This is a genomic window from Massilia violaceinigra, assembly GCF_002752675.1.
Taxonomy (GTDB): domain Bacteria; phylum Pseudomonadota; class Gammaproteobacteria; order Burkholderiales; family Burkholderiaceae_D; genus Telluria_A; species Telluria_A violaceinigra.
Window position 1 is genome coordinate 2,876,791 of the sequence record NZ_CP024608.1, and the last position, 56,658, is coordinate 2,933,448.

Sequence of the window (56,658 nt, forward strand, 5' to 3'; positions counted from 1 at the left end):
ATCGAAACGATCAACAAGATGAACCGCATCTCGCGCCAGATCTTGCAGGAAACCGGCGCGGAACCCGATCCGGCGACCCTGGCGATCAAGATGGAAATGCCGGAAGATAAGATCCGCAAGATCATGAAGATCGCGAAAGAGCCGATCTCGATGGAAACGCCGATTGGCGACGATGACGATTCCCACCTGGGTGACTTCATCGAAGACAACAATACCCTGGCGCCATCGGACGCGGCGCTGCACGCTTCGATGCGTGGGGTGGTCAAGGATGTCCTGGACTCGCTGACGCCGCGCGAAGCGAAGGTGCTGCGCATGCGTTTCGGCATCGAGATGTCGACCGACCACACCCTGGAAGAAGTGGGCAAGCAGTTCGACGTGACGCGCGAGCGCATACGCCAGATCGAAGCGAAGGCGCTGCGCAAGCTGCGTCACCCATCGCGCTCCGACAAGCTCAAGAGCTTCCTGGAAGGTAATTAAGCCTTGACGGGCTGATGCGAAAAGCCATATCCTCTCGCCACTTTGTGACGGGAGGCTTTTCTTTTGATGGCCGTGTCGGCATCCCCGTCGCACCGATTTCGGGCCTCTAGCTCATGCTTGGTTAGAGCAGCGGACTCATAATCCGTTGGTGCCGTGTTCGACTCACGGGAGGCCCACCAATATTCAGTACAAAGAGAAGGGAGACATGACATTGTCTCCCTTTTTTTATTCTGAAACGCCAAGAATCGATGTGGGGCGCGGTCGTGCCGGCCCCTTCGGCACGAAGGATGTATGCATCGCTTAAAGCACACCGCGATCTTTTCCTGGATTAAACTTTAGTCCGCATGAGCGCAATCTCGCGCTCGTCGCTGGTGTCGCCGCGGTCGGAAACTGACGGGCGCTCCGCATTTCTGAACAGGAGCATCGATTGAACAAGGCATTCATTTCGCTCGTGGCGGCATGCGCATTTGCGCTTCCACTGCAGGCCACGGCTCAAGACCCTGTGCAAGCCTCGGCTGACCACGCCCAACTGCTTTCAAGCCTGGATCCCAAACTGGCCGCCAACAAGCGCCTTGTCTATGATTTCTGGCGCGAGGTATTGGAAGGCGGCCATCTCGAACTGGCGGACAAATACCTTGTCGATTCCTACATCCAGCACAATCCCACCGTGCCCAGCGGCCGCGAGGGATTCGTCAAATTCTTTTCCAAGTTTTCGAAGGTAAAACCAATCGCCGCGGCCATCAAGGCACCACTGGTGACGATCATGGCCGAGGGCGACCTGGTCATGCTTGGTTTTGTCAGGGAATATCCGGACCCTGCTGCCGCTGGCCAAAAATACACTACTACCTGGTTCGACATGTTCCGCATCAGGGACGGGAAAATCGTCGAGCATTGGGATCCGGCGCGCAAATAAGCAATCCCCGAGGCCGGGCACAAAGTCGCCCGAACAGGCCACTCTGCGCAGTGCCCCGGAACCAGGCTAAAAGCGGGCCGTCCAAAGAGGATCTCGAGCAATATCGGCCTGCTGAGGGCGAGACCCGGCGCGAAAGGCGGCGCCCGCGCGCGCCGTCCCGCAGCGACCCGCTAACTGCCCGACAGGATAATCAGCGAACTGTATTTTTCCAGCAGTACCGCAATCGCGTACAGGGACGCGCCCAGCGCGCCGGCGCCGATCAGCATATTGGTTTTGAAGCCCAGATAGACGATCCATTCGAGCACCAGCAGGACAAAAAAGCACAACAGTATGCTGGCGATGACTTTCAGGTCCAGGAACAGGTAGCCCAGGCTCGCCAATATCGCCAGCACGACAAACAAGGCCAGATACCGGTTGCGGTGCGCTCTGCTTGGCCATGGCGATGCGCCGATCAATAGCGCGAGCGCCAGGCCGATGGTGCAGTAATACTCCAGGCCCGCCTCGAAATACTGGATGGATTCCCAATGGATGCCATTGGTACGCACGATGCAATAGGCCGCCAGCACGATCAGGTGGCCGAAAACAACGCCCTTCAACATGCGCTCGTCCAGTTTCAGATACAGCGTGCCCGGCGTGTAGACCATGTAAAAGGAAAGCACGCCCGACAAACACACCGCGGCGAAAAATCCGAAAATGCTAGACTGATGCATCAATGCCAGCGCGCCAAAATACACCATTCCCAGCGCACAGGCCGTACTTGCCGGCGCCCGGCAAAACAGCGGTATCATTTTTTTCAGCGTTTCCGGAACCACTTTGTAGGTATCGGCAATCCAGGCAACCAGGAGCACGTTTGCGAATCCGCAAAACAGCGCCAGGTAGAAAGCCTGCGATGGCCAAATCGCCGCCGGCCACAGCGTTCCAAGGCCTGTCAGGGACAGAAAAACCAGCTGATACACAATGGTCGGCACCTTGATCACATGGGTCCACAGCGCCTTGGCCACCTTGAGCACCGTTTCGTAAAACACCACCAGGAAGCAGATCACCGCAACGACCTTGATGAGATTGACCCAGGACATATAGCGCGACCAGACCGATGGCTGGCTCGCTTCCGCTTTGACGGCGCCTGCCGCCGTTTCCCGGAAGTCGTTCGGGCTGACATATTTGCCGGCGACTTCCTGTGCCATCCGTTCGCTCAGATAGCCATCGTTCTGCATCTGCTTGATCAGTTCGGTCTTGATATCCCCAGCCGTGCGTGAGGACGGGGCGCTTGCCGGCGTCTGATCAGGTTCAGCGGCGGGACTCTGGGCAAAAGCGCCCGCGCTCATGATCAGCATCCATCCAAGGAAGACAAGTCGCCACGCCATGTTCATATTTTTTGCCTGATTATATTAATAGGATGATAACGCAACCGATGCCGGTTGCGGCGCCAGTAAATCGCCATTCGCAGCGCAGCGCGCGCTAAATTGCTAGGCTGCCCCGGGGTGATCACGCAGAAAAATAGCGGCCTCAGCGGTTGAGAAGCATCAAACGGAGGCCAGAATCGACCGATACACTCGACCCTTGAAGCGGCCCGTTTGCACTGTGTGCAGGGCGGCATCAACCTTTCGCTGCCCCCTTTTTGCGCAGCAATTTCAAGGAGAAACTCATGAAAACAATACTCTCAACCATCGCCGCGGCGTTCGCCATGGCGTTTGCCAGCGGCGCCGTCTCGGCCCAGCCGACCGTGACCACCTCACAAGCCGGCACAGGCAACACGCTGTACGTGGACCAGAAGGCGCCCGACTACGAATACTATGAACTGCGCGCCGCGATCAAGCAGACAGGCAATAACAATGTCGCCGGGGATCCGGCAGCGAAAACGCCGGGCATTCTTCAGGTGCGTTCCTACGATGCCTATGCCGAGATTGTCCAGACCGGAAACAAAAACACGGCGAGCATAGCGCAGGACAATATCCACCGCAGCGGTACGAACATCAAGCAACTCGGCAGCGACAACAAGGCTGTCGTGAAGCAGAAAAATTCCGGTGAAGTAGCCAATACGATCGAGCAAATTGGCAACCGCAATGCGGTCAATGTCGATCAGCTCGGGTTATTCCCTTTCAGTATCCGGGCCTACCAGACCGGCAATGACAACGACGTCACGGCGAAACAGGTCAATTCGGGTTTTGGCGGACCGCTGGTCGTACAGACCGGCAATGTGAACAAGGTCACGATCGACCAGGATAACGCCGTGTATTCGGGTGTCGAGGTGCAGCAGGTGGGCAATGCCAATAACGCCAGCGTCAGGCAGAAGGATTCCTACTTCACGCGCCAACAGTCCATTCTCCAGAAAGGAAATAACAACCTCGCCAGCAGCGACGAGCAAGGCCACGATAATGCCAGCCTGATTGTCCAGACCGGTAATCTCAATAAAGCCACTGTCGTCCAGCGTCTGGACTACAGCCAGTCGCTCATCACCCAGACCGGTAACAGCAATATCGCGTCCGTCATGCAAAACGGCGGCAAGAACTACGACACGCCGAACATCGCGACGATCACCCAGAACGGCAATGGCTTTTTCGCCGCCATTACCCACTCCGGCAGCGCCAATCGCACCACCATCGTGCAGCACTAGCAGTAGCCCGGGAGCCTGCGGTGGCAGGTTCCCAGGTGCGAATGCCGTTCCTACCCGGCCCGGTCCAGATTGTCCTTCACCTGCAACAGCAGGGCGAGCAGCACTTCCTGCTGCTCCCCGTTCATCCCCCGTACCGCCTGCGTGTTCAGCTTGCCCGCTTCGGCCTGGGCCGCCTGCTGGATGGCTCGGCCGGCATCGGTCAGCGACAGGCGCGTGTTGCGGCGGTCGGCCGCATCGGCTTCCCCGTGCAGCAATCCGCGTTCGCGCAGCCCCGTGATCAGGCGCGCCACCTGTGCCTTGTCGCGTCCGCTGTGGCGCGCCAGCTCGCTCTGGGTCGAGCCCGGATGATGGCCGAAAAACGCCAGCACCTTCGCTTCCATATGCGTCAGCTCATGCTGGCCGTCGCGCAATGCCTGGAATTGCTGCGAACGGTACTGGTGCATGATCGAATGAATCAGCTCCAACACGGCATCTTGACGGGCCGCGCCAGGCCGAGCCGCGTCAGGCCGCGCCTCGCCAGAATGGTTGACATTGTCATTCGATTCACGGATGATAGGTGACATTGTCAACCAATTGAAAGATAAAGACATGAGTATAGACTCTCGCGTCAGCCGTGTGCAGCGTGTGCGCCATGAGCTCAAGATTCGCCAGGTCGAGGTGCTGAGCGTGCGCGCCATCGGCAGCCATTTCCGCAGCATTAGCTTCGGCGGCCCGGCGCTGCACGATTTCCACAGCGCCTCGTTCGACGACCACGTCAAGTTCATTCTTGGCGACGGTCCCGACGCGGCCAAACGCGATTACACGCCGCGCAGCTTCGACCCGGCCGCCGGCGAGCTGGTCATCGAATTCGCCCTGCACGGCGACGGCCCCTGCGCGGCCTGGGCGGCCCAGGCGCGGCCGGGCCAGCAGGTGATCATCGGCGGCCCCAAGGGCTCACTGATCATTCCGGTCGATTACGAGTGGCATTTGCTGGTCGGCGACGAAACCGGCCTACCGGCGATTTCGCGCCGCCTGGAGGAGCTGCCCGCCGGCGCCCGCGCCACCGTCATCGTCAAGGTCGACGATGCGGCCGACCGCCGCGCTTTTGCCGGCCAGGCCGAGGTCGACTTGCACTGGGTGGATAGCGACGCCGGACTGCTGGCCGCCGTGCAGGCGTGGGCGCTGCCAGCCGGCGACGGCTATGCCTGGTGCGCCGGCGAAGCCGCCACCATGGCCGCGGTGCGCCAGGAACTGGTCGGCGTCAAGGGCCTGGACAAGACTGCCATCCGCGCCGCCGCGTACTGGAAGCGCGGCGGCAGCGGGTTTCACGAGAACCTGGAGTAAGCCGCTGCGGCTTGCGCGTCGTCAACTGGGGCATCGAACCAGATGCCGTAGCGGTCGCCCTGCCACGACAGCAAGTAGAACAGATATGCCGTGGACAGCATGATCAAGCCCCCGGCCAGCGCTGCTTCGCTCACGAAGCCCAGCAGGCAAAACAGAAACCCGCTGGCGTGCGACACGGCTTCGATGCGTTTGGCGACGCGCCGGGTCGGGTGCATGTGCAGAAAGCTGAAACCGAACCAGCAGCGCAGCCACAGCGGCAGCGTGTGCCAGTTGAGTGCGTGTTTGTCGATCACGAAGGTCTCCTCGTTCAGGGTCGACACCTCCACCTCAAGCACCGCCGCAAGACATTTGAGCGACTCCACACTGGCCTTGTGGCCGCTTTCGACGCGCTGGATCGTCCTGACGCTCAAGCCCGACATCTGGGCCAGCTGTTCTTGAGAAAGATGGCGGCTGAGGCGAAGTTGTTTAAGAATCATCATGGTTCCCGAGGCTGGTGAACCACGAGTATCGACCGATTTGCGCCGTGTCGGTGACGAAAATCACCCGACAGCGGCCCGACAGCGGCCTTTTTGCCTTATCCGCCAGCCATTTCCAGCGACCGCAAGGCATGCGCGACCGCCGCCACCGCGCGCGCGACATCGGCGTCGCCGGTCTGCCAATTGCATACCGATACCCGCATGCAGCGCTTGCCGCGCCAGCTCGTGTTACTGAACAGCGCTTCGCCGCTGGCCAGCACGGCGCTGGTGACCGCATCCGTCCAGCGGTCGTGATCGCTCTGAATGGCGCCTGGGGTGGGATCGAGAAAACGCACCAGCCCCTGATTGACCTGCGGTTCCCATACAAGTTCAACGCCGGGCAGGGCGGCAATGCCGGTCACGAGTGCGTGCGCCGCCGCGCAACAGCGCTCGATCATGGCTTCGACGCCGCCGCGTCCGAGCTCGCGCAGGGCGGCATAGGCGGCCACGCCGCGCCCGCGCCGCGACCATTCCGGATTCCAGTCCGCCGGCTCGCGCACCTGATCGCTGTGGGCAACATAACTGGCTTCGTAAGACATGGCGCGCCGCTGCGCAGCAGCATCGGCAATAAAGGCAAACCCGCTGTCGTAGGGCACGTTGAGCCACTTGTGGCCGTCGGTCGCCCAGGAATCGGCCTGCGCCACGCCAGCGAGCAGATGGCGATAACGCGCGCTGGCGTTGGCCCACAGGCCGAAGGCGCCATCCACATGCACCCAGGCGCCATAGCGGTGCGCCAGGGGAATCAGCTCGGCGAAACGATCGTAGGCGCCGATGTTGAGGTCGCCCGCCTGCAGCAGCACGATGACCGCTGCGCCGGCGCTGTCGATCAGCGCCTGTTGCAGCGTCGCCGCTTCGAGCTGGCCAGCCTGGTTGACGGGCAGGCCGGTCACGGCGCCCGTGCCCAGGCCCAGCAAGCGGGCCGCGCGCGTGATGCTGGCGTGGAACTGGTCGCCGCTCAGAATGCGGATCGGTGGCGCGCCGCACAGGCCATCGCGTTCCACATCCCATCCACGGCGCGCCAGCAGCGCATTGCGGGCCGCCGCCAGGGCGGTCGCGTGTGCCATCTGGCAGCCGCTGGTGAGGGCAAAGCTGGCGCCACGCGGCAAGCCGAGCAATTCCTTCAGCCAGGCGCCACAGACCTCTTCAATCACGGTCACGGCCGGCGCGCAGGCATACGCGGCTGCGTTCTGGTCCCAGGCGCTGGTGAGCCAGTCGGCCGCCAGCGCGGCCGGCAACGCGCCGCCGATCACCCAGCCGAAGAAGCGCCCCCCGGCGCTGCCAGTGATGCCGCCGGCCGTGTCGGCGGCCAGCTCGTCGATCACTTGCGCGGCCGGCGTGCCGCCATCGCCTAGCTGCTTGGACAGCCGTGCGCGCAGGGTATCGAGGCTGGCGCGGGCGCCGACCGGTTGCTGCTCCAGATGATCCAGATGGGCCAGCGCGTGGCTCAGGGCACGTTCCAGTGCCGGGCGAAACGGGGAAATGGTAGTCATGGCGATGCGCGGCGGCCTTTTCAAATGGGGAGCCCCGAGCGTAAAGCCGGCGATCGGTGAGCGCAAACGATCTGTTGCCGCTGTCACGTTAGCTGAGCTAAAGTGAAGCCATGCACATCCCGCTCCAGAATTTTTATACGTTCTTTGTCGTTTGCCGCGCCGGCAGCATGAAAGAGGCCGCGCGCGAATTGCATGTCAGCGCCGGCGCCATCAGCCAGCGCATGCGCGAGCTGGAACTGCGGCACGGCCAGCGCCTGTTCGAGCGCACCCGTGCCGGCGTCACGCCAACCGCGGCCGGCGCGGCCTTGTATGCCGATATCCGGGCGCCGTTTCAGCAGATCGAAACGGTCTCGCGCCGGAGCCTGGCGGATCACGCGACCCGGCAACTGGTGGTGAGCGTGATGCCATCGCTCGCTTCCGGCTGGTTATTGCCGCGCCTGGGCGACTTCGCCAGCCGCCATCCGGACGTGTCGCTGTCGATCGACAGCGATGCGCGCGTGGTCGACCTGAAAAACGACGCGGTCGATTTCGCCATCCGGCACGGCTTGGGCAGCTATCCCGGACTCGAATCGCGCTGGCTGATGTCGCCCGAAATGATCGTGGTCGGGGCGCCGGCGTTGCTGCGCGAGGGGCCGCCAATTCGCTGCCCTGCCGATTGCCTGGCCTACCCCCTGCTGCATGACGGTGAACGCCGCGATTGGTCGTTGTGGCTGCAGGCCCACGGCAGCGCATCGCCCAAGGCACGGCGCGGCATCTCGTTCAGCGATGAGCATTTGCTGGTGCGCGCCGCCATCGAAGGGCAGGGGCTGGCGCTGGTGCGCGATATCTACGCCGGCGCCGACCTGGCGAAAGGTCATCTGCGCAAGGCGCTGGAGCAGCAATGGCCGACGCAGTTCGGCTATTACCTGGTTGGTCTGCGGGACACCTTTGCCGCCTCGGGCGCGCGCGCTTTCGCGCAATGGATCCAGGCCCAAGCCGCGCAATCGCGCGCGACGGCGGCGCTGCGGCGGTAGCGCTAACACCGTCAACGTGGCGATGTCACCCCTGCCAAGCTCATCAATTACATGGCACAATCGCGCCCTCGGTGTCCAAGGCACCCCATCCGCGTGAATCGTTCCCATGTCAGAACAACAAATCGTCATTGCCGGCGGCGGCGTCTCCGGCCTGTATTGCGCCATCCGCCTGGCCGAAGCCGGGCACCAGGTCCTGATCCTGGAAGCGTCTTCCGACCGCTGGGGCGGGCGCATCGAAACCGAAGACATGGATGGCTTCATCGCCGAATACGGCCCGATGCGCTTCGAGCCGACCCTGCAGCCGCGCTTCGCCCAGCTGTGCGCCGAATTGGGCGTGAGCCTGGTCGACTTTTCCGGTCCCTCGGCCGACGAAATCAGCGCGCCCGACAGCCAGCTGCCGCCCGAAGAACAGGGCCTGAACTCGCTGCAACTGCTCAAGCGCGGCATCATGCTGGTGATGGGGCGCGACCCCAACGACCAGGACTGGATCGACGGCTTGAGCGAAGCGGACTACAACCGCCTGCGCCGCCATGCGCAGCTGCACGGCCATCCGCTGTGGGCCACCGGTTTCTGGAACGTGATGTCCGGCCATGGCATCCTGAGCCACCGCGCGCTGGTCAAGCTGCGCGACACCGGCACCTTCTATCACATGATTCCGGAAAACCTGAACGCGATCGAATGGATCATCTGGTGGCTGCGCGCGCTGAAAACCGTGGGCCAGAAGCTGGCCAGCATCGCCGGCGGTTCGGCCAAGCTGACCGACGGCCTGATGGCCAAGATCCACAGCCTGCCCAACATCACCCTGGCCGGCGGCCATACCCTGCTCGGTTTTCGCCCCACCGCGCTGGGGCAGGCGACCATGGAGCTGGACGTGCGCACCAAGAACGACACCATCAAGCTGCAGGCGGCGCGCCTGATCCTGGCGCTGCCGCGCATGCCGCTGGTCAAGCTCGCGCAGCATCTGCCCGAACATATCGCAACCCATCTGGATGCCGTCAACGGCTTTCCGATGCTGAAGATTTTCTTCGTTAGCAACGCGCCCTGGTGGGATTACGACCAGCCGCCGCAGCAATACGCCAACTGCCTGCCGACCCGCGAAGTGCATTACTTCCGCCGTCAGCAGGGGCGCGATATGGACGGCCACGGCATGGTGCTGCTGTACATGGACCGGCCGTCGACCGAGTTCTGGCGCCATTACCTGAGCGAACCGGACAAGCACGACCGCGCCGAAGTCGACCAGGATGCGCGCATTGTGGACGCCTTTGCCCTGTTCGTCGCGCGCGACGTCAAGCGCCTGCTGGAAACGAACGAATCGCACCTCAAGCTCAACGACCACTCGAAGGCGGTGTTCCGCGACCAGACACTGGATCAGGCCACGGCCTACATCCGGAATTCGATCATCACCTACGGCATCCGCGACTGGGCGCGCGCGCCGTACGGTGCCGCCAACCATGGCTGGCAGCCGGGCGTGCGCTCATGGAAAGTGATGGATGCGTTCAAGGCGTTCGATTTCGGTTGCGGCGCGAAAAACGTGCATATCGTCGGCGAAGCGTATTCCGACTACCAGGGTTTTGTCGAAGGGGCGCTGAACAGCTCCGAACTGGCGCTGGAAGCGATCTTGCAGGGGCGCTGAAGCGGCCATCGCCGTCTAAAAAATTGACATTCCGGCTACGTGCGCTTCCGAACGGACGGGCCCGCCGCACGCGGGCACAATGGCCTCATTCGATTGCAACGCGCCGGCCCCCAGCCGGTGCAGTTTCCGTTTAAGACGCGGCCCAGAAGCCGCGTCGTCTTTTTTGCGTCGCGCCTGATATCCCTGGCCGCCGTCCGCGCACGATCACGCTTCATCTCAAGGAATACCACCATGTCATTCAATCACGTCGTCGTCTGGCTCGACCAGGCCGAAGCACACGTTATCCATTTCACGCGCGATGCCGCCGAATCGGAAGTCATCAAGACTGCCTCCGTGCACTCGCAGCATAAAAAATCCGGCGTCGATGCCAGCATCGAATCGGAACAGAATCCCGATTACCTGAACGAAATCGCCGCCGCCATCGAAGCCGCTCAGGAAATCCTGATCGTCGGCCCTGGCCAGGAAAAGCTGGTTTTCATCAAGCACCTGGAAAAGCAGCACGCCGCCATCGCCGCCAAAGTGGTCAGCGTCGAAACCGTCGACCACCCGAACGATGGCCAGCTGCTCGCCTATGCGCGCAAGTATTTTGTCAAAGAAGGCATCATGCATTAATTGATGCGTAAAAAAGCCGGGAGTGCCGTTAGCGGGCGCTCCCGGCTTTTTTTTGTCCGCGTCAAACCGGGCGCGTCAACGCGCCATCAGCCCGGGCCGGGGCCATCGACCCGCGCCGCGCGCGCTGCACCCGTGGGCACATAGCGCAGCAGGTAAATCGTCACGCCGGCGCCGATACAGAGCAGCAGCAGGGTCAGGCTGGTGCGCTGCAGGCGCAGCATCGAATACCCCAGCGAGGCCCACATCAGCACGAGTATGGTGATCTTGGCGCGGCGCGGAATGCCGCGGCCCTGCTCGAAATCGCTCAGATATTTTCCGAAGACTTTGTTCCCCAGCAGCCAGGCGTGCATGCGGGTCGAACCGCGTGCAAAACACGCCGAGGCGAGCAGCAGGAAGGGCGTGGTCGGCAACAATGGCAGGAAAATGCCGAGGATGCCCAGCAGCACGGCAAGGCAACCGATCGTGTTCAGCAGCAGTTTCATGGAAGTCCTTGGTGGCCGTGGAGGAGGGCGCCGCACGCGGCAGCCCGCCGCGCGCATCCTACCATGGCGGCCAGGGCCGGCGCCTCACGCCATCAGGAATACGGGCGGGTGGCCGTCATGCGTTCCCACAGGCGTTCGAGCAGCGCTTGCACAAAGCAGACGGCGCGGTTGGCGACGGCCTTGTACGCCATCGCAAACGGTGCCGGCATCCGCGCCTGTGCGCGTGCCCGTGGGGCCGGCACCCGCAGCGCGCCGGGCGCCGCAGCCGCCTTGGCCGCCGCTTTTTGCGCCGAGCGCGATGGTTCTTTCTCAACGCTGCAATTGCAGCCGAGCAGGTGCATGGTGGTAACCAGGCGCTGCGCCGTGACGTGGTCGAGCCGGCCGCGCAGGACCGCGTTCGGCATGGCCAGCATGGAGGCCGCCTGTTCGGGCGTGCATTTAAGCAGCGGCACCAGCTTGCCCAGCATGGCCGCCGTGTTCACGTTTTTCTGGATGCTGGTGAGCACCACGCGAAAGCGCGCCGGACGGTACACCAGGCCGGCCTGGGTGTCGATCACGGTCAGCGACAGCGCACCCGCCCGGCGCAGCACGAAGGAAAGCACTTCGATATTCTTGTACGACAGGCTGATCACACCGATGTCGCCCGTCAGGCAATCGATCAGCGGCGTGTCGGCCCATGGGCATGCGGCTGCGCTGGCCCTGCTGTAGGCGCCGCTCGACGCGCACGGATACCTGGCCGTGATCGCTTCGTAAAACTGCAGCAGACGGGCCGACGGCGGCAAGCCCATCGACGTATGCGCGAGCGTGTTGGCAAACCCCCGGACAGACAGATTGTCGGAAGGCACTGGCGGGACCACCACTTTCAAGATGTAGCTCATCCGAAAATATTGATGCTTATGGGAAACGCATAGTGTATGCCATTTGTACGCTTGCGCGGAAGACTCACGCAGCAGAGTGGCGCGATTGAGACAGAAAAGGGGAAAACGCCGGATCGGAATGACGCAGTTGGCAAGCTTGGCCGGCAAGGGCAGGGGGCGCTCTTGCTGTTCAGATAAGAGCGGTGTCGTTACACCACCTCATTTCGCGGCGGCGACGGCAAGTGTGTGGCAGGCGGCAGATTGCCGGCTCGATTCCGCATGGGTTAAAATGAGAACAATTCTCATTTGCGTTTGAATTCACATGCCTGCCGCCGAGCTCGTCCTACAGCAAGAAATGCACGCGCTCTACCGCGGCCATCACGGCTGGCTGTACGGCTGGCTGCGCCACAAGCTGGGTTGCTCGGAACAGGCCGCCGACCCGGCGCAAGACACGTTCGTGCGCGTGCTGGCGGCCCGCAACGTGGCCCGCATCGCCGAGCCGCGCGCCTATCTCACCACCGTCGCCAAAGGCATCCTGGTCAATTGGTACCGGCGCCAGGCGCTGGAGCGGGCCTGGCTTGATGCCATCGCCCGGCTGCCCGAGGCCAGCGTGCCGTCACCGGAAGAGCGCTACCTGCTGCTGGAAACCCTGCAGCGGGTCGATGCCATGCTCGACGCCCTGCCGCCGCCGGTACGGCGCGCCTTCCTGCTGTCCCAGCTCGACGGCACGAAGTACGACGACATTGCCGTGCTGCTCGGCGTGTCCGGCGTCACCGTCAAGCGCTACATGAAACAAGCCTTCCTGCACTGCCTGATGCTGGCCGACGCGTGAGCGAGCCGATCGCGCCGCGCATCCTGGAAGAGGCGGCCGGCTGGCTGGCGCAACTGCACAGCGGCGAGGCCGGCGATGCCGATCACGCCGCCTGTGCGCAATGGCGCAGCCTCAGCCCCGAGCATGCCCGCGCATGGGAGCGCGCCGAAGCGCTGATGAACCAGTTGGGCGGCCTGCCGCCGGCCCTGGCGCTGCCGCTGCTGGACCGGCCGGCCAGGCGCGGCCGGCGCAAGGCGCTGGCGACGGCGGGCGCCGTGCTGGCGATCCTGCCGGCCGGCTGGCTGGGCTGGCGCATGCACGCGGCCGGGCACCGCACCGGCCACGGCGAACGGCGCGATGTGCTGCTGGCCGACGGCAGCCGCGTCACCCTCAACACGGCCAGCGCCATCGACGTGCGCTTCGACGCGGCGCAGCGCCTGCTGGTGCTGCGCGAAGGCGAGATCCTGGTCCAGACCGCGCCCGACAGCGCCGCCGTCCATCGTCCGTTGCGCGTCGCCAGCGCGCACGGCCGCATCGAAGCGCTCGGCACGCGTTTCACCGTGCGGGCGCAGGATGGCCGCACCAGCGTGGCCGTGCTCGGCGGGGCGGTGCGCATCGAACCGGCGCACGGCGCCTCCCTGACCCTGCGCGCCGGCCAGCAAAGCGCCTTCAGCGCCAGCGCCGCCGCCGCGCCCGCCGACGCCGGCGATGGCGCCGCATGGACGCGCGGCATGCTGCTGGCCGACAAAATGCCGCTGGCCAGCCTGCTCGCCGAACTGGCGCGCTACCGCGGCGGCGTGCTGCGCTGCGACCCGGCGCTGGCGGCGCTGCCCGTCTCCGGCGCCTTCCCGGTCGGCAGCGCGGCCGAAGTCGAGCGCGCACTGGCCATGCTGGCCGCCACCTATCCGCTGCAAGTCCAGGCACGCCTGGGCGGATGGTGGATGACCCTGGTGCCTGCAAAAAAACATCGGCCGGGGTGATACTTTTTCCGGAGCCGGCTGGCATGCCTGGTGAACCCGCCATTTTCACGCAAAGGATGACCGCCATGCCGCACCCCCGCCCAACGCCGCTTCATCACGCCGTCCGTATCGCCGTCCTTGGCCTGGCCCTGGCCGGCCCTGTCGCCAGCGCCGCCCCCGCCACGCTCGACACGGTGCCCGTCCAGAGCTACCACCTGCCCGCCGGCCCGCTCGGACGCGCGCTGTCCGGTTTTGCCGTCCACGCCGGCATTGCGCTGTCGTTCGATCCGGCCATGACCGAAGGCCTGGTCGCCGCCCCGCTGGCGGGCAGCTACCCGGCGCCCGAGGCGGCGGCGCGCCTGCTGGCCGGCAGTGGCCTCGAACTGGCTGCGCGCGCCGATGGCAGCTACACGCTAAAAAAGTCGCTGCCGGCCGCAGTGCAGGCGGCGCCGGCGACCCTGCCCGGCGTGACCGTGACCGCCAGCGCTGAAGCGTCGCCGGGCGAACTTCCCGACGCCTACGCCGGCGGCCAGATCGCGCGCGGCGGGCGCCTCGGCATGCTCGGCAACGTCGACGTCATGAACGCCCCGTTCCACCTCACCAGCTTCACCGCCCAGGCCATTGACAACCAGCAGGCGGCAACGATCGCCGACGTGGTCGCGCGCGACCCCTCGGTGCGCAGTACCGCGCCCAGCGGCGACGTGGCCGACTCCTTCTTCATCCGTGGCTTCGCCATCGGCGACAACAACATCGGCGAAATCGCCTTCGATGGCCTGTACGGCGTCGCCCCCAACTACCGCCTGCTGCCCGACTATGCCGAGCGGGTCGAAGTGCTCAAGGGGCCGGCGGCCATGATCTACGGCATGTCGCCCAACAGCGGCGTGGGTGGCAGCATCAACGTCGTGCCCAAGCGCGCCGGCGCCGACCTCACGCGCGTGCAGGCCGACTATGCCAGCGCCTCCCAAGCCGGCGCGCGCATCGACCTGGCGCGCCGCTTCGGGTCCGATCGCGCGTTCGGCGCGCGCTTTAACGGCAGCCACCGCGGCGGCGACACCGCCATCGATAACCAATCGCGCAAGAGCAGCCTGGGTGCGCTGGCGCTGGATTACCAGGGCGAACGCCTGCGCGCCACGCTCGACCTGATCGACCAGCGCGACAATGTCGACGCCCCATCGCGCCGGCCCTGGCCGGGCGCCGGCCTGGCCGTGCCGCGTGCGCCCGGCGGCCGCACCAACCTGACCCAGCGCTGGGAATGGTACGACAGCCGTGAGCGCTCGGCCCTGCTGCGCGCCGACCTCGAGGCGCACGAGCAGCTGACCCTGTTCGCCAGCGCCGGTACGGCCCAGAGCGACGTCGGCCGGCTGTTCAACACGCCCTCGATTGTCAACGCCGCCGGCGACACCAGCGTCGTGCCGACCCGCGCCGCGTTCGACGTGCAGCGCAGTTCGGCCAGCGCCGGCCTGCGCGCGCGCCTGGCCGGGGGCGGCATCAAGCATCAGCTGACCATGGAATGGAGCCGGTACGAGGACCGCCTGGCGATGGGTACCCTGGCCGGCCGCGCCTACACGTCGAACCTGTACGCGCCGGTAGTTCAGCCGGCCCAGGACGTGGCAGCGCCGGCGGCGGTGACGAAGCGCTCGGCCAACCGCCTGGGTGGCGTGGCGCTGGCCGACATGCTCTCGATGTTCGACGAGCGCCTGCAGGTGATGCTGGGCCTGCGCCGGCAAACCATCCGTTCCGACACCTTCGGCGCGGCCGGCGCGACCACCGCGCGCTACGACCGCAGCGCGGTGACGCCGATGGCCGGCGTGGTGTTCAAACCGTGGCGCCAGGTGTCGCTGTACGCCAACCACACCGGTGGCTTGAGCAAGGGCGACAGCGCGCCCGATACCGCCGTCAACGCCGGCGAAGCGTTCGCGCCGTACAAGGCCCGGCAGCAGGAGATCGGCGCGCGGCTCGACCATGGCAGCCTGGTGACCAGCGTGAGCCTGTTCCAGATCACCCGTCCGAGCGGCCAGCTCACTGCCAACCGCTACGCCGCCGATGGCGAGCAGCGCAACCGCGGCATCGAAGTCAACGGCTACGGCAAGCTTGGCAAGGACGTGCGCCTGTTCGGCGGCGCCAGCTGGACCGACGCCGAGCTGGTCAAGACCAACAGCGCCGCCACGCTCGGCAAGACGGCGGTCGGCGTGCCGACATTGCACGTGACGATGAGTGGCGAGTGGGATGTGCCGCTGCTGGCCGGGCTGACCCTGACCGGCGCACTGCAGCACAGCGGCGCGCAATACGCCAACCAGGCCAACACCCAGCGCCTCGATGGCTGGACCACTCTCGACATGGGTGCGCGCTACCGCACCACGGCGCCCGGCAAACCGGTGGTGCTGCGCGCCGGCGTGCGCAATGCGACGGGCAAGCATTACTGGGCCGGCGCGTCGACCTGGGGCACCCTGATCGCGGGCGCGCCGCGCAGCGTGGTGCTGTCGGCAGGCGTCGACTTCTGAGCAGAAGCTAGTGCCGTTTCGCTCCCCCAGGCTGGTGCAAGTCTTCCAGGTCAATCTTGCTGACTAAACCGGTCTGAGGATCGTCGAGTGTGAACGTGAGACGCCAGTTCCCATTGACTTCCATGCTGTATCGATTCTCATGCCCACTGAGAGGTTTCAACGATTTTTTGGCGCCCTTGTCCGGCCTGCAGATCCTGCAGACTGCGCGCAGCGTTCAAGTGAGTCAGGTTCATTCGCAGCGTCTTCGTGTGGGCGGCGTTAATTTTGCTGTGATCCACCCCGCCGGAGCTCCAGAATCGCTCCAGGCCTTTGTGGATGAATGAATTTTCTTTACTAATCATGCAGTTATCTCTTTCTATGGGTTAAATTATCTAACTTATTGTTGACACCCGTGAACGGAGTTGGTATGATGTATGCTGTAATGAATATGCGCATTCTTATCTATTGAAACAAGTTTTTCAATTACACTAGCAAAATTCTGAAAGTCAAGTTTTTTGCAATATGCGTTGCTTGTTGCGCAACGCGCACTTATCGGGGGGGTATATGATCACGATGCATCCAGGTGAGTACCTGTCCGAGGTTTACCTTGAACCCTTGGGCATGACCCAGAGTGACTTGGCAAAGCGCCTGCAAGTTGACAAATCCAGTGTCTCTCGTGTTATTTCGGGAAAAGCCGACTTGTCTGCAGAAATGGCTGTGAGGCTCTCGAATGTGTTTGATCTATCCGCAGAAGCCTGGATGGAGATGCAGGCTACGCATAGTTTGATGTTGGCACGGAAGAGCTTTGCTGTGGTCAAGTTATTTCGGACACAACGATAGGTTCGCGTACTGCCATTTTCCGTTCGTAGACGGCGGGCGACAGATTGCCCAATGCTGAATTGATGCGTTTGCAGTTGTAAAAGCCGACGATGTAGTCGGTGATGTCGGCCTTGGCCTCGGCATGATTGGCATATTGGCGCTGCCAGACACGCTCCATCTTGAGGTTCAAGAAGAAGCGCTCTGCAACGGCGTTGTCCCAACAATTTCCCTTACGACTCATGCTGCAAACGAAGCCGTGTTCTGCCAGCAGATCCTGGTAAAGCTCGCTCGCGTACTGGCTGCCTCGGTCCGAATGGACGACGAGTCCCGGTGCCGGTTGCCGCTGTTGAATGGCCATGTTCAATGCGTCGCAGACCAGCTTAGCAGGCATGCTCGGTGCCATGGCCCAGCCGACCACCTTGCGCGCGTACAAGTCCAGGACTGTGGCCAGGTACAACCATCCTGCGGCGGTGCGAATGTACGTGATATCGCTGACGTATGCCAGATTTGGGGCCGTTGGATTGAACTGCCGATTGAGCACATTGGCGGCAATAGGCAGGTCGTGCTTGCTGTCTGTCGTGTGAACGAATTTTCGCTTCCAGACGGGCTTCAAGGCCGCCTTACGCATCAAACTGCGCACCTTGTAACGCCCGATTTGGAAGCCTTCGCCAGCCATGGCCGTGACCAACCGACGGCTGCCGTAGCTCTGATGGCTTGCCATGAACAAAGCCTTCAGGTGCACGGTTTCCTTGCAGACGACTGGCTTGATGGAGCGGCGCTGCGACGCGTAAAAACCGGACCGGCTGACGTCGAGGATGCGGCAGCTGCTCTGAACCGGAATGGCCTCCTTTTGCAGTTGAACAATGAGCTGATGCATCATTTCATTTCGCGGGCAAAGAAGGCCGAGGCCTTTTTTAAGATAGTCACATCCTGTCTCAGCTGCAGATTTTCCGCCTCCAATTGCCGGATCCTCTGCTGCTCGGCAGTGAGTGGCTTGCCGATGCCCGGCTGGCCGCTCTGCTCAGCACCGTACTGGGTCAGCCAGCGGCGAATCGCGGTCTGGCCGATGCTCATGCTCTCGCTGACGTTCTGAATGCTCTGTCCCTGCTCTTTGATCATTCGAACCACTTCCAGCTTCAGGCTGGGATCGAATGTCTTCCGTTTTCTTGTTGCCATGTATTACTCCTCAGATGGTGGATTTTCCACCTATTGAGGTGTCCGGGCAAATTAGACCACAGCACTTGGACAAGATCGTCTTTGAGAGAGTCGAGTTGGTCGCTGTGTAGTGAATGGCCGTAGCAACGCCAAGCCAAGGCAGGTTCTCCCGCGCCTGCATCATGGTGAGGCGGGGCAGGGTATGATCGCCCCTTGAGCAATTTCCCCTCCCGCCATGCGCATCCCCCGGCTGCTCGCCATTCTCTTCGCCATCTGCTCGCTGCCGGCGGTGCTGGCCTGGTGTTTCATGACCGTGGTCGGCGGCTTCTTCCTGCTTCCCGTGCTCGGTCCGCGCACGCTGGCCTCATCCTTGCCCGCCGCCGGCTTTGCCGGCGCGGTTCTGATGGGCTGGGTCAGCCTGGCTGCCCTGGGCTGGACCGTGCGGCATTTTTCCGCTTTCATCAGCCCGACGCCGCGCTGGGTGCTGGCCGGCTACCTGTGCGGCGCCCTCATCCTCGGCTGGCTGCTGGCGAAGTCGCCGCTGCTGGTCTCGCCCGCGCGCGGCGCCGATCCCTTGCTGCTCTATCTTGCCGGCCCCGCCTGCCTGTTGATGCTGGCCGCATGGCGCCTGTTGCGCATCCGGCGCTTTTACGCGTCTCCCGTGGCCGCAGAGCAACAAAATAATGCGTCGGATCATGGCGGCGATGGTACATTGGACACACCGTCCGACCACCTGGCCAACCCATGTTCAAGCGTTCCGCCTGCCTCGCCGCGCTGATTGTCCCTCTCGCAGGTGCTGCCGCGCCGGGTGCCGACCTGGTCATGATCGCGCCCCTGAACCAGAACATGCCGCTGGCGCAGTTTCACAACGATAAGCTCAGCGGCGGCATCCTGAAAGACCTGGACGAGGCGATCGCGCAGCGGCTCGGGCGCGGCATCGTCCATGTCAGCGTGGCGGGGGAGCAGGTGAGCGAGGCGCTGGCCACAGGCAAGGCCGATGGCATCTGTTATGTGCGTCCGTTCTGGATCGACGGGCAGTACGACTGGAGCCGGCCGCTCATTCCCGACGCCGAACTGGTCGCCTCGGTCCAGGGCGCGCCGCCGGTGCGCTCGCTGGCCGACCTGCGCGACCGCCCGGTGGGGACGGTGGCGGGCTACCGCTATCCGCGCGTCGAGCAGGTGCTGGGGCTGCGCTTCCAGCGCAGCGAATCGCCCACGATGGAAGAGAACCTGCGCAAGCTGATGGCCGGCGGCGTGCGCCATACCGTGATCGGCAAGGCGACCCTGGCCTACCAGATGCGCATGAACAAGACCCTGCGCCTGCGCCAGGACCTGGTGTTCGCCTCGTTCACGGCGCAGTGCGCTTTCTCGAAGACGGCGCGGGTGCCGTTCGAGGAGATCAACCAGGCCATCAATGGCCTGATCGACGACGGCAGCGTGGACCAGATCCTGGCGCGCTACCGCTGAGCGCTCCGAAGTGACTCAGAAGTCACTTAGAAGTAACTGAGACCCATCGCGCGCTTGACCTCGTCGGCCGTGCGCGCCGCCACTTCGCGTGCGCGCGCGGTGCCTTCTTTCAGGATCTGCATCACATGGCCGCGGTCCTTTTCCAGCTCGGCGCGGCGGGCGCGGATCGGGGTCAGGAATTCCTGCAGGCACAGTTCGAGGCGCGCCTTGACGATGCTGTCGGCCAGGCCGCCGCGCTGGTAATGCGCCTTCATCTCGGCCAGCGCTTCCTTTTCCGGATCAAAGGCATCCAGGTAGGCGAACGCGATATTGCCTTCGATATGGCCGGGATCGGCCACGCGCAGGTGCAGCGGGTCGGTGTAGACCTTCTTGACGGCCGCGCGCACTTCGTCGGCGCTGGCCGACAGGTTGATCGTGTTGCCGAGCGACTTGCTCATCTTGGCCTTGCCGTCGATGCCCGGCAGGCGCCCGATTTCCGGCACCAGCGCCTTCGCTTCGACCAGCACTTCAGCGCCGGCGATGCGGTTAAAGCGGCGCACGATTTCATTGGTCTGTTCGATCATCGGCACCTGGTCTTCGCCTACCGGCACCAGCACCGCCTTGAACGCGGTGATGTCGGCCGCCTGGCTGGCCGGATAGGTCAGGAAACCGGCTGGAATGTCGCGCTCGAAGCCGCGCAGGCGGATTTCTTCCTTGACGGTCGGGTTGCGCTCCAGACGCGCTACCGTCACCAGGTTCAGGTAGTAAAAGGTCAGTTCGGCCAGTTCCGGAATCTGCGACTGGATCAGGATGGTCGACTGGGCCGGGTCGATCCCGGTGGCCAGGTAGTCGAGCGCCACTTCGATCACGTTGCGCTGGACCTTGGCCGGGTCGTCCATATTGTCGGTCAGGGCCTGGGCGTCGGCCAGCATGATGAACTGGCGGTAGTCGCGCTGGTAGGTCACGCGGTTGCGCAGGCTGCCCACGTAGTGGCCAAGGTGGAGCGGGCCGGTCGGGCGGTCGCCGGTCAGGATGATGGGTGCTGCGCTGGTTGCTGGTGTTGGCATGTCGATAGTCCCTCGGGTGGTGGTGCCCCTATCGGAAAACGCTCATGAAAAACGCCGCCCAATCGAGGCGGCGTTCATGGAAAACACATGATGGTGCAGGCGCCGCGCGATGTCAGCGCAGCCACCAATTCGAACCCAAGGCATGTGAATTAATCATTTTCATGCACGTATCCTCGCAGTTTTGCGCGCCCCTGTCAATCCGGCCGCGTCCGCTCACGCGGGCTGCCCGGTGGCGTGGCGCAGCGCGGCGCGCGCCAGCAGGCGGGTGGTGTCGAGCGTGGGCAGGGGCGAATTGCCATTGTTCATGAGTAGCGGAATTTCCGTGCAGCCCAGCAGCACCGCATCGCAGCCGCCATCTTTCATGCGCGTGATGACTTTCTGGAAATAGGCAACCGCCGCCGGCTTGCACTCGCCGCTGACCAGTTCATCCATGATGATGCGGTTGATTTCGATGCGCGCCGCCAGCCCCGGGCGCACCGTGGCCAGTCCATGCGCGGCGAAGCGCTCGGGATAGACCTCGCTGTCGAGCATCCAGCGGGTGCCGGTCAGGCCGATGCGCTGGTAGCCGCGCGCCAGCGCTTCGGCGGCGGCCACATCGGCGATATGCAGCCAGGGCAGGGGCGAGCGCGCCTGCACCAGCGCCAGCGCCTGGTGGATGGTGTTGTCGGGGCAGATCAGGAAGTCGGCGCCGGCGCTGGCCAGCTTGTGCGCGGACGAGAGCATCAGTTCGCCCACGCCGTGCCAGTCGTCCACATCGATGCAGCGCATGTAGTCGGCCAGCGAATGCGAGTGCATCGACAGCTCCGGATGCTCGTACGGCCCGAGCAGGCGCGCGCCTTCGTGGCAGATGGTGCGGTAGCACAGCGCCGCACCCTCGGCCGAGCAGGCGACGATGCCGATATGCTCGTGGCTGGCAGGTGGGTTCATGGGCAATATCCTAGCATTCTTGTGGCACGTAAACGTTTTGTTACCTCGAATTTCTTGTCGGCGATGTCGCGCGCCACTTACAATTCTTCCTCACACAGACTTTTGCCCGGATTTACCATGAATGCCCGCCTTTGCCGCATCGCCCTCGTTCTCCTGCTGCCAGCCGTGCTCGGCGGTTGCGGCGTGATGGCCGCACCCTGCCGCGTCGGTTCGGCCGTGATCAAGATGGTTCCCGTGGTCGGGAAAGTGGCGGCCCTGCCGACCGATGCCTGCGCCGCGATCATCGATTGACGCCCCGCTTGCCGGCCTTGACAGCGATGCCCGCGGCGGGCGGCTAGGCGCATGGAACAGCACCTGCGCCGCCACTGGCTCGCCTCGATTGTGCTCGGCGCCTGCCTGCTGCTGCTGGTCTGGGCCGCGATGGCGCCGATCCCGCCGGGCAGCCGCGACTTCCTGCTCGACATTCCCGCGCGCGCCGCTGAACGCCGCCTGGCCGGCGACCGGGCCGAGGTGCTGCCGCCGGTGGTGCGCCTGACCGTGGGCTTGCGCGACGTGCTGCTGCTGAGGAACAGCGACAGCGTGCCGCACCAGTTCGGCGGCCTGCGCCTGCTGCCGGGGCAGCAATTCCGCCTGCCCTTCGAGCGCGCCACCGAACTGCAGCTGCCGTGCAGCGCGCGCGTGAGCGGCGAGCTGACGGTGCTGGTCGGCCTGCACCCGAATCCCGGACCGGACCGGCTGCGCTGGCGCCTGCACGCACTCGAACAGGCGCTGCGCGCCTACTGAGCGCTGGCCGGTGCCAGGTCGATGCGCCGCACTTCCCGCAGGCGCCCGTTCTTGAGTTTTCCTTCCACCAGCTCGTCCCCCATCAGCGCGAATACCCGGCCCTGCACGAACAGGGGCAGGGCATCGCCGCGTTCGCCGCCCTGGGCCTTGAGCGTGCCCAGTTCGCGCAGCTTGAGCGCGGTATTGCGCAGGTACAGCACCGACACCACGTTGTCCGGCTCTCCGGCCGCTTGCGGCTGGCGCGTCTGCACCAGCGGCAAGCCGACCATGCCCTGGCCCGGCCGCTGCGAGGTGTAATGGAAGCCATGGCGCACCGCGGTGCTGTCCTCGGCCAGGGCGTGCACGTGGGTGTTGGCCAGGGCGGCCTGCTGGCGCAGCCGCACGCTGCTCAGGGAGAGCTCGCCCTGCGCCTGACCGGTCACCACGGCATCGTCGCCCATCGGCGCGATGTGCTCGGCCGGATGCGCCAGCGCCAGGCGCTGCGGCGCGCCGGTGCCATCCCAGCGCAGCGCGTACAGCGGCGCGCCGCCGTCGCCGGCGCTGCCGTACAGCAGCCACGGGCCGACATAGCGGCTGCGCAGCTGCTGCGAGGCGAATGCGGGCAATTGCTTGTAGCTGGACGGCGCGGCGCTTTCGCTGCCGTCGGACAAGGCCGTCAGCGGCAGCCGCAGCAGGGCCAGGTCGTCGGCGCCGGCCTGCCCGCGCCAGGAGGGCTGGCCCGCGCCGGCCGGCCCGACCAGCACGTTCACGTGCCCATCGGCGCTTTCGTGGAAGGCGGACGGATCGTGCGGCGCGCCGCTCACGCGAATGGCGCCGGGGGCGCCGCCGTTGAGGGGCATGCGGTACAGGCTGGCGCCGGCGTCATCCTTGTGCGGCGCGCTCCAGACGTACACCGCCTCGGGCGCCATGTGGAATGCCCGCGCGGGCGGTCCCAGCACGGCGCTGGCGTCGCAGCGCAGCGCGCGCATGGCCAGGTCGCACACGGTGACGCTGTGCAGCACCAGGCCCAGGTCCGGATCGATGGGCGCTTCGCTGACGTGGATCCGGTTGGCCGGGGCGATGCGGGTGAAGGGCGCCGCTGCCGGGTCGGCGCCGGCCAGCGCGCCGCGCAGCGCCGGCAGGGCCGCGAGCTGGTCGGCCGCGAGCGGATCGAGCGCGAGCGCGCTGTAGAGCACCAGCTTGCTGCCGATCTGGCGCACGCTCTCTTGCATGGCCGCGCCGTGCAGGCCGGCGCGCAGCTGGTAGCTGGCGCGGTAGCGCAGGCGCCCGGCCGCGTCGATGTCGAACAGCGCGATGCCGGTGCCGCCCGGGCGGCGCCCGATCAGCGCCACCGTGCCGTCGGCCACCGCCATCTCTTCCTGCACCTCGTCGCCTTGGGCGCGCGCATCGAGCGCCGCCACCAGCTTGAGCTGGTCCTTGCCGATATCGACCGTCAGCAGGCGGCCGCGCCGCAGCAGCACCAGATGGCGGCCGTGTTCGCGCACGATGGCGCTGGCCCCGGCGTCGGCCGGCGCGCCCGCCGGCGGCACGGCCGCCTCCGCCGTGCGCTCGCCGGCCTGCTCGGCAGCATCCTTGAGAAACGCGTCCAGCTGCGCCTCGTCCTGGAACGCATGCATGGTTTTCTGCGGCGCCGGCCCGCTGGCACGCGGCTGGCAGCCCGCAAGCGCGGCCAGCAACAGCGCCAGGCCGGCGGCGAGATAATGCGACATGAATGGCTCTCCTGTTTTTATGTCTGTCCGCTGCGACTGTTGCGCATTGGCGGGACATGGAATGTAACGGAAGCGGCCCCAAAAAGGGGTTGCTTGGTGCAAAAAAAGTAAAATCGCGACACATAACCCGCTACGCATGCGCGCCGACAATCGTGCTTCGCTGCCGGCCCGGATTCTGGCATCATGGGGTGATGGCGACCCTCTTCTTCCCCCTCTTTCCTCTCGGTACGGTCCTGTTTCCGGATGGCGTGCTGCCCCTGCAGATTTTCGAGGTGCGCTATCTCGATATGGTGGGCAAATGCATCGCCAACGGCACCCCGTTCGGCGTGGTCCTGCTGACCGAGGGCCACGAAGTGCGCACGCCCGAGGGCCAGGAGCGCTTCCACCCGGCCGGCACCCTCGCTTCGGTGCAGGACAGCGGCATGACAGCACCGGGACTGATGCAGGTCACCTGCCGCGGCGCGGCGCGCTTTCGCATCCTCTCCAGCGAGCGCCGCGCCAACGGCCTGTGGATGGCCGAGACCGAACTGCTCGAAGACGACCACGCGGTGCCGGTGCCGTCCGAACTGCAGGGCGCGGCCGACGCCCTCGACCGCGTGCTGGCCTCGCTCGACGAAGTGCCCGAGCAGCGCTGGCCGGTGCTGCCGCCGTTCCGCCTCGACGATTGCGGCTGGGTCGCGAACCGCTGGTGCGACCTGCTGCCCTTGCCGAACGACCAGAAATACCGCCTGTTGATGCTCGACAATCCGGTCATCCGGCTCGAATTGCTGCACGATATGCTCGACGAACATGGCCTGATTACATCCTGAGGAGCGGGTGCCGCACCATGCCGCCATGCCTGAATGATAATATAGCGATCACCGCAACAGAGATACACCAGCAAGCGGCGCCGCCCGGGCACTGCGGGCATCCCGACAAACAAGGACGGCAGCATGAGCTTTTCCGATGACATCCTGAGGGCCTACGCCGACGGCGCGCTCGACGCCGCCACCCGCGAGGTGGTGGCCCAGGCGCTGCGCCAGGACCCGGCGCTGGAAGCCCGTTTTCGCCAGTTGCAGGCCCAGCGCAGCAATGCCTTCGCCGGCTTCGCGCCGGGCGAGGGCGGCTCCCAGCGCCAGCCGGCGGCGGCGCGCTCGGCCAAGGTGGTGCAGCTGCATGCGGCGCGCGCGGTCCGCGCCGCGCCGCCGCCGGCCGCGCCGCAGTTGACGGGGCAGCCGGCCGGCGCGGGGCCGCGCGACTGGTCCTGGAGCGCCTGGAGCGGCCTGGCGGCCACGCTGGTGCTCGGCCTGCTGGCCGGCGCCGGCATCAGCTCCGCGCTGCAGCGCGAGGGCCTGGCGCTGATCGATGGCGAGGGCTCCATCATGACGGCGCGCGGCGCGCTGGCGCACGCGCTCACGCAGCAGTTGTCCGGCACGCCGGAAGCGGACGCGCCGGTGCGCATCGGCACCAGTTTCCTGTCGAAAGAAGGGGCGTACTGCCGCAGCTTCCGGCTGGCCAACGGCGGCGGGCTGGCCTGCCGCGGCGGCACCGGCTGGAACATCACCCTGTACGCGCGCATGGACAGCACCGGCAACGAATACCTTACCCCCGGCAACGGCATGCCGCGCGCGGTGCAGGACGCCGTCACGCTGCGCAGCGCCGACACGCTCGATCCGATCGCGGAACGGGCCGCGCGCGACCGCGGCTGGAAGCGCTGAGAGGCGCTGCCGGCGGCGCCGCCTCAGGCGTCGTATCGGCGCTGTAGCGGGCGCCGCATCAGGCACACAGCATCCGCTTCAGGCGCGCGCCGTAGCGCTCACGCGCACAGCGCGCGGTTGCGGCCCTCGGTCTTCGCGCGGTACATGGCGCGGTCGGCATGCTCGACCAGCTGCTCCGGGCTGCCCGTTTCGTCGGCCATCAGCGACACCACCCCGATACTGATCGTCACCACTCCGTACGGCGACTTGGCGTGCGGCAGCGCCAGTTTTTCCAGCGCCTGGCACAGCGCGTTGGCCAGTTCCAGCGCTTCGGCGGCGCTGGTGGCGGGCGCCAGCAGCGCGAATTCCTCGCCGCCGTAGCGCGCCACCAGGTCGGTGGTGCGGCGCGCGTGCGCGGCGATCACCCCGGCCACCGCGCGCAGGCACTGGTCGCCGGCCTGGTGCCCGTAATGGTCGTTGTAGCTCTTGAAGTGGTCGACGTCGAGCATGGCCAGCGCCACCGGATAGCCGTTGCGCGCGGCGCGCCGCCATTCGGACTCGAGCGCGGTGTCGAAGCCGCGCCGGTTGTTGATGCCGGTCAGCCCGTCGGTGCTCGACAGCGCCGCCAGCTTGGCGTTGCTCGCTTCCAGCTCGGCGGTGCGCTCGGCCACCATGTGCTGCAACTGCTTCTGGCGCCGGGTCAGGTCGCGCACGCGCGCCCGGTAGGCGCTGCTGACCAGACCCAGCGCCAGCAAGGCCAGGATCAGGCGGAACCACCAGGTTTTCCACCACGGCGGCAGGATCGTCACCGTCATGCTGGCCGCGTTCTCGCTCCACATGCCCTGGTGATTGGCGGCGCGCACCGAAAACACATAGGTGCCCGGATCGAGGTTGGTGTAGGTGGCGCTGCGGTGGGCGGAGTCGGTCACGACCCATTCGCGGTCGAAGCCGGCCAGGCGGTATTTGTAGGTGTTGCGTACCGGATCGGTGAAGTGCAGGGCCGCGAATTCGATCGAAAACACCGAGCCGTCGCCGGCCAGGGTCAGGTTGACCGGGGCCGTCACCGCGCCATCCAGGCGCAGGCCCGGCACCGCGCGCCCGTCGCGCAGCGAGCGGTTGAACACGCTGATATCGGTGATCGCCACCTGGGGCGGGGCCGAGACGCTGCGCACCGCCGCCGGGGTCACCCCGGTGATGCCTTTGACACCGCCGAAGTACAGGCGCCCGTTGGACGCGGCGTGCGCGGCGCCCGAGGAAAATCCTTCCGACATGCCGTCGGCGGCGGAAAAGCGCGCCACCTTGCCGCTGTCCGGATCGAGCCGCAGCAAGCCATTGGCGGTGCTCAGCCACAGTTGGCCGGCCTGGTCGCTGCGCATGGCCAGGATCTTGACCTGGCCGACGCTGCCGGGCCCGTCGTAGCGCTGGAAGCGGATCGCGCCCTTGGCATCGGTGAGGATCTGGTTCACGCCGCGCGCGGTGCCGGCCCACAGGCGCCCGCGCGGATCCTGGTACAGCGACACCACGTTGTTGTCGGACAGCGAAGCGGGGTCGCTGGCGCGGTAGCGCAGATGGCGGAACTTGCCGCTGGCCTGGTCCAGCACATCGAGCCCGCCGCCGCCCCATTCCGAGCCCATCCAGACGCGCCCGAGCCGGTCTTCGACGATGGTGGTGGTGCTGTTCACGCTGCGGCTGCCGGGCTGGGCCGGGTCGGACGGGAACTGGGTGCTCTCGCCCGTGGCCGGATCGTAGCGCACCACGTGCTGGCCGGTGCCGAGCCACAGGGCGCCGCCGGCGGCCGGGGCGATGGTGTTGATGAAGTCGCTGCCGACCGAGCCGAAGCTGACCACCCGCACCGGTGCCTCGACCCCGTCGAGCCGGTTCAGGCCGGCCGCGGTGCCGATCCACAAGGGCCCGTCCGGCTGCTGGTACAGGCTGTACACGATGTTGCTGCTGAGCGCGCCCGGCTTGCCGTCGGCGCGGTAGCTGCGCAGCACCGCGCCGCTGGCGCTGTCGAACAGCGACAGGCCGGCATTGTTGGCCAGCCACAGGCGCCCGCCCGGCGCGCCTTCCATGGCGCGCATGGCATTGTTGGGGCGCAGGTTGTTGGCCTCGACATCGAACGGAATGTAGCGCTGGAAGCCTTCGCTGTTGAGGTTGACGAGGCTGATGCCGTCGGTGATCGAGCCGATCCACAGCATGCCGCTGCGGTCGTGCATGACGGCGCGGATATCGTCCGACGGCAAGCTGTAGGAATCGTTGGCGCGGTGCACGTAATGCACGGGGGTGCTGCCTGCCTGGTCCTTGGTTTTATCCCAGCGCAGCAGGCCCGCCGCCAGCGTGCCGGCCCAGATCGTGTCGTTGCGGTCGCCGTACAGGTAGTTGATGCGGGTGGCGGGCGAGGGCACGTGCTTGCGCGCGCTCCAGGGCTGGCCGGCGCGCCAAGTCACCACCCCGGTTTCGGTGCCGATCCAGAGCGTGCGGTCGGGCGCGAAATGCAGGGCGCGCACGATGTTGAGCTTGGGGTCGGGCGACTCGGGGCGGTCGATCCGGTAATGCGCGAACTGCTCGGCGCCCGGCGCCAGGTAATCGAGTCCGCCCGGCCAGGTGGCGGCCCACAGGCCGCCGCGCTCGTCCATGGCGATGGCGTTCAGGTCGTTGCTGGCCAGGCTGCCCGGGCGCGCCGCGTCGTGCAGGTACAGGGTAAATTTGCCGCTGGCGGGGTCGAAGTGCTGCAGGCCGCCCCAGGTGGCCAGCCACATGCCGCCCTTGCCGTCGCCGATGATCTCCTTGATGATGCGCTGCGCGCCCGGTCCCGGCGGCGGCACGAAGCGGGTGAAGTTGTTGGTCTGCGGATTGAAGCGCGCCAGCCCGTTCTGGGTCGCCACCCAGATGGTGCCGGCCGCGTCTTCGTACAGGTCGGAGACGCGGTCGTGCGGCAGGTTGCCGCCGCTGTTGGCGTTGCTGACGTACTTGACCGCGTGGTAGCCGTTGTAGCGGTACAGCCCGCCGCTGTGGGTGCCGATCCACACGAAGCCCTGGCGGTCCTGCAGCAGCGCCAGGATGGACAGTTCGTCCGAGTCGAAGGAGGCGAGGCGCTTGAAGCGCAGCGGCGAGGTCGGCGTGGCGCTGGCATGGGCCGCGGCCTGCAGGCACAGACAGGCGCATACGCAGGCGAACAGCAGCGGACGCAACAGGGCGGACAGGCAGTGCGCGGGGGCGGTAAATACGGTTGGCATGTCAAATAGGTGTCTACAGTACCGGTCACCCCAGGAATGCCGGGGAACCCGGGCAGTGTAAACCAAGTTGACTCTGCGGCAATACCTCTTTCTTAATCTTATATCGATGTACAGTTGCCGGGATTTAGGGTATCGTTTACGGCACTATTATTGCATCTACGTCCGTACGTCCGGTTCTGCCGACGCTGTCGTGGCACACTTCGAGCTGGCCGCCGGTCTTGCCACTGCCCGGCTCGTTCCCGTCCATCCTGGAAGTTCCCCGCGTCGGCCTGTCCGGGCGTAGAGCATATCGAACCAACGCCCGGAAAACTTATGTCTGAAACACCGATTACCATCGAAGCCGACAGTGAACCCACCGTCAAGTTTGCCGATTTCGGCCTTGCGCCTGAGATCCTGCGCGCACTGACGGACCAGGGCTACATCCACCCGACGCCGATCCAGGCCAAGGCCATTCCGATCGTCCTGCAGGGGCGCGACGTCATGGGCGCGGCCCAGACCGGCACCGGCAAGACCGCCAGTTTTTCGCTGCCCATCATCCAGCTGCTGCTGGCCCACGCCAGCCCGAGCATGTCGCCGGCGCGCCATCCGGTGCGCGCCCTGGTCCTGACCCCCACGCGCGAGCTGGCGGTGCAGGTGGCCGAGAACGTCAAGGCTTACGCCCAGCACACCCCGCTGCGCTCGACCGTGGTGTTCGGCGGCATGGACATGAAGGGCCAGACCATCATCCTCAAGGGTGGGGTCGAAATCGTCATCGCCACCCCGGGCCGCCTGCTCGACCATATCGAACAGAAAAACGTCAGCCTGGGCCAGGTGCAGATGCTGGTCATGGATGAAGCCGACCGCATGCTCGACATGGGCTTCCTGCCGGACTTGCAGCGCATCATCAACCTGCTGCCGAAAAAGCGCCAGAACCTGATGTTCTCGGCCACCTTCTCGCCGGAAATCAAGAAGCTGGCCAACAGCTTCCTGACCGATCCAGTGACCATCGAAGTGGCGCGCAGCAACGCCACCGCCGACAAGGTGACCCAGATCGTCTACAAGGTCGCCGACGAAGCCAAGCGCGACGTGGTCGAATTCCTCATCCGCGGACGCGACCTCAAGCAGGTGCTGGTGTTCTCGAACACCAAGATCGGCGCTTCGCGCCTGTCGCGCCACCTGGAGCAGGGCGGCATCAAGGCCACCGCGATTCACGGCGACAAGACCCAGCAGGAACGCATGGGCGCGCTCGACGCCTTCAAGAAGGGCGAGATCGACGTGCTGGTCGCCACCGACGTGGCCGCGCGCGGGCTCGACATTTCCGACCTGCCGTGCGTGATCAACTTCGACCTGCCGTACAACGCCGAAGATTATGTGCACCGGATCGGCCGCACCGGCCGCGCCGGCGCCTCGGGCGATGCGCTGTCGGTGTTTTCGGACAAGGACGAGCGCTTGCTGGTCGATATCGAAAAACTGATCAAGCAAACGATCACGCGCGGCGAACTGGCCGGCTTCGTGGCCAGCGCCAGCGCCAGCGCAGGGCGCTTCGATGCCTCGGGCGAGCGCCGTCCGCGCCGCGACGACAGCAGCGCCGGCAGCAGCGCCGGCCGTCCGTCCGGGCGCCCGCCGGAGCGCGAACGCAGTGGCGAGCGCAGCAGCAGTAGCGAGCGCAGTTCCGAACGCACTTCCACCAGCAGTTCCTCGAGCCGCCCGGGCCCGTATCCGCGCCGCGAGAAGGTCGATCCCTGGTTCCTGACTCCGTACGAGCCGGCCAAGAAGAACACGCCGGTCGTCGCCGACCAGGTTGCCACCAGCACCAAGCCCAAGCAGAAGATTGCCGTGCTGCTCGGCGGTTCGCCCAAGCAGTAAGCGCGTGGCGGGTCCGGTTTCGGATACGGTCCCGGCCCTGGTGCCGGGGCGGCCGCATTGCCGTCTGGTTGTTGCCAAGATGTATAATTTGCTTGAATGTAATGCCGCCACCCGCTTGGCTTTCCGGCCAGGCGCCGCGGCGTTTCTCTTTTTACTCAATGTATAACCATGAACAAACTAATTAATCAAAGCATCGCCATCCTCGTGCCTTGTTATAACGAGGAACTGACGGTTGCCGCGATTGTTCGCGACTTCAACGCCTGCCTGCCGCAAGCCGTGGTGTATGTATTCGACAACAATTCCAAGGATGCCACCGTGCGCCTGGCGCGCGAAGCGGGCGCCGTGGTGCGCAATGTGCCGCTGCAGGGCAAGGGCAATGTCATCCGGCGCATGTTCGCCGACGTCGACGCCGACATCTACATCATGGTCGACGGCGACAATACCTACGACGCCAGCGTGGCGCCGCAGCTGGCCGAAAAACTGATCGATGAAGGCCTCGACATGGTGGTCGGCACGCGCGTGTCGACCGAGCAGGAAGCCTACCGCTTCGGGCACCGCTTCGGCAACCGCCTGCTGACCGGCTCGGTCGCTGCGGTGTTCGGCAACACCTTCACCGACATGCTGTCCGGCTACCGCGTGTTTTCGCGCCGTTACGCCAAGTCGTTCGCGGCCCACTCGGCCGGCTTCGAAACCGAAACCGAACTGACCGTGCACGCGCTCGAACTGCGCATGCCGGTCGCCGAGGTCGAAACCATCTACCGCTCGCGTCCGGAAGGCTCGGTCAGCAAGCTCAATACCTACCGCGACGGCGTGCGCATCCTCTGGACCATCATCAAGCTGTTCAAGACCGAAAAGCCGCTGGCCTTCTTCTCGCTGGCGTTTTTCGCCTTCATGCTGGCCGCCGTCGGCTTTGCCTTCCCGCTGCTGCAGACTTACCTGGAAACCGGCCTGGTGCCGCGCCTGCCGACCGCGATCCTGTCCGTGGCGCTGAGCCTGTTCGGCGTGATTTCGCTCAACTGCGGCCTGATCCTCGATACCGTCACCAAGGGCCGCATCGAACAGAAGCGTTTCGCCTACCTGGCGATTTCGGGACCGCGCGTCAAGCATGCCTGAGCCGGGTAGTCTGCGATGAAGCTCGGTATCCAGGTCCTGCGTTTCGGCGTGGCCGGCGTGGCCGGCCTGCTGGTCGACCTGGCCGTGCTCGAGCTGGCGCTGCGCGCCGGCATGAATCCGTATGCCGGGCGCGCCGTCTCCTTCCTGTGCGCGGTATTCGCCACCTGGCAGATCAACCGCCGCTACACCTTCCATCCGGCCGGCATCTCGCTGTGGACCGAATGGTGGCGCTACCTGCTGGCCATGAGCGGCGGCGGGGCGGTCAACTTCGCCACCTACAGCGCCATCGTCTGGACCTTCCCGAACGTGCCCCACATCGCCTCGTGGGGCGTGTGCGCCGGTTCGCTGGCCGGCATGGCGGTCAATTTCGTCGGCGCGCGCTGGTTCGTCTTTCAACGTTAATCCCTCTTTGTTAATCCCCCTTTCTATCGCAGGTACGGCATGAACGCACTGACTCGAGCAATTTCCCGCCTGGATGGCGGCGTGCTGCGCCTGTGGGATGGGCTCGATCGCGCCCTTGTGCTGCGCCTGTCGATGTGGCTGGGGCCGGTGATGGCCGGCCTGGTATCGATGTGGCTGGGGCAGGATTCCAACTGGGATTTGCGCAACTATCACTGGTATAACCCGTACGCCTTCCTGAACGGCAAGATCGGCTTCGACCTCAATCCCGGCCAGTTCCAGAGCTATTTCAATCCCACCATCGACCTGCTGTATTACGGCCTGGCCACGTATTTCCCGAGCCGCGTCACCGGTTTCGTGATGGGCTATCTGCACGGCCTCAATTACGTGCTGCTGCTGATGATCACGCGCCAGGTGCTGCGCGCCGGCGAACCGGCCGCGGCCGGGGCGGCGCCGTACCGCCTGCCGCTGATGCTGGCGCTGGCCGGCTGCGCCGGGTTTTCCTTCCTCAGCCAGCTCGGCAACACCATGGGCGACAACCTGACCTCGCTCACCGTGCTGGGCGCCATCGCGCTGCTGCTGCGCCAGTGGCCGCAACTGCTGGCGGGCGGTGCGCGCGGCGCCATCGTCGCCGCGCTGGCCGGCCTGGTCATCGGCGCCGGCACCGGCCTGAAACTGACCAATGCCAACTACGCGCTGGCCCTGTGCCTGGCGCTGCTGACCCTGCGCGCCAGCCTGTGGCTGCGTTTCAGCACCGCCTTCGTGTTCGGCCTCGGTACCCTGGCCGGCATTGCCGTCACCGCCGGCCACTGGTACTGGCTGATGTGGAAAACGTTCGGCAATCCCCTGTTCCCCCAATTTAACAATATCTTCAAGGGCCCGCTGGCCGCGCAGATCAGCGTGGCCGACATGGGCTGGGTGCCCAAGGACTGGACCGAATTCCTGCTGTGGCCCTTCATCTTCACCTTCAATCCGCGCCGCGTGATCGAACTGCCGATGACCCAGATCCTGTGGCCGATCGTGTACATCGCCTTCATCGCCTTCATCGCCCAGCGCTTGCGCCGCCTGTGGCTGGCCGCGCCGGCGCCATCCGCCAGCGCGGCGCCCGCCGCCGACGCTCCCGGCGCGCGCATGCTGCTGGTGTTTTTCGCGCTCTCGTATGTGATCTGGATCAAGCTGTTCGGCATCTACCGCTACCTGGTGCCGCTCGAACTGCTGGCGCCGCTGGTACTGTGGCTGCTGCTGCACCGCCTGTGCGCGCTGCCCACCGCGCGCGTGATCGGCGCCACCTGCGTGCTGCTGGCCGTCATCGCCGGCCTGCCGCGCGTGAACTGGGGCCACCATTTCCATGGCGAGAAGAGTGTCACGGCCCAGGTGCCGGTGTTCGCCGATCCTGAACAGAGCATGGTGTTTACCGTGCATGGCGACCCGCCGATGTCGTGGCTGATACCGAATTTCCCGGCGCGCCTGGCGTTTGCCGCGCTCGGTTCGGGCTTTCCCGAGTCGCCTGAATTTTCCGCCCGCGTGGCGCAGATGGTCGCCGCGCGCAAGGGACCGCTGTACGTCATGCTCACCGCCAACGGCCTGGCACCCGGTCCGCGCCAGGGCGGCGCCGTGCCCGACCCCGACACCATCGCGCGCCAGCTGCGCGTGCATGAAGCCGGCCAGGAAATCCTCAAGCGCTACGGCCTGACCTTCAACGACGCCAGCTGCGTGGTCTACCAGGCTGGCTTCGGCGGCAGTAAAGACAGCGATCCCTACCAGCTGTGCGAGGTCGGCAAGCTGCCCTGAAAGCGCGCGCCCGGCATGTCCGCGCGCGTCAATCGCAATGATTGATTTATGGCAATTTTCGATTTTTCGCAACAAGGCGATGCTATAATCGCGCGCTATCCGGCGCCGCCATCGCTGCCGTTTTCATCTGACGAGACATTCTATGGTTTTCAGTTCGGCAATTTTCCTGTTCTATTTCTTCCCGATTTTCTTGCTGCTGTATTACTCCCTCCCATGGAAAAATGCCATCCTGCTGATCGGTAGCCTGATCTTCTATGCCTGGGGCGAACCGCGTTTCGTGCCGCTGCTGATGCTCTCGGCCTTCCTCAATTACGGTTTCGGCTACCTGATCGCGCGCGCCGGCGGCCAGCGCAAGGTGCTGCTGGCGACCGGCATCACGCTCAACCTGGCGATGCTCGGCTACTACAAATACCTGGGCTTTTTCGCCGGCATCCTCAATGGCCTGGGCTTGCGCGAAGGCGCGCTCCCCGCCATCGCGCTGCCGCTGGGCATTTCGTTTTTTGTCTTCCAGGGCATTTCCTACCTGGTCGATGTGTACCGCCGCGATATCACGGCGCAAAGCAGTTTCCTGCGCTTTGCCATGTACAAGGCCATGTTCCCGCAGCTGATCGCCGGCCCGATCGTGCGCTACCGCCAGATTGCCGGCGAAGTCGATCAGCGCTCGCTGACCAACGAGCGCATCTGGATGGGGTTCCGCCTGTTCGTGCTGGGCCTGGCGCAAAAGGTCTTGATCGCCAACTACGTGGCCCAGACCGCCGACTTCATCTTCGCCGTCGATCCGTCCAAGCTCGACGCGCCGGGCGCCTGGCTCGGCATCGCCTGCTATACGATCCAGATCCTGTTCGACTTTGCCGGCTATTCGAACATGGCGATCGGGATCGGCCACATGCTCGGCTTTTCCTATCCGCCCAACTTCAACCGCCCGTATTCGGCCACCTCGATCACCGACTTCTGGCGCCGCTGGCACATCAGCCTGTCGACCTGGTTCCGCGACTACCTGTACATTCCGCTGGGCGGCAACCGCGCTTCGCCGGTGCGCACTTACTTCAACCTGGCGCTGGTATTTTTCCTGTGCGGCCTGTGGCATGGCGCGGCCTGGACCTTCGTGATCTGGGGCTTGTGGCATGGCGCCCTGCTGGTGCTCGAACGCCTGGGCGGCGCCAGGCTGCTGGCGCGCCTGCCGGCGTCCCTGGCCCAGGCCTGGACCCTGCTGTGCGTGATGATCGGCTGGGTGTTCTTCCGCGCCGATAATGTGCCGTACGCGCTCAAGTACCTGGGCAGCATGTTCGGCGCCTACGATGGCCAGGCCGAGCTGCACTCGTGGCGCCATGACATCGGCCATACCGCCACGCTGGCGCTGGTGGTCGGCATCGTGCTGGCCTGCTGGCGCTTGCGCCCCGCAGCGGGCGTCAAGGATGAAGCGAAGGCAGTGCCGACTATCGTGGCCACGCGCCACGGCACGCTCGCCAGCGGCACCAGCGCGATGGTGACGGCCTTGCTGGCGCTGCTGTGCATCACCAGCCTGGCGGCCGGCACCTACAATCCCTTCATCTATTTCAGGTTCTGACATGGCTTCGACAGTTTTTGCGCGCATCGGCCGGCACTCGGCCAAGATCTGCATCGTCTTCATGCTGGTGGTGCCGGCGCTGATGTCCATCAAGGCGACCCGCAGGCCGAACGATCCCAACCTCACGCCGCTGCCGGCGCGTCCGCATACGCTCCAGCAGTGGCTGGAGATGCCGCCCAAGGTCACGGCCTGGGTGAGCGACCATTTCGGTTTCCGTACCCACTTCATCGTGGCCGACAATGTGCTGCGTTTCAACCTGTTCCATGAGTTTCCCTCGATTCAGGTGGCCTACGGCCAGAACGGGCGCTATTTCATGGCGGCGCACGCCAAGACCGTCGGGCCTTACCAGGCCATGACGACCGTGTGCGGCAAGGGCAAGGCCAACGCCACCACCATTCCCTACCTGAACAAGCTGTTTACCACCTTCCACGCGGCGGGCATGGATCCGAAACTGCTGGTGGTGGCGTCGGCCCCGGCGGTGTATCCGGAAGACGTGCCGTCCGACCTGGTGGAAGAGTGCACCAGCACCAACACGGCCGCGGCGCGCGTGCTGGCCTCGCCCGAGCTGCTGCCGCAAGCGCGCGCATCGATTCTTTATCCGCTCAAGGAAATGCGCGAGATCAAGAAGCACGCGTCCCTGTTCCCCAAATCCTGGTTCCACTGGGCCGGCGATGGCCTCGACGAGGTCGCGCGCATCACCCTGACCCAATTCTGGAAAACCCCACTCGACCAGCCGCCCATGCAGCTGCGCCGCTATAAGGGCGGCTCGGACATGTCGCATATGTTCATCGGCATCAAGCTTGAAAGCGATGTGGTCGAGCCCGACCTGGGCGCTTCCGGCATCAAGGGCTGCTTCGGCGGCGATTGCTTCCCCGAGATCCCGGCCATTGCGCGGATTTTGGGCGACGTCAGCCGCTTCGACAATCCGAAGGCGCCCAAGCGCCGCCTGCTGATCATCTCGGATTCCTTCGGCGAAAAGATGTCGCCGTGGTTTGCGCGCTACTACGGCGAGGTGGAACATTTCTGTACCAACCACACCCACGAGCTGACGCCGGAACAGGCGGAAGAAATGAAGAAATATCTGTATCGCAACCCGGCCGATACCGATATCCTGTTCCTGTATCACGATGGCGGCGCCATGTATGACGTGCTGCGCAATGGTACCCAGATGATCTTGCCGCCGCCGCTGGCGGCCAGGCAATAAGACTGCGGGCCCGGCCGGGCCCGTTGTCGGTGATTAGCAACAATGTACTGCCAAATCGGCGGCGCCCCCTTCCGGGGCGCCGCCGCTGTTTTCTTCTGACGAGACACCCATGGTATTCAGTTCAGCGGTCTTCCTCTTTTATTTCTTGCCCGGCTTTCTGCTGCTGTATTACCTCCTCCCCTGGAAAAACACGGTCCTGCTGGCCGGCAGCCTGCTGTTCTATGCCTGGGGCGAACCGCGCTTCGTGCCGCTGCTGCTGTTGTCGGCCTTCCTCAATTACAGCGTCGGCTACCTGATCGCGCGCGCCGGCCCGCGCCGCAAGGCGCTGCTGGTGACGGGGGTGGTGCTCAACCTGGCGATGCTGGGGTATTACAAATACCTGGGCTTTTTCGCCGGCATCCTCAATGGCCTGGGCTTGCGCGAAGGGGCGCTGCCGGCCATCGTGCTGCCGCTGGGCATTTCGTTTTTCGTCTTCCAGGGCATTTCCTACCTGGTCGATGTGTACCGCCGCGATATCACGGCGCAAAGCAGTTTCCTGCGCTTTGCCATGTACAAGGCCATGTTCCCGCAACTGATCGCCGGCCCGATCGTGCGCTACAGCCAGATCGCCGCCGAAGTCGATCACCGCTCGCTGACCAACGCGCGCATCTGGATGGGGTTCCGCCTGTTCGTGCTGGGCCTGGCCCAGAAAGTCCTGATCGCCAATAACGTGGCGCTGGCGGCCGACCGCATTTTCGCGGTCGACCCGTCGCAGCTCGACGCCGCCAGCGCCTGGATGGGCGTGGCCTGCTATTCGATCCAGATCCTGTTCGATTTCGCCGGCTATTCGACCATGGCGATCGGGATCGGCCACATGCTCGGCTTTACCTACCCGCCCAACTTCAACCGCCCGTATTCGGCCACCTCGATCACCGACTTCTGGCGCCGCTGGCACATCAGCCTGTCGAGCTGGTTCCGCGACTACCTGTACATTCCGCTGGGCGGCAACCGCGCTTCGCCGGTGCGCACTTACTTCAACCTGGCGCTGGTATTTTTCCTGTGCGGCCTGTGGCATGGCGCGGCCTCGACCTTCGTGATCTGGGGCTTGTGGCACGGCGCCCTGCTGGTGCTCGAACGCCTTGGCGGCGCCAGGCTGCTGGCGCGCCTGCCGGCGTCCCTGGCCCAGGCCTGGACCCTGCTATGCGTGATGATCGGCTGGGTATTTTTCCGCGCCGAAAACGTGCCGTACGCGCTCAAGTACCTGGGCAGCATGGCGGGCATCCACGGTGAATCCGCGCTGCTGCATACCTGGCGCCTGGACATGCAAGGCACCTCGCTGACGGCGCTGGTGGTGGGCATCGTGCTGGCCTGCTGGCGCCTGCGCGCGCCAGCGCAGCCGGCGGCCACGCGCATGCCGGCCGTGCTGGTGCACGGCGGCCACCTGGTCTGGACCGCGGCGCTGTCGCTGCTGTGCATCGCCAGCCTCGCGGCCGGCACCTACAACCCCTTTATCTATTTCCGCTTCTGACATGAGCAAGACTATTTTCGCGGCGCTGGGCCGGCGCGCCATGCAGCTGGCCGTGGTGGCCGTGCTGGCGGTGCCCGGCGTGGTCTCGGTGATCGACGCCCGCACCAAGCCGAACGACCCCAACCTGGCGCAGCTGCCGCCGCGCCCGGCGTCGTGGCGCGAGCTGGGCGAAGCGCCAGCCAAGATCACGGCCTGGATCAACGACCATTTCGGCTACCGCAACGGCTTGGTCAAGATGAACAACCGCTTGCGCTTCAAGGTATTTCGCGAATTCCCGTCGGTGCAGATGACGAGCGGGCGCCACGGGCGCTACTTCCTCACCGCCCACGGCACCACCGACCGGCCGTTCCAGGCGGTGCTCGGCACCTGCAGCGGCGTGGTGCCCGACCCCGCCATCGTGCCCTACATCAACCGCATGTTCGATACCTACCGCGCGGCCGGGCTGGCGCCCAGGCTGCTGATCGTGCCGTCGGCACCGGTGGTCCATCCGGAAGACTTGCCGCGCTGGCTGGCGCCGCGCTGCATGGGCACCGATACCGGTGTCGCCACCATCCTCGCCTCGCGCACGCTGGCGCCGGCCTCCAGCGCGGCGATGCTGTATCCGCTGGCGCAGATGCGCGAAATCAAACACGGCGCGACCCTGTTCCCCAAGACCTGGTTCCACTGGACCGGGGACGGGCTCGACCAGGTGGTGCGCCTGAGCCTGGCCACGTTCTGGGGCCGTCCGCTCGACCAGGCGCCCCCGCTGCAGACCAAGAAATACATGCACCATTCGGACGTGTCGCACCTGTTCGATGGGGTCAGCCTGGAGAGCGAGATCGTCGAGCCGGACCTGGCGGCGTCGCAGGTGACGGGCTGCTTCGGCGAGACCTGTTTTCCGGAGGTGGAGGCGGGCAAGGTGCTGCGCGACGTCAGCCGCTTCGGCAATCCGAAGGCGCAGGCGCGCCGCCTGCTGATCATTTCCGATTCCTTCGGCTCGAAGGTCTCGCCATGGTATGCGCGCTACTACCGCGAGGTGGAGCACTTCGCGACCAATAATATCGACCTGCTCACGCCGGCGCAGCTGGCCGCGCTGCGCACGTATATGTACCGCGATCCGGGCCAGACCGACATTTTGCTGCTGTACCACGACGGCAACGCCGTGTACACCGACATGCTGCGCTACGTTACCGAACGCATGCTGCCGGTGGCGCCGGCCGCACCGGCGCCGGCGGTCAAAGCGCTGCCTTAACCCGGTCAGGCGGCCGGCCAGCGCACTTCCTCGCGCCGTCCGGCCAGCACGTCGAGCAGCTGGGCGGCATTTTCGCGCCAGGTAATCCACGGCATGCCGTTCGATGCCGGCGCCATGCCCGCGCCGTGCTTTTCGAGCCACTCGCGCAGCGCCGCCGCCAGGTCGGCCGCTCCCATTCCGCTGAAATACGCCGCGTGTTCGCGCGCCACTTCCCGGAACACCGGCAGGTCGCGCGCCAGCACCGGCAGGCCGTAGCGCGCCGCCTCGATCAGCGGCAGGCCGAAGCCTTCCCCTTCGCTCGGCACCAGCAGGCAGGAACTGGTCTGGTACAGGTCGAGCAGTTCGGCGTCGCCGATCCCCTTGAGCCATTGCAGGCGCTGCCCCAGCTGCGGATGGCCGCGCAAGCGTTCGACGATGCGCGGAATGGTGCGCCGCGCGCCGTCGGGCAGCGGGGTCCAGCCCTCGGCGCCGACGATCGTCAGTGTCACGTCCACGCCCTCGCGCCAGAGCTGCTCGAAGGCGTCGAGCGCCTGCAGGTGGCCCTTGCGCGGCTCGATCGTGCCGACCATCAGGAAGGTGGCCGCGCCGTCTTTGGGCGCCGCCGCGCGCGCGCTTGGCACCGGCTGGGCGCCGCCGATATCGGCGCCGTGGTGCAGCACCGCCATCTTCACCTGGCCGTGGATCTCGGGCCGGGTGTGTTCCAGCCAGGCTTGCAGTTCATTGCGCACGGCGTCCGAAATGCACACCAGGCGGTCGGCCTGGCCGGCGACGCAGGACAGCCAGGCGCCATGGCCATGCTCGGCGCCTTCGGGGAAGAATTCGGGACGCAGCACCGGCAGCAGGTCGTGGATCAGGAAATTGACTTCGACCCCGCGCGCGCGCCAGTGCGCATACACGCCCTTGCGCGCGGCGGCCATGACCGCCCCCGGCGCGTAGTCGGCGCTGTAGAAGCGGTCGCCCGCCTGCACTTCGACCGCCTGGTCGGGCGGCAGCGGGCAATCGATGCCGAACAGGCGGCGCGCGTAGTCGCGCGCGTAGCGGTATTCGCAGCGGCCATCCTGGTCGGCCAGGTACACCGGTTCGATGCGCAGGCCCGGTTCGACCCGCGCCAGCAGTTCGATCAGCTGCATGCGCACCACCCGTTCGATCCCGGTCTTGAGGTCGTGGCGGGCGATCGAGGTGACGTCGATGAGCAGCTGGCGCGGCGCCAGCGCTTCCGGCATGACGGCCAGGCACTGGGCGCTGCGGCGCACCAGCGCGTCGTCGGCATGCAGCGATGGCTGGTCCGCCAGCGCCGCCAGCAGGGCGCCGCGTGAACCGGCTGCCGGCGCGTAAGTCTGTTCCAGCGCTTCGGCATACAGGCGCGCGCTGTGGGCGGGGCTGTGCACCGTATGGAGCAGGGTGCGCGCGCGTTCGCCCAGCGCGGTGCGGCGGGCCGGATCGGCATGCAGGCTTTCCAGCGCTTCGCGCAGCTGCACCATGCTGAACTGGTCGGGCAAGCCCCATACCGCATCAAGCGGCAGTTCGGCCATCGAGCCGTTGGCGTTGACGATGGTCGCCATCCCGTAGTTCAGGCAGTCGAGCACCGCGGCCGAGGTTTCGCCGCGCGACTGGCAGCGCAGCTGCACGCCGACGTCGGCCGCCTGCAGATACTGGTGGTACACCGCTTCGTCGGTCCAGCCGGCCACGCGCATGCGCCTGCTGGCGGCGCGGGCCAGGGTGGCGTTGATCGCCACGCCGTACTCGCCGCCATCGTTGGCGCCGACCAGCACCAGCTCGCAGCGCGGGTTGGCGTGCAGGGTGGAGCTGATCCAGGCGTCGAGCAGTTCCTGGCTATGCTTGGTGTGCGCCACGAAGCCGAAGCTGCACACCAAAAAGACATCGTCGGCGATGCCCAGCGCGCGCCGGGCGGCAGCGCGGTCCTGCGCCTGGGGCAGGGCGCGCGGCAGCGGCACCACGCTCCAGTCGCCCGCGGCCAGTGGCCCGTACCACTGGCGCGCCAGGTCGCGCGCATGCTGCGAGTGAACCACCACGCGGCGCGCCTGCTGCAGCACGGCCAGGTTGCACGGATACAGATTGCGGGCGTCGAGCGCGCGCGCCGGGTCCAGCCCGGCCAGCAGCGCGGCCATGCCGTGGCCCTGGTACAGGGCGTCGGTCCAGCCGTTGGGAATCCCGCCGGCCATCTGTTCGTAGGCCAGCACGCTGCTGATGAAAAAGTCGTGCAGCACCACCACGCCCGGGTGGCGCGCCAGCAGTCCGAACATGTGGCTGTGGAAGGGGCTGTTGCCGAACTGGTACAGGATGCGGTCGAACTGGCCGGCGTTCTGGTCGAACCAGGCCGCGCTGCGCTGGGGCAGGGCCGCCAGGGAGGACGGCAGCACGACCTTGTCCTGGTGGACGATCAGTTCGATGTCGTAGTGTTCCATCATGGCCGGCAGCACCTGGGCCGCGTAGTCGGCAATGCCGGTGCGCTCGGGCGGCAGCGGCGAGACGAACGCCAGGCGCGCACGTGCGGCCGGCAGGGGCACCACAGGCGCCGGCACGTTGCCGAAGCGCGCCTCGAGCGCGCGCAGGGCCTTGGTGGCGCTCGCGTCCCACGAAAAGCGCGCGGCCTGGGCGCGCCCGTGCACGCGCAGGCGTTCCTGCATGGCCGGGTCCTGCAGCACCTGGGTGATTTTTTCGGCGATCGATTGCGGACGGTCGGCGTCGAACAGCGCTTCGGCGCAGCCCACCACTTCCGGAATGCTGGTGTTGTTGGCGCCGATGACCAGCGCGCCGCACGCCATCGCTTCCAGCGCCGGCAGGCCGAAGCCTTCGTGGCGCGACGGGAAGATGAACAGGGCCGCGGCCTGGTACAGGCGAATCAGGTCGGCGTCGCTGACGTAGCCGGTCAGGATCAGCTGGTCCTTTTCAAGGCCGCGCTTGGCCGCGTGGGCCACCAGTTCGGCGCGTTCGCGCTCGCCCATCTTGCTGGCGATGAGCAGCTGGTGGCCGTCGCGCAGCGCCGGCGGCAGCAGGCAGTAGGCGGTGATCAGGCCATCGATGTTCTTGCGCGCGTCGAAGCCGCCCGGCGCGTACATCAGCATCTGGCGCGTGATGCCGAAGCGTGCCCGCAGTTCGGCCATTTGTTCGGCCAATTGTTCCGGATTGCTGTCGGACGGGCGGAAACTGTCGTCGACCGCGGTCGAAATGGCGGTGACCGAGTCGGGCGCGAGACCGAGCGCGTCGATCGCTTCCTGGCGCGAGTAGTCCGAGATCGACAGCAGCAGGCCGGCGCTGCGCAGCGAGGCGATCTTGCGCTCGTAGTAGGTGCGCTGGGTCTGGCTGCCGAGGTAGGCGGCGGGATTGAGGAAGGGGATCAGGTCGTACAGCACCACCGCGGTGCGCGCGGCGCCGTCGAAGGCGCCGACCGAGACCACGGCGTCGTCGACAAACCCTTCGAACAGGCTGGTGACCAGCACCGCGTCGGGCCGCAGCTGGGCGATGAAATACTCGCGCATCAGTTCCGCGGCGCGGCAGCGCGCGCTGTTGCCTTCGTCGATTTCGGCGACCGGGCCGACGATGTCGAACACGCGGATGCGTTCGGGCGGCACCAGGCCGGCAAAGGCGCGCCGCAGTTCGGCGATGGCGCCGCCCAGCGCGCCGTTCAGGACCAGCCAGACTTCATGCTCGCCGGCGTTGCGCGCCACGCCCAGCGCCAGGGCCAGCGAATAACGGCCGATGCCGCGAAAGCGGCTCTCCGACTGGGCGCCCTGCAGGTCGATCACAATCCGCATCACTTGTTCCTTGCTTCCATGGCTTGTTTGAGTTCGTGGTACATGCGCTGCTCGCGCGGCGACAGGTCGGCCGCGCTGGCGCTGTGGGTGGGCGAGGCGGCCGGCGGCGGTGGCGGCGGCGCATTGCCGCGCCGCAGAATGCCGTACAGGCGCGCATGCAGGCCGGGGAAGCGGCGCAGCACGGTCAGCGCCACGCGCTTGACGCGCGGGCGGCGCAGCATGGCGCGCATGAAGGTCACAAGCGGTCCCGCCAGGCGCCGTTTCACGCCGCTCGCCAGGCGTCCCTCGCGCGCGGCGCTGCGCAGGCGGTAGGCGCTGCCGGCGACCGCGCGCAGCGGCGCCGTCGCGCGCCACGAGGTGCTATCGAGCAGGGCCGCCACATGGGCGTCGGCCTGCTGGGCGCGCGCTTCGGCCATGCCGATGCGGTGCCCGAGCGCGTCGAGCTGGCCCTGGACCTGGTTCTGGGCCTGCAGCGCCAGCTGGACCTGCTGCACCATCTGGCCTTGCAGTTCGGCCAGGCGGTCGGCATTCGGGCCGACCCGCTGCAGGATCGGTTCGGCCATGTCCAGCCGCAGCCGATGCTGCTCGACGCCGGCCGCCACCCGCGCCACGCCCTGGTGCGCTTCGCCGAGCGAGACCAGGCCGGCCTGCAGCGCGTGTTCGACGCGCGCAATCCCGGCGTACAGTTCGGTGCGGCGCCGGTTATCCTGCTCCTCGAAGCGCAGCGCCAGGTCGGACAGGCCGATGCCGAACTTGGTGGCGAAGGGCGCGGCAAACGCGGCCAGCGCCGCGGGCGGCGCATCCTTCTGGCCGACCACCGCGTAGTCGGGGCTGACGCCATCGAGCACGTTGATCAGGCCAATCGGGGCGTCGGTGTGCAGCTGCGCCGCTTCCTGCAGGCGCAGCACCTTGTGGCGCGGGAAGCCGGCAAAACCGGTCACGAATTCGAGCAGCGGCGACGGGATCGGTTTCAGGTGCGAGGGATCCATGTAGAAGCTGGACGCGCCCACCACCAGGTTTTCGGGATTGGGCGTTTCCATGATCAGCAGGCCGCCCGGCAGCAGCACGCGCAGCGCTTCGGCGATCATGAGCTGGACCTGGTCGAACGGGATGTGTTCGACCAGGTGGAAGGCCGACACCATGGCCACGCTGGCGTCGCCCTGCGCGCGCAGGGCCGACAGGGCGTCGGTCAGGTCGGCGTGCAGGCCGCGTTCGCGGCAGGCCGCCAGCATGCCTTCGTCGAGGTCGACGCCGCGCGGCGCGAAGCCGTGTTCGGTCAGCAGCTCGAGCCATTCGCCGCGCCCGCAGCCCAGGTCGAGCACCGCAGCGCCGGGATACAGCGCGATCAGGGGCGCAAAGAAGGGCTGGTACGCCATCAGGCGCGATTTGATCAGGGGCCGCGCGCCGCGGTAGCGGTCTTCAAAGGCGCGGTAAAAATTGTCGCTCATCGCAGGATCTCCACATGCGGTTCGAGCCAGCTGGTGCCGACGAATTGTTTGCGGTTCATGTTCATGACAATGAAAAGGAAGGCCAGGTCGCGCCACTCGTAGTTGTCGCCCAAATGGGTCTCGGTGCTGGTCAGCGCCGTGGTGACCGAGTAGCTGCCTTCGCCCAGGTTGAGCGGAAAGCGGAAGCGGAAGTCGATCTCTTCGCCCGCGGCCACGTCGTGCAGCGCCATGTCCATGTGGTGGGTATTGGTGCCGTACATCTGCTGGCCGAGGCGGTCCTTGATCATGTAGCCGAGCACCAGGCGTTCGAGCGGCGCATGCACGCGCACGCGGATGCGCAAGGTGACGGCCGCGCCCACGTTGACCGTTTCGAGCGCGCGCCCGGCCTCGTCTTCGAGGGTAATGGCGCTGACGCTTGCTTCGCCGCTGCCGGAACTGGTGCGGGTGCGCCCGGCTTCGGTGACGACCTGCTCGACGCCGGCGCCGTCGCGCGAGGCGATCAGCGCGTTGTAGTAGTCCATCACCTGTTCCGGACTGCCCTGCGACGCCAGGCGTCCGCCGTCGAGCAGCAGGGCGCGTTCGCAGATCGACTGGATCGCGGCGCGGTCGTGGCTGACGATCAGCAAGGTGGTGCCGAGTTTCTGGAACTGGCGGATGCGCTCGAAGCTCTTGTGCTGGAAGTAAGCGTCGCCCACCGACAGCGCTTCGTCGACGATCAGCACGTCGGGCCGCTTGACGGTGGCCACGCTGAAGGCCAGGCGCATCTGCATGCCGGACGAGTAGACCCGCACCGGCTGGTCGATGTAGTCGCCGATGTCGGCGAACGCTTCGATCTGCGGCATCAGCGCGCCGATTTCATCGACCGTCAGGCCGATCAGCTGGCCGGCCATGAAGGCATTCTGGCGGCCGCTGAAGTCGGGATGAAAGCCCATGCCCAGTTCCAGCAGCGCGGCCACGCGGCCGGTGATGCGCACGCTGCCGGTGGTCGGCTGGGCGGTGCCGGTGATCAGCTTGAGCAGGGTGCTCTTGCCGGCGCCGTTGATGCCGATGATGCCGACCGCTTCGCCGGGCGCGAGCTGGAAGCTGACGTCCTGGATTACCCACTTGAGGCGATGGCGCGCGCCGAGGAAGGGCAGCACCCATTCCCACAGGCGGCCCCAGCGATTGTCGTACTGCTTGTAGGCCTTGCCCAGGTTGCTGACAACGATACTGCCCATCAGAGTTCATCCACCATTTCACCGGCGCGCTTGCGGAACAGCAGCAAACCCATGACGCAGCACAGCACGGTGAGCACCGCGATCGGCAGCAGGCTGGCCCAGTCGGGCATCTGGCCCTTGACCAGGATGGTCTGGTAGGCGCCGATCACGCCGGCCATCGGGTTAAACACCAGCAGTTCGCGCACCGCCGGCGGCAGCGCGCTGGCCGGGTAGACGATCGGCGTGAACCAGAACCAGAACTGCAGCAGGATGGTGAAGAACTGGCCGACGTCGCGGAAGAACACATTGAGCACGCCGAGGACCATGCCCAGGCCGATCGAAAACAGGATCTGCAGCAGCAGCACCGGATACAGCGCAAAATAGATCCAGCCGGGGAAGGTGCCCGACAGGACCATGAAGATGGTGAACAGGCCGAAGATGATGGCGAAGTTGATGCCGGCATTGAGCACGACGATGATCGGCAGGCAGATGCGCGGAAACTGCAGCTTCTTGATCAGGTTGGCGTTTTCCAGGAACACGGTCTGGCCGCGCGTGGTGATTTCGGCGAACAGGCCCCAGGTCAGCGCGCCCGCGCACAGGTAGATGCTGTAGGCGAAGGTCGAATCGACGCCCTGCAGGCGGCTGCCCATCACTTCCGAGAAAATGACGGTGTAGACGATCACCATCGCCAGCGGATTGAGGACGGTCCAGACGGCGCCGAACAGGGAATTGCGGTACTTGGACTGGAATTCGCGCTTGACGCTGCCGAGCACGAAGCCGCGGTAGCGCCACACGCCGCTGAACATCGACAGCGAGATCATGCGCGCGCGGCGCGGACGGACAGCGCGCAAGTGCGGAGGGGCGTGGCTCGCGCACTGGCGGCTAACAGCAGGGTCAGGGGTTGGATCGTGTCGATTTTCATATGGGAAAAGTAGGGTCGCGGAGGGGCCACCGGTTCAGCTGCCCGCGGCCGCCATGGCCTGCGCTGGCGCCAGCCGGACTGCCGCGGGATCCCTGCCGCCGCTGTTACCGTGGCGTCAAAAGGGCTTAGGATTATAGCATGCAGCCCTGCGCCAGCCGGTGCGAATGGACGCCGTTCGCGCCGCTGCCGGCCCCCTGCGGCGTGATTTCGCCGCAGGCATGCACAGCCGCTATAATATTGCACCTTCTACACGCCATTTTCCCCACATGCAAAATTCTCCCGTCCAGCGCGCCAATGCGGCTTCCGGTACCGGCAAGCTGGCCGGCATCGACCTGTTGCGCTTCGGCAGTGCGCTGGCGGTGCTGCTGTGGCATTACCAGCATTTTTCGTTCGTGGCCAACCAGGCGTTCGCGTTTCAGACCGAAGCCCAGCCGCTGTTCGGCTTGCTGTCCCTGTTCTATCGCTATGGCTTGTACGGGGTGCAAGTGTTCTGGTGCATTTCGGGGCTGATCTTTTTCTGGAAGTACGGCCAGGCGCTGGCCGACAAGACGGTCGGCGCCGGACGCTTTTTCCTGCTGCGTTTTTCGCGCCTGTATCCGCTGCACCTGATCACCCTGCTGCTGGTGGCGGGCGGGCAAGCACTGTATGCGAGCACTCACCCCTGGTATTTTGTCTACAAGGACAACAGCCTGTCGAGTTTCTTCTTGCAGCTCGGCATGGCCAGCCACTGGTTCGTTCCGCGGACGGGATTTTCCTTCAATGCCCCGATCTGGAGCGTGTCGCTGGAAGTGATCGCTTACTTGTTCTTCTTCTGCTTCAGCCGCGTCGCCGGCGTGGGAGCGGTCGCCACCGTGGGCGCGCTGGCCGTGCTGGGGGTGGCGCGCTACGTCAGCGAGCTGCCGGTGATCGAATGCCTGCTGTTTTTCTATCTGGGTGGGGTGCTGGCGCTGCTGGACCGGCGCAGCGCCGGCTGGAGCGCGGTGGCGCGCCATGGCCTGGGCGTGGCGCTGGCCGTGGCACTGATGGGGCTGGTTGCGGCCACCGCGGCCGGCGCCATCAAGCCCGAGCACGCCATTTTCGGCATCGTGCCGGTGATGGTGTATCTGATGCTGCAGTACGTGCGGCCGGCCCACGAGGGCGTGCAGAAGCTGTTTTCCAGCCTGGGCAACCTCACTTATTCGAGCTACCTGCTGCATTTTCCGCTGCAACTGGTCATTGCGCTGGTGTGCGGTGCGCTCGGGCGCGCCATTCCGTGGCGCTCGCCGTGGCTGCTGCTCGGTTTCCTGGGAATGACGTTCGTGCTGTCCTTTTTCTGCTACCGCCATGTGGAGCGGCCGCTGCAGGCGTGGATCCGGGCGCTGGGGCTGCCCGGCGCGTTAGGTTTCCATCAGCGCGAATACCTGCTCCGGGCGCGCCACGCGCTTGTGGGCGCGCGTAATGCTGGCCCACAGTGAGGGCGCGGCGGCGCTGTGAGCGAGCGCAAAGCCGGCCGGCAGGCGGCACAGGTCGAGAATCAGGCCTTCGCCGGCCATGTCGATTTCGTGCCGCAGCGACCAGTCGCGCTCGAACACCATCACCTTGCCGGAGGTGAAGTCGCGCGACTTGCGCTCGGTGAGGGCCGACACGCCCACGCAGCGGGTGCTGGCGTCGAACGCCACGCCGCGCGGGAAACCGCCGGTGTCGAGCACGAAGCCGGAGTCGCTCAGCAGGCGGCTTTCGGCCGAGGAGCAGGAATACAGTTCGCCATCCTCGCGCCAGATATTGTGGCCGCAGTTGCCCATGGCGACAGTCTCGACCAGTTGGCGCGTTTCCAGCGAAAAGCCGAGCAGCTCGCTCGGGCCGCGGTTGTGCGCCAGGATCCAGACCAGGCCCTGGTCGAACATGAAGGAATTGAAATGGTTGACGTCGCCGGCATCCTGCGCGCCGAGCGGATACCAGCGCTCCCACACCTGGCCATCCCAGATGGCGATCATGTTGTCGTGGGAACTGGTGAGCCACAGCTTGCCGTCGTGCCAGGCGATTTCGTGCAGGTCGCGCAGGGGGAAGGGCGCCTGCAGGCGCTCGCACAGCCTGAGCGAGCGGTCGAATACCAGCACGTCGCCGCGCTCCTCGGCCGGATCGATGTCGGAGGAGACCAGCCGGTTGCGGGCGGCGACGAACAACTGCTTCTCGTTATGGGCGATGCCGTAGTACAGCCCGTGACCGCGGTCGAGCACGTGTGCGTGGCCGCTGGTGGTATCGAGCAATAGGAAGGATTGCGATGTGGTAATTAGTAAATTCATGTGGCAACGGACCGTGTTGACGTGATGCGCCTGTCGCAATGTTGCACGCACAGCGCCTTATGCCGCTAGGCGGCAATCGAATCGGCGATTATAACGTGAAGGCCGAGCCGGCCTGCAACACGAAACAATTTCACACCGGATCGGCCATGCGTTGCAGCTCAAGAACCGGGTCCAGATTGACCACGCCGCTCCAGATAATGGCGTCCAGATTGCGCAGCACGCTGAAGGCGCTGGCGTCCTGGACGCGGGCCAGGGTCTGGCGGAAATCGCCGTCGCCGGCGCCGCCTTCGGCCACCCCGGCGGTGATGGTGTATTCGCCCGGCGCCAGCGCCGCCTTGAAGGAAAATTCGGCGGCCACGGCTTCGCCGGCGAAGACCGCGCCGATCGGGCGGCGCATGCAGTAGGTGTTTGTCATGAACACGGCTTCGCCGCGCGCATTGCGGATCTGAAAGCCGATGTGCGGGTCGGCAAACGCGGCGCTGAACAGAACCTCGACCCGCACCGTGGCCACGCGGTCGCTGATGACCGTGGCCACCGGACGCTCGTCGGCATACAGGCCGATGGCGCGGATCAGCGCGCCGCCGCGCTCGAAGGAGCCGACGGCGGCCGCGGCCGGCAGCGGGGCGGGTGCCGGGGCAGGAGCCGGGGCCGGGGACTCGGCAGGCGCGGACGCCGGTGTTTCACCGGCGCTCGCTGCCGTCAACGCGGCAGCCTTGGCGGCCGCCAAGGCTGCTGGCGGCGGGGCGGGCGGCTTGCCGTCGCGCTGGTTGAGCACATGGGCGTTGTACAGGTCGATCACTTCGCGCGGGGTGCTGTCGAGCGCGACCTGGCCTTCGCTGATCAGGATCGCGCGGTTGCACAGCGAATACACCGCGCCCATGGCGTGCGAGACGAACAGCAGCGTGCTGCCGGCATGGCAATACTCGCGGATGCGCTCGAAGCACTTTTGCTGGAAGAAGACGTCGCCCACGGCCAGCGCTTCATCGATGATCAGGATGCCGGGCCGCACGGCGGTGGCCACGGCGAACGCCAGGCGCACCTGCATGCCGCTCGAATACACGCGCACCGGCTGGTCGATGTAGTCGCCGATTTCCGCGAAGGCTTCGATCTCGGGCATCAGCAGTTCGATTTCCTCGACGCTCAGACCGATCAGCTGGCCGGCCATCAGGGCGTTCTGGCGCCCGGTGAAATCGGGATGGAAACCCATGCCCAGTTCCAGCAGCGCGGCCACGCGGCCGGTCAGGTGCACCGCGCCGGTAGTCGGCTGGGCGGTGCCGGTGATCAACTTGAGCAGGGTGCTTTTGCCGGCGCCGTTGACGCCGATGATGCCGACCGCCTCGCCCTGGGCAATGCTGAAATTAATGTCGCGCAACACCCACTTGAGGCGGTGGCGCTGGCCGAGGAAGGGCAGCGCCCATTCGAGCAGGCGCGACCAGCGGGTCGGATATTGCTTGTATGCTTTGCCGAGCTGGCTGACCTGGATGCTGCCCATCAGCGCATGCTCCGCGGGCGCGAAATTGCTATCGTCATAGAACATTCATTGGTTAAGGCCGGCGCGCCGGGGTGGGCGATTATACAGCAGGCATGCGCGCGGCCGGGTCGCGCCGCCCTGTACGGCAGGCGTCACGATTGCCGCTCGCGGGATGAACTGCTATGATAACGGCCAAGAAAAAAATAACAATTGAACAAGCAGCGGCGCCTGGCAAGAGCAGCGGAACTTTTAGGAAAACGATGGAACGGTCCTGGGTGTACATCCGCTTTAATACGCGTAACGACAATGACAATCCACTGCCGTGGAGGGTGCTGACCGAGCGCGGCCGGGTCGATGGCGTGCTCGAACTCGACCAGCAGTTCGCCGCCGAGGTGCGCTTCACCGCAACCGCCGTGACCTCTTGCGACGAAGTCGAAACCGGCGTGCTCAAGTGGCACCTCAAGGCCCACGGTTACCTGGCCTGGGACGGCGACGTGTGCACCGTGTGCGACCAGCCGGCAGTTCCATGAGCGCGCCGGCCCACCCCGATCTGACGTGGCAGCAGCACCCGGTCGACCGCGCGCGCCGGGCCGCCAGCAAGCAGCAAAATCCCTGTCTGTTGTGGTTTACGGGCCTGTCCGGCGCGGGCAAGAGCACGGTGGCCGGCATGGTCGAGCGCAGCCTGGCGGCGCGCGGCGCGCATACCTATCTGCTCGACGGCGACAATCTGCGCCACGGCTTGTGCCGCGACCTGGGCTTCGGCGCGGCCGACCGGGTCGAAAATATCCGCCGCGCCGGGGAAGTGGCGCGCCTGATGACCGACGCCGGATTGATTGTGCTCAGTGCCTTCATTTCGCCGTTCCGCTCGGACCGCGAGCTGGTGCGCAGCCTGATGCCGGCCGGCGAATTTATCGAGATCTTTGTCGATGCGCCCCTGCACGAGTGCGAACGGCGCGATCCGAAGGGCCTGTACGTCAAGGCGCGCGCCGGGCAGTTGCCCAATTTTACGGGGCTCGATTCGCCCTACGAGGCGCCGCAGCAGCCCGAAGTGCGGCTCGATACCCTGCGTGACGACGCCGAGACCTGCACTGCGCAGGTAATGGCGTATCTGGAACGCAGCCGGTTGATCGCGCCGGCGTAAGCGCTGGCGCCCCTTACGTCTGCGCCAGCTTCTGCAACGCCGCCGGATCGAGAATGATCAGCCGGTGCGTGCCTTTTTCAATAATCCCCTGCTGCACCAGGGTCAGCAGGGTGCGCGTGACGGTCTCGCGGCTGGTATTGATCATGTTCGCGATATCCTGGTGGGTCGGCAGGTTTTCCACCACTTCCACATCGCCGTCCTTCTTTTCCTTGAGCAGTTCCAGGAAGGTATAGATCCGCTTGGCCGTGTTGTGAATGCTGAGCAGCGCGCGGAACTGCGAATCGCGCTGCACTTTTTCCGCCAAAAAGCGCAGCATATGATTGGCCACCGATGGCGAGTGCGAAAACAGATGCAGCGCCGTATTGCGCGGCAGCAGGGCCACCATCACCGGACTGAGCGCCACCACCGACGCCGAGCGGGTCGAGCCGTTAATCACGGCAATTTCGCCGAAAAAGTCGCCCGGCGCGAGCATGCGCAGGCCGATCGCGCGCCCATCCTCGGTCACGTCGATCACTTGCAGCTGGCCCGACAGCAGAAACAGCAGGCTGTCGCCGCTGGCCCCTTTTTGCAGCACCACATCGCGCTTGGCATAGGTGCGGATGCGCAAGTCCGTCATCACCTGGCGCATTTCATCTTCGCTCAGGTTGGCGAGCAGGGGAATCTTGCGCAGATGAATCTGAAAGCTGATCTTGTTCTGCGAATCCTTGGGCACCGGCATGACCGAGCCGGCGTCAGCCTCGCTGACCGGCGCGCCATGCTTGGGCGCGGACACGATGTTATTGTTGTCTGTACTCATGCAAATACTTCCGTCATTGATAGGCGTGCAGCAGCGGTGCGCACAGCGCCACCGTGGCGATGCCGGCGGCATTGGCTGCCATGTCGCGCCAGCAAAATTTCCGCCCCGGGACCAATTCCTGCAGGATTTCGATCAGCAAGCCGGCCAGCAGCAGGCCCAGCAAGCTTACTTGCAGGATCCATCCTCCGGGCACCATGCGGGCCAGCAAGAGGGCGAGGACGCCGAAGGCGAGAAAGTGCAGCAGTTTGTCGTTCGGTAAAGGCGGCAGCCATTCGTTCGGAACCAGGCAGCCTGCCACGATAGCAACCGTGCCCAGTAAAAACAAGATCAATTCCCAAGTCATAAAGTCCACATCAACAGTCGGACCGCCGGCAGCGATTGCACCCGCGGTTCCGCCAGCAGCGTGCTGGACTGTTATCTTACCAGTTGTCGGTCCGCCAGCTGAACTGGACCGCATGGCTGTCGTACCGGAACAGGGGAATGTTCTCGCGGTTCCAGGTGCGCCGCAGTTCCAGCTGCAGGGCGCTGTGGGTGCCGACCGGCACTTGCAGGCTGGCGCGCAGCTGGGTGGTGTCCTGCCTCCGCGTGGTGTCGATCAAGCCCGGCGAATAGGCATGATCGCTGCGCCACGACTGGCGGCTGATGCCCACTTCGCCGATGGCCTTGTCGCCCAGCGCGCCGAAGGCATTGGCCGAGCCGTACCAGCCGGCACGGTCGCCGCCCGGACGGGTGTCGCGGCCATGGTCGCCCAGCACGCCTGCCGCGAGCACCACGCTGGCGCGCTTGGCGCTCCAGGCCACGGTACTGCCCAGGTCCAGTGTGTGCGAATCGTAATAGCGCCGGGTCGGATACTCGGCGCCGCTGTAGCCGGCCGTGAGCGACCAGCTGGTGGCCTCGCCCAGCGCCACCGGCGGCGTGGCGCGCAGCAGTACCTGGCCCTGGCGCTGATACAGGTCGCCGCCGAGGCGCACCAGGCCGAAAGCGGCCGTGGCGCGTCCGTTCCAGGCGCCGGCGCTCCATGGTTTTTCCAGCGCCAGCAAGCCCGAACTGGTGTCCTGGCTGTCGACGCGGCTGTGGCGCAGCGCGCGCAGCTGGGCGATGAGCAGCATGCCACGGCTGCCGAGCGGCTGGTTGAAGTCGCCCGAGAGCACGTTGAAATGGTCGCCCTTGGGCAGCGAATCGGGGCCGAGTTCCACCTGGGACAGCTTGTCGCCGCTGCCGACGGTGATGAAGCGGTTGCTGGAGCCCTGGTTGACGTTGCTGTCATAGCCGCGTCCGAGCTTGAACGACATGGCGCGCCGCGCCACCTGCGTTCCCTTGCAGCCGGACTTGCGGTAGTGGGCGATCAGTTCGCGGATCGCGGGCGGCGGGTTGAAGCGCGTTTCGATCTGCTCGAACATGCGCTCGGCCTCGGATTGGTTGCCCAGCGAGCAATGGCTGATGGCCAGGTCGAGCCAGGCTCCCGCGTGCAGCGAATTTTTCTCCAGCAAGCGTTCGAGCTTGCCGGTGGCTTCGTCGGGCCGCCCTTCGGACAGGGCGCGCACGGCGTCGAGGTAGAGTTTTTCTTCCTGGGCGGCATCGGCCGCGGCCGCCGCGCCATTGCCGTCGGCGCTGGCGTCGGACGGCGCCGGGCTTGCCTCGGCGGCTGCCTCGGGCACGGCATCGGCGGCGGCCTCGCGCGTCGCAGCGCTGGCCGCGCCATTGGCGTCGGACGCCGACGGCGCGTCGGCCTGCTGCGCGTGGGCGGCGGCGCACAGGGTGGCGCCGGCCAGCAGCAGGGTCCATGGCGCGCGCCTCATGCGGCCGCCTCCAGCGTGTAGAGCTGCATCGGGTGCTCCTTGCCGCGCAGGGTGTGCTGCCCCAGGCTGATGAAACGGTGACGCTTGGCGTAGGCCACGGTGCCTTCGCCGATGATGACGTCGTGAGGGAAGTCGCGCGCCGCCTGTTCCAGGCGCGAGGCGGTGTTGACGCTGTCGCCGACCGCTGTATAGATGCTGCGGAAAGCGGTGCCGTAGTCGCCCACCATGGCCGGGCCGCTTTCGATGCCGATGCGCACGCGCAGCGGCTGGCCGCCGGCGCGCACCCGCGCCCGGCTCAGCATGGTCACTTCGCGCAGGATGTGGGCGGCGGCGTCGAGCGCCAGGTCGGCATGCTCGTCGTTGGGAATCGGCGCGCCCCAGAAGGCCACCAGGCCGTCGCCCGTGTATTTGTCGAGCGTGCCGCGCTGTTCCAGCACCGGGCGGGTCAGGCAGTCGAGGAAATCGGTGGTCAGGCGCGCCGCTTCTTCGACCGGCAGCGATTCGACCTGGGTGGTGTAGCCCTGCATGTCGGCGATCAGGGTGGTTACCTGCAGGCTGCGCGGGGCCAGCGGGTTTTTCAGGCCGCTGCGCAGCAGTTCGTCGACCACTTCGCCGGCCACGTAGCGGCGCATGGTGTCGAGCAGGCGGCGCGAGCCTGACTGCGCCAGCTGCCAGTGGAACGGCACGCCCACGGCCAGCAGGAACAGGATCGCCAGCAGCGGGCCGCTGACGGAAAAATGGGCGTCGTGGGCGCTCAGGCCGTAGGCCAGGGCCAGCCACGCCAGCGCGGCGGCGCCCAGCATCAGCACATTGAAGGCGGCCGACAGGCGCGCGAAGGTCAGGCTGGCCAGGGCCGCCACGGCGGCGGCGAACAGCACCGCCAGCAGGCGCCCGGGCCAGGGCGCCGGCGCCAGGCCGCTGTCGCGGTCGAGCAGGGTGGTCAGCATGGCCGCGTGCACCAGCAGGCCGGCGCTGTTGCGCCCGATGGGCGAGGCGACCCGGTCGCCGATGCTCAGCGAGGATGAACCGATCAGCACCAGGCGCCCGGCCACCAGCGACGCTTCCACGCGCCCGGCCAGCACGTCGCCGGCCTTGGCCACCATATAAGCGTCGAGCGAGCGGGTAAACGGCACCCGCACGAAGCCATCCTCGCGCGCGCCTGGGGCCACTGTTGGCGGCGCGCCGCAGCAGTCGAGCAGGGCGCGCGCCAGGGTCGGGTAGCGCCGCCCTTCGAACCAGGTATACATAGGGACGCGGCGCAGCACGCCGTCGGGATCGGGCAGCACCCCGATATTGCCCACGTGCGGGGCCGCGGCCAGGCCGGCGTGGTTGGCCATGTAGCCATAAGCCGGCACCGCGCCTGCAGCGGCGGCGGCCGCGCTGCCGCCGGCGGGCTTGCCGAAACGCAGTGGCTGGGGGCGCTGTTCGTAGTCGAAGACCTGGGCCAGCACCACCGGCCCCTGTTGCGCCAGCATGGCCAGGCGGGCGTCGCCGCCGGGCTCGCCCGGCTCGCCCTGGATGATGTCCAGCGCCACGCCGCGCGCGCCGTCGGCCAGCAGGGTTTCGACCAGGTCGGCCAGGCGCCCGCGCGACCACGGCCACGGATGGGCGGCCAGGCTCGTTTCATCGATGTCGACCACCAGGATGCGCGGCTCGAGGGTATCGACCGCCTGGGCCACCACGAAGCGGTCGCGCAGCCATTCGTCGGCGGCGTCGAGCGCGGACGGGCCGCGCGGCAGCTGCGCCCACGCGGCCAGCAGCAAGGCGGCGAGCGGGATGGTCAGGTGCAGAAAAGAGGCGGAAGGTAGGCGCAAGTTGACCAGTACTGTGGAAGTATCCCCGCGCCATCTGATGCTTAAACAGAAACGTTGCCGAGGTAAAATAGCTGCAAGTATAGCGCCTGTTGCGCGCCAAGGCCATCGGGAGTGTGTCTGCATGTCCCGCGGCGCACACATTATGCAGAGCAACAGGTGTCACGCTTGTCGCACGAACGTCGCAGAATTGTATCGGGATGCAAAAATGTGACGCAGAACACGTTTTCGGTGGGGCGATGAGAGCATAATCTCAATTAGTAAGGGAGAATTTATGTTTAGTCAATCAATTATCAGAGCTGGATTCATGTCTGTCGCGTTCGCCGCATCGTGCGCCGCGCTGCCCCACGCCGTTGCCGGCG

50 protein-coding genes, 1 tRNA gene and 1 pseudogene (2 of these 52 cut by a window edge) are annotated in these 56,658 nt (G+C 65.9%); 30 read left to right on the forward strand and 22 right to left on the reverse strand.

Annotated features, from left to right (window positions below; all coding sequences use genetic code 11):
- The 3 genes from rpoD to CR152_RS13090 all read left to right on the forward strand — a co-directional run.
- On the forward strand, nt 1-477 hold the end of the coding sequence (rpoD, locus tag CR152_RS13080; protein ID WP_099875293.1) for an RNA polymerase sigma factor RpoD. The gene continues 1,740 nt to the left of window position 1, outside the view; 477 of the gene's 2,217 nt are visible here — the last part of the coding sequence; its start codon lies off the left edge, out of view; it ends in the stop codon at nt 475-477.
- Between the two features lie 100 nt (nt 478-577).
- Nucleotides 578-656, forward strand: a tRNA-Ile gene (locus CR152_RS13085).
- A 248-nt stretch (nt 657-904) separates the two neighbouring features.
- The gene (locus tag CR152_RS13090; protein WP_099875294.1) at nt 905-1,390 is read left to right on the forward strand and encodes a nuclear transport factor 2 family protein; all 486 of its coding nucleotides are present in this window, start codon (nt 905-907) and stop codon (nt 1,388-1,390) included.
- Nucleotides 1,391-1,560: 170 nt separating this feature from the next.
- Here the strand turns inward: CR152_RS13090 and CR152_RS13095 are convergent, their stop codons facing one another.
- The gene (locus tag CR152_RS13095) at nt 1,561-2,715 is read right to left on the reverse strand and encodes a hypothetical protein (RefSeq protein ID WP_157778464.1); all 1,155 of its coding nucleotides are present in this window, start codon (nt 2,713-2,715) and stop codon (nt 1,561-1,563) included.
- A 320-nt stretch (nt 2,716-3,035) separates the two neighbouring features.
- Between CR152_RS13095 and CR152_RS13100 the strand changes: the two genes are divergently transcribed.
- Entirely contained in the window at nt 3,036-4,004 is a 969-nt protein-coding gene (locus tag CR152_RS13100) for a hypothetical protein (RefSeq protein ID WP_157778465.1), read from the forward strand.
- 50 nt (nt 4,005-4,054) lie between these two features.
- On the opposite strand, the gene CR152_RS13105 is transcribed toward CR152_RS13100, so the two are convergent.
- The gene (locus tag CR152_RS13105; RefSeq protein WP_229413373.1) at nt 4,055-4,471 is read right to left on the reverse strand and encodes a MarR family winged helix-turn-helix transcriptional regulator; all 417 of its coding nucleotides are present in this window, start codon (nt 4,469-4,471) and stop codon (nt 4,055-4,057) included.
- A gap of 121 nt (nt 4,472-4,592) precedes the next feature.
- On the opposite strand from CR152_RS13105, the gene CR152_RS13110 reads away from it, so the two are divergent.
- Nucleotides 4,593-5,327 (forward strand): siderophore-interacting protein, encoded by a 735-nt coding sequence (locus CR152_RS13110; RefSeq protein WP_099875298.1) that lies wholly within the window; start codon nt 4,593-4,595, stop codon nt 5,325-5,327.
- On the opposite strand, the gene CR152_RS13115 is transcribed toward CR152_RS13110, so the two are convergent.
- Entirely contained in the window at nt 5,309-5,806 is a 498-nt protein-coding gene (locus CR152_RS13115) for a helix-turn-helix domain-containing protein (protein WP_229413374.1), read from the reverse strand. The genes CR152_RS13110 and CR152_RS13115 overlap by 19 nt on opposite strands.
- 95 nt (nt 5,807-5,901) lie before the next feature.
- Entirely contained in the window at nt 5,902-7,332 is a 1,431-nt protein-coding gene (locus CR152_RS13120; protein ID WP_099875300.1) for a pyridoxal phosphate-dependent decarboxylase family protein, read from the reverse strand.
- A gap of 110 nt (nt 7,333-7,442) precedes the next feature.
- On the opposite strand from CR152_RS13120, the gene CR152_RS13125 reads away from it, so the two are divergent.
- The 3 genes from CR152_RS13125 (at nt 7,443) to CR152_RS13135 (ending at nt 10,590) form a co-directional block, all read left to right on the forward strand.
- On the forward strand, nt 7,443-8,345 hold the full coding sequence (locus tag CR152_RS13125; RefSeq protein ID WP_099875301.1) for a LysR substrate-binding domain-containing protein: 903 nt from the start codon (nt 7,443-7,445) through the stop codon (nt 8,343-8,345).
- 106 nt (nt 8,346-8,451) lie between these two features.
- Entirely contained in the window at nt 8,452-9,978 is a 1,527-nt protein-coding gene (locus CR152_RS13130; protein ID WP_099875302.1) for a flavin monoamine oxidase family protein, read from the forward strand.
- A gap of 231 nt (nt 9,979-10,209) precedes the next feature.
- Nucleotides 10,210-10,590, forward strand: a complete 381-nt coding sequence (locus CR152_RS13135; protein ID WP_099875303.1) for a translational machinery protein — start codon at nt 10,210-10,212, stop codon at nt 10,588-10,590.
- Between the two features lie 86 nt (nt 10,591-10,676).
- Here the strand turns inward: CR152_RS13135 and CR152_RS13140 are convergent, their stop codons facing one another.
- Entirely contained in the window at nt 10,677-11,072 is a 396-nt protein-coding gene (locus CR152_RS13140; protein ID WP_099875304.1) for a YbaN family protein, read from the reverse strand.
- A 92-nt stretch (nt 11,073-11,164) separates the two neighbouring features.
- Nucleotides 11,165-11,950, reverse strand: coding sequence for a hypothetical protein (locus CR152_RS13145; protein WP_099875305.1), 786 nt, complete (start codon nt 11,948-11,950; stop codon nt 11,165-11,167).
- Between the two features lie 301 nt (nt 11,951-12,251).
- Between CR152_RS13145 and CR152_RS13150 the strand changes: the two genes are divergently transcribed.
- The 3 genes from CR152_RS13150 (at nt 12,252) to CR152_RS13160 (ending at nt 16,200) form a co-directional block, all read left to right on the forward strand.
- Nucleotides 12,252-12,761, forward strand: coding sequence for a sigma-70 family RNA polymerase sigma factor (locus CR152_RS13150; RefSeq protein WP_099875306.1), 510 nt, complete (start codon nt 12,252-12,254; stop codon nt 12,759-12,761).
- The gene (locus CR152_RS13155) at nt 12,758-13,720 is read left to right on the forward strand and encodes a FecR domain-containing protein (RefSeq protein ID WP_099875307.1); all 963 of its coding nucleotides are present in this window, start codon (nt 12,758-12,760) and stop codon (nt 13,718-13,720) included. The genes CR152_RS13150 and CR152_RS13155 overlap by 4 nt, the downstream gene beginning before the upstream one ends.
- 65 nt (nt 13,721-13,785) lie before the next feature.
- Complete coding sequence (locus tag CR152_RS13160) at nt 13,786-16,200, forward strand: TonB-dependent receptor (protein WP_208640118.1); 2,415 nt, start codon at nt 13,786-13,788, stop codon at nt 16,198-16,200.
- Between the two features lie 137 nt (nt 16,201-16,337).
- Here CR152_RS13160 and CR152_RS13165 read toward each other — a convergent pair whose 3' ends face one another.
- Complete coding sequence (locus CR152_RS13165; protein ID WP_099875309.1) at nt 16,338-16,541, reverse strand: type II toxin-antitoxin system RelE/ParE family toxin; 204 nt, start codon at nt 16,539-16,541, stop codon at nt 16,338-16,340.
- A gap of 211 nt (nt 16,542-16,752) precedes the next feature.
- Here CR152_RS13165 and CR152_RS35025 point away from each other — a divergent pair, with 211 nt between their 5' ends.
- Nucleotides 16,753-17,019: a HigA family addiction module antitoxin gene (locus CR152_RS35025; RefSeq protein WP_370663855.1), complete on the forward strand. Its 267-nt coding sequence runs from the start codon at nt 16,753-16,755 to the stop codon at nt 17,017-17,019.
- On the opposite strand, the gene CR152_RS13175 is transcribed toward CR152_RS35025, so the two are convergent.
- Nucleotides 16,994-18,174 (reverse strand): IS3 family transposase gene (locus CR152_RS13175; protein ID WP_208640109.1). Its coding sequence is split into 2 segments (ribosomal slippage): nt 16,994-17,925 and nt 17,925-18,174, totalling 1,182 coding nucleotides; the frame shifts between segments, so codons are not numbered across the junction. The genes CR152_RS35025 and CR152_RS13175 overlap by 26 nt on opposite strands.
- A gap of 214 nt (nt 18,175-18,388) precedes the next feature.
- Between CR152_RS13175 and CR152_RS13180 the strand changes: the two genes are divergently transcribed.
- Both CR152_RS13180 and CR152_RS13185 read left to right on the forward strand, forming a co-directional pair.
- Complete coding sequence (locus tag CR152_RS13180) at nt 18,389-18,931, forward strand: hypothetical protein (protein WP_099875310.1); 543 nt, start codon at nt 18,389-18,391, stop codon at nt 18,929-18,931.
- Nucleotides 18,898-19,620, forward strand: coding sequence for a substrate-binding periplasmic protein (locus CR152_RS13185; RefSeq protein WP_099875311.1), 723 nt, complete (start codon nt 18,898-18,900; stop codon nt 19,618-19,620). Before CR152_RS13180 ends, CR152_RS13185 begins: the two co-directional genes overlap by 34 nt.
- A 26-nt stretch (nt 19,621-19,646) precedes the next feature.
- Here CR152_RS13185 and trpS read toward each other — a convergent pair whose 3' ends face one another.
- Nucleotides 19,647-20,666: a tryptophan--tRNA ligase gene (trpS, locus tag CR152_RS13190; RefSeq protein ID WP_099875312.1), complete on the reverse strand. Its 1,020-nt coding sequence runs from the start codon at nt 20,664-20,666 to the stop codon at nt 19,647-19,649.
- Nucleotides 20,667-20,879: 213 nt separating this feature from the next.
- Nucleotides 20,880-21,593: an aspartate/glutamate racemase family protein gene (locus tag CR152_RS13195; protein ID WP_099875313.1), complete on the reverse strand. Its 714-nt coding sequence runs from the start codon at nt 21,591-21,593 to the stop codon at nt 20,880-20,882.
- 117 nt (nt 21,594-21,710) lie between these two features.
- Here CR152_RS13195 and CR152_RS33650 point away from each other — a divergent pair, with 117 nt between their 5' ends.
- Nucleotides 21,711-21,884 carry a DUF6726 family protein gene (locus CR152_RS33650; protein ID WP_167399896.1) on the forward strand — a complete coding sequence of 58 codons (174 nt, stop codon included), beginning with the start codon at nt 21,711-21,713 and terminating at the stop codon, nt 21,882-21,884.
- Between the two features lie 51 nt (nt 21,885-21,935).
- On the forward strand, nt 21,936-22,376 hold the full coding sequence (locus tag CR152_RS13200) for a hypothetical protein (RefSeq protein ID WP_099875314.1): 441 nt from the start codon (nt 21,936-21,938) through the stop codon (nt 22,374-22,376).
- Here CR152_RS13200 and CR152_RS13205 read toward each other — a convergent pair.
- Nucleotides 22,370-24,085: a hypothetical protein gene (locus CR152_RS13205; protein WP_099875315.1), complete on the reverse strand. Its 1,716-nt coding sequence runs from the start codon at nt 24,083-24,085 to the stop codon at nt 22,370-22,372. The two genes, CR152_RS13200 and CR152_RS13205, sit on opposite strands and share 7 nt — an antisense overlap.
- A 191-nt stretch (nt 24,086-24,276) precedes the next feature.
- Between CR152_RS13205 and CR152_RS13210 the strand changes: the two genes are divergently transcribed.
- Nucleotides 24,277-24,894 carry an LON peptidase substrate-binding domain-containing protein gene (locus CR152_RS13210; RefSeq protein WP_099875316.1) on the forward strand — a complete coding sequence of 206 codons (618 nt, stop codon included), beginning with the start codon at nt 24,277-24,279 and terminating at the stop codon, nt 24,892-24,894.
- Nucleotides 24,895-25,017: 123 nt separating this feature from the next.
- Nucleotides 25,018-25,782 carry an anti-sigma factor gene (locus tag CR152_RS13215; protein WP_099875317.1) on the forward strand — a complete coding sequence of 255 codons (765 nt, stop codon included), beginning with the start codon at nt 25,018-25,020 and terminating at the stop codon, nt 25,780-25,782.
- Between the two features lie 98 nt (nt 25,783-25,880).
- Here CR152_RS13215 and CR152_RS13220 read toward each other — a convergent pair whose 3' ends face one another.
- Nucleotides 25,881-28,997 carry a ligand-binding sensor domain-containing diguanylate cyclase gene (locus CR152_RS13220; RefSeq protein ID WP_099875318.1) on the reverse strand — a complete coding sequence of 1,039 codons (3,117 nt, stop codon included), beginning with the start codon at nt 28,995-28,997 and terminating at the stop codon, nt 25,881-25,883.
- A 312-nt stretch (nt 28,998-29,309) separates the two neighbouring features.
- Between CR152_RS13220 and CR152_RS13225 the strand changes: the two genes are divergently transcribed.
- The 8 genes from CR152_RS13225 (at nt 29,310) to CR152_RS13260 (ending at nt 39,654) form a co-directional block, all read left to right on the forward strand.
- On the forward strand, nt 29,310-30,842 hold the full coding sequence (locus tag CR152_RS13225; RefSeq protein ID WP_099875319.1) for a DEAD/DEAH box helicase: 1,533 nt from the start codon (nt 29,310-29,312) through the stop codon (nt 30,840-30,842).
- Between the two features lie 168 nt (nt 30,843-31,010).
- Nucleotides 31,011-31,955, forward strand: coding sequence for a glycosyltransferase family 2 protein (locus CR152_RS13230; RefSeq protein WP_099875320.1), 945 nt, complete (start codon nt 31,011-31,013; stop codon nt 31,953-31,955).
- Between the two features lie 15 nt (nt 31,956-31,970).
- A complete protein-coding gene (locus CR152_RS13235) occupies nt 31,971-32,357 on the forward strand; it encodes a GtrA family protein (protein WP_099875321.1) in 387 nt (128 codons plus the stop codon).
- Between the two features lie 39 nt (nt 32,358-32,396).
- Nucleotides 32,397-34,145 carry a hypothetical protein gene (locus tag CR152_RS13240; RefSeq protein ID WP_157778467.1) on the forward strand — a complete coding sequence of 583 codons (1,749 nt, stop codon included), beginning with the start codon at nt 32,397-32,399 and terminating at the stop codon, nt 34,143-34,145.
- A gap of 142 nt (nt 34,146-34,287) precedes the next feature.
- Nucleotides 34,288-35,712: an MBOAT family O-acyltransferase gene (locus tag CR152_RS13245; RefSeq protein WP_099875323.1), complete on the forward strand. Its 1,425-nt coding sequence runs from the start codon at nt 34,288-34,290 to the stop codon at nt 35,710-35,712.
- Between the two features lies 1 nt (nt 35,713).
- A complete protein-coding gene (locus tag CR152_RS13250; protein WP_099875324.1) occupies nt 35,714-36,916 on the forward strand; it encodes a hypothetical protein in 1,203 nt (400 codons plus the stop codon).
- A gap of 109 nt (nt 36,917-37,025) precedes the next feature.
- The gene (locus tag CR152_RS13255) at nt 37,026-38,423 is read left to right on the forward strand and encodes an MBOAT family O-acyltransferase (RefSeq protein ID WP_099875325.1); all 1,398 of its coding nucleotides are present in this window, start codon (nt 37,026-37,028) and stop codon (nt 38,421-38,423) included.
- Between the two features lies 1 nt (nt 38,424).
- The gene (locus CR152_RS13260; RefSeq protein ID WP_099875326.1) at nt 38,425-39,654 is read left to right on the forward strand and encodes an alginate O-acetyltransferase AlgX-related protein; all 1,230 of its coding nucleotides are present in this window, start codon (nt 38,425-38,427) and stop codon (nt 39,652-39,654) included.
- Between the two features lie 5 nt (nt 39,655-39,659).
- Here the strand turns inward: CR152_RS13260 and CR152_RS13265 are convergent, their stop codons facing one another.
- Genes CR152_RS13265 through CR152_RS13280 form a run of 4 tightly spaced genes read right to left on the reverse strand, consistent with a single transcriptional unit; the run spans nt 39,660 to nt 46,895 of the window.
- Nucleotides 39,660-43,430, reverse strand: a complete 3,771-nt coding sequence (locus tag CR152_RS13265) for a glycosyltransferase (RefSeq protein ID WP_099875327.1) — start codon at nt 43,428-43,430, stop codon at nt 39,660-39,662.
- Entirely contained in the window at nt 43,430-44,878 is a 1,449-nt protein-coding gene (locus tag CR152_RS13270; RefSeq protein ID WP_099875328.1) for a class I SAM-dependent methyltransferase, read from the reverse strand. The genes CR152_RS13265 and CR152_RS13270 overlap by 1 nt, the downstream gene beginning before the upstream one ends.
- Nucleotides 44,875-46,095, reverse strand: coding sequence for an ABC transporter ATP-binding protein (locus CR152_RS13275; RefSeq protein ID WP_099875329.1), 1,221 nt, complete (start codon nt 46,093-46,095; stop codon nt 44,875-44,877). The genes CR152_RS13270 and CR152_RS13275 overlap by 4 nt, the downstream gene beginning before the upstream one ends.
- The gene (locus tag CR152_RS13280) at nt 46,095-46,895 is read right to left on the reverse strand and encodes an ABC transporter permease (RefSeq protein WP_099875330.1); all 801 of its coding nucleotides are present in this window, start codon (nt 46,893-46,895) and stop codon (nt 46,095-46,097) included. The genes CR152_RS13275 and CR152_RS13280 overlap by 1 nt, the downstream gene beginning before the upstream one ends.
- A 367-nt stretch (nt 46,896-47,262) precedes the next feature.
- On the opposite strand from CR152_RS13280, the gene CR152_RS13285 reads away from it, so the two are divergent.
- Nucleotides 47,263-48,450: an acyltransferase family protein gene (locus tag CR152_RS13285; protein ID WP_157778468.1), complete on the forward strand. Its 1,188-nt coding sequence runs from the start codon at nt 47,263-47,265 to the stop codon at nt 48,448-48,450.
- Here the strand turns inward: CR152_RS13285 and CR152_RS13290 are convergent.
- Complete coding sequence (locus CR152_RS13290) at nt 48,373-49,278, reverse strand: YncE family protein (RefSeq protein WP_157778469.1); 906 nt, start codon at nt 49,276-49,278, stop codon at nt 48,373-48,375. The two genes, CR152_RS13285 and CR152_RS13290, sit on opposite strands and share 78 nt — an antisense overlap.
- Nucleotides 49,279-49,408: 130 nt before the next feature.
- Nucleotides 49,409-50,770 (reverse strand): ABC transporter ATP-binding protein, encoded by a 1,362-nt coding sequence (locus CR152_RS13295; RefSeq protein WP_099882300.1) that lies wholly within the window; start codon nt 50,768-50,770, stop codon nt 49,409-49,411.
- 239 nt (nt 50,771-51,009) lie between these two features.
- Between CR152_RS13295 and CR152_RS13300 the strand changes: the two genes are divergently transcribed.
- Together CR152_RS13300 and cysC are read left to right on the forward strand one after the other, a co-directional pair.
- Complete coding sequence (locus CR152_RS13300; protein WP_099875333.1) at nt 51,010-51,279, forward strand: hypothetical protein; 270 nt, start codon at nt 51,010-51,012, stop codon at nt 51,277-51,279.
- Between the two features lie 26 nt (nt 51,280-51,305).
- Nucleotides 51,306-51,890: pseudogene (gene cysC, locus CR152_RS13305) on the forward strand (adenylyl-sulfate kinase); the annotation flags it as partial.
- Between the two features lie 13 nt (nt 51,891-51,903).
- Here cysC and CR152_RS13310 read toward each other — a convergent pair.
- The 4 genes from CR152_RS13310 to CR152_RS13325 all read right to left on the reverse strand — a co-directional run bounded on the left by CR152_RS13310 (nt 51,904) and on the right by CR152_RS13325 (nt 56,299).
- On the reverse strand, nt 51,904-52,686 hold the full coding sequence (locus tag CR152_RS13310; protein ID WP_229413375.1) for a Crp/Fnr family transcriptional regulator: 783 nt from the start codon (nt 52,684-52,686) through the stop codon (nt 51,904-51,906).
- A 13-nt stretch (nt 52,687-52,699) separates the two neighbouring features.
- A complete protein-coding gene (locus tag CR152_RS13315) occupies nt 52,700-53,011 on the reverse strand; it encodes a VanZ family protein (protein WP_229413376.1) in 312 nt (103 codons plus the stop codon).
- A gap of 94 nt (nt 53,012-53,105) precedes the next feature.
- Nucleotides 53,106-54,485, reverse strand: coding sequence for a tetratricopeptide repeat protein (locus CR152_RS13320; RefSeq protein WP_099875336.1), 1,380 nt, complete (start codon nt 54,483-54,485; stop codon nt 53,106-53,108).
- On the reverse strand, nt 54,482-56,299 hold the full coding sequence (locus tag CR152_RS13325; protein WP_229413377.1) for a CHASE2 domain-containing protein: 1,818 nt from the start codon (nt 56,297-56,299) through the stop codon (nt 54,482-54,484). The genes CR152_RS13320 and CR152_RS13325 overlap by 4 nt, the downstream gene beginning before the upstream one ends.
- Before the next feature lie 304 nt (nt 56,300-56,603).
- Between CR152_RS13325 and CR152_RS13330 the strand changes: the two genes are divergently transcribed.
- On the forward strand, nt 56,604-56,658 hold the 5' portion of the coding sequence (locus CR152_RS13330; RefSeq protein WP_157778470.1) for a FecR family protein. 1,280 nt of this gene lie beyond the right edge of the window; 55 of the gene's 1,335 nt are visible here — the first part of the coding sequence; its start codon is at nt 56,604-56,606; its stop codon lies beyond the right edge, outside the window.

Bases quoted from the DNA above. Each gene is read 5' to 3' on its own strand.
- CR152_RS13095 (WP_157778464.1), bottom strand. From the start codon at position 2,715: ATGAGCGCGGGCGCTTTTGCCCAGAGTCCCGCCGCTGAACCTGATCAG.
- CR152_RS13100 (WP_157778465.1), top strand. From the start codon at position 3,036: ATGAAAACAATACTCTCAACCATCGCCGCGGCGTTCGCCATGGCGTTT.
- CR152_RS13110 (WP_099875298.1), top strand. From the start codon at position 4,593: ATGAGTATAGACTCTCGCGTCAGCCGTGTGCAGCGTGTGCGCCATGAG.
- CR152_RS13115 (WP_229413374.1), bottom strand. From the start codon at position 5,806: ATGATGATTCTTAAACAACTTCGCCTCAGCCGCCATCTTTCTCAAGAA.
- CR152_RS13120 (WP_099875300.1), bottom strand. From the start codon at position 7,332: ATGACTACCATTTCCCCGTTTCGCCCGGCACTGGAACGTGCCCTGAGC.
- CR152_RS13125 (WP_099875301.1), top strand. From the start codon at position 7,443: ATGCACATCCCGCTCCAGAATTTTTATACGTTCTTTGTCGTTTGCCGC.
- CR152_RS13130 (WP_099875302.1), top strand. From the start codon at position 8,452: ATGTCAGAACAACAAATCGTCATTGCCGGCGGCGGCGTCTCCGGCCTG.
- CR152_RS13135 (WP_099875303.1), top strand. From the start codon at position 10,210: ATGTCATTCAATCACGTCGTCGTCTGGCTCGACCAGGCCGAAGCACAC.
- CR152_RS13140 (WP_099875304.1), bottom strand. From the start codon at position 11,072: ATGAAACTGCTGCTGAACACGATCGGTTGCCTTGCCGTGCTGCTGGGC.
- CR152_RS13145 (WP_099875305.1), bottom strand. From the start codon at position 11,950: ATGAGCTACATCTTGAAAGTGGTGGTCCCGCCAGTGCCTTCCGACAAT.
- CR152_RS13150 (WP_099875306.1), top strand. From the start codon at position 12,252: ATGCCTGCCGCCGAGCTCGTCCTACAGCAAGAAATGCACGCGCTCTAC.
- CR152_RS13160 (WP_208640118.1), top strand. From the start codon at position 13,786: ATGCCGCACCCCCGCCCAACGCCGCTTCATCACGCCGTCCGTATCGCC.
- CR152_RS13165 (WP_099875309.1), bottom strand. From the start codon at position 16,541: ATGATTAGTAAAGAAAATTCATTCATCCACAAAGGCCTGGAGCGATTC.
- CR152_RS35025 (WP_370663855.1), top strand. From the start codon at position 16,753: ATGCATCCAGGTGAGTACCTGTCCGAGGTTTACCTTGAACCCTTGGGC.
- CR152_RS13180 (WP_099875310.1), top strand. From the start codon at position 18,389: ATGCGCATCCCCCGGCTGCTCGCCATTCTCTTCGCCATCTGCTCGCTG.
- CR152_RS13185 (WP_099875311.1), top strand. From the start codon at position 18,898: ATGTTCAAGCGTTCCGCCTGCCTCGCCGCGCTGATTGTCCCTCTCGCA.
- trpS (WP_099875312.1), bottom strand. From the start codon at position 20,666: ATGCCAACACCAGCAACCAGCGCAGCACCCATCATCCTGACCGGCGAC.
- CR152_RS13195 (WP_099875313.1), bottom strand. From the start codon at position 21,593: ATGAACCCACCTGCCAGCCACGAGCATATCGGCATCGTCGCCTGCTCG.
- CR152_RS33650 (WP_167399896.1), top strand. From the start codon at position 21,711: ATGAATGCCCGCCTTTGCCGCATCGCCCTCGTTCTCCTGCTGCCAGCC.
- CR152_RS13200 (WP_099875314.1), top strand. From the start codon at position 21,936: ATGGAACAGCACCTGCGCCGCCACTGGCTCGCCTCGATTGTGCTCGGC.
- CR152_RS13205 (WP_099875315.1), bottom strand. From the start codon at position 24,085: ATGTCGCATTATCTCGCCGCCGGCCTGGCGCTGTTGCTGGCCGCGCTT.
- CR152_RS13210 (WP_099875316.1), top strand. From the start codon at position 24,277: ATGGCGACCCTCTTCTTCCCCCTCTTTCCTCTCGGTACGGTCCTGTTT.
- CR152_RS13215 (WP_099875317.1), top strand. From the start codon at position 25,018: ATGAGCTTTTCCGATGACATCCTGAGGGCCTACGCCGACGGCGCGCTC.
- CR152_RS13220 (WP_099875318.1), bottom strand. From the start codon at position 28,997: ATGCCAACCGTATTTACCGCCCCCGCGCACTGCCTGTCCGCCCTGTTG.
- CR152_RS13225 (WP_099875319.1), top strand. From the start codon at position 29,310: ATGTCTGAAACACCGATTACCATCGAAGCCGACAGTGAACCCACCGTC.
- CR152_RS13230 (WP_099875320.1), top strand. From the start codon at position 31,011: ATGAACAAACTAATTAATCAAAGCATCGCCATCCTCGTGCCTTGTTAT.
- CR152_RS13235 (WP_099875321.1), top strand. From the start codon at position 31,971: ATGAAGCTCGGTATCCAGGTCCTGCGTTTCGGCGTGGCCGGCGTGGCC.
- CR152_RS13240 (WP_157778467.1), top strand. From the start codon at position 32,397: ATGAACGCACTGACTCGAGCAATTTCCCGCCTGGATGGCGGCGTGCTG.
- CR152_RS13245 (WP_099875323.1), top strand. From the start codon at position 34,288: ATGGTTTTCAGTTCGGCAATTTTCCTGTTCTATTTCTTCCCGATTTTC.
- CR152_RS13250 (WP_099875324.1), top strand. From the start codon at position 35,714: ATGGCTTCGACAGTTTTTGCGCGCATCGGCCGGCACTCGGCCAAGATC.
- CR152_RS13255 (WP_099875325.1), top strand. From the start codon at position 37,026: ATGGTATTCAGTTCAGCGGTCTTCCTCTTTTATTTCTTGCCCGGCTTT.
- CR152_RS13260 (WP_099875326.1), top strand. From the start codon at position 38,425: ATGAGCAAGACTATTTTCGCGGCGCTGGGCCGGCGCGCCATGCAGCTG.
- CR152_RS13265 (WP_099875327.1), bottom strand. From the start codon at position 43,430: ATGCGGATTGTGATCGACCTGCAGGGCGCCCAGTCGGAGAGCCGCTTT.
- CR152_RS13270 (WP_099875328.1), bottom strand. From the start codon at position 44,878: ATGAGCGACAATTTTTACCGCGCCTTTGAAGACCGCTACCGCGGCGCG.
- CR152_RS13275 (WP_099875329.1), bottom strand. From the start codon at position 46,095: ATGGGCAGTATCGTTGTCAGCAACCTGGGCAAGGCCTACAAGCAGTAC.
- CR152_RS13280 (WP_099875330.1), bottom strand. From the start codon at position 46,895: ATGATCTCGCTGTCGATGTTCAGCGGCGTGTGGCGCTACCGCGGCTTC.
- CR152_RS13285 (WP_157778468.1), top strand. From the start codon at position 47,263: ATGCAAAATTCTCCCGTCCAGCGCGCCAATGCGGCTTCCGGTACCGGC.
- CR152_RS13290 (WP_157778469.1), bottom strand. From the start codon at position 49,278: ATGAATTTACTAATTACCACATCGCAATCCTTCCTATTGCTCGATACC.
- CR152_RS13295 (WP_099882300.1), bottom strand. From the start codon at position 50,770: ATGGGCAGCATCCAGGTCAGCCAGCTCGGCAAAGCATACAAGCAATAT.
- CR152_RS13300 (WP_099875333.1), top strand. From the start codon at position 51,010: ATGGAACGGTCCTGGGTGTACATCCGCTTTAATACGCGTAACGACAAT.
- CR152_RS13310 (WP_229413375.1), bottom strand. From the start codon at position 52,686: ATGAGTACAGACAACAATAACATCGTGTCCGCGCCCAAGCATGGCGCG.
- CR152_RS13320 (WP_099875336.1), bottom strand. From the start codon at position 54,485: ATGAGGCGCGCGCCATGGACCCTGCTGCTGGCCGGCGCCACCCTGTGC.